A 42,997-nucleotide genomic window follows, 5' to 3' on the forward strand; every position below is an offset into this window, starting at 1 on the left:
GCGGGGCGCGCCCCGGGCGGCGGCGGGCCCGGTGTCGCGCCGGGCGGTTGTCGGCGCACGCGCTTACGATCGCCCGGCACGACCCGTGCTCCCGGACCGGGACCCGTACCGAGAGGTGTGCCATGACCGCAGCGGAAGACCCGATCGGGCTGCTCGCCCGGGCGCTCGCGCAGACCGCCGGGCTGATCGACGGCACCGGCGTCGAGCTGGCCGGCCACCCGACGCCCTGCCGCTCCTGGGACGTCGGCGACCTGGTCAGCCACCTCCTGCACGACCTGCGGCAGTTCACCGTCCGGGCGAAGGGCGGGCAGCCGGACTGGTCGCAGCCCTTCGAACGGGTCGAGGAGGACTGGCTGCACGCCTTCGAGGCCGGGGCGGAGGAGCTGGTCGACGCCTGGCGCGCGGCCGGCGACCTCGGCGGCACCCTGGAGGTCCCCGGCGTCGGCACCCTCCCGGCCCGCTTCCCGGTGGACCAGCAGACCACCGAATTCGCCGTCCACGGCTGGGACTTGGCCCATGCCACCGGCCAGTCCACCGCGGGCCTGGACCACGAGGTCGCGCTCGCCGCGCTCGCCTGGGCGACTGGCGCGCTCAAACCCGAGTACCGGGGCGCCGAGGAGGAGCAGCACGCCTTCGGGCCCGCCGTCGACGTCCCCGAGGACGCCCCGGCGTACGACCGGCTCGCCGCCTTCTTCGGCCGCGACCCGGCGGCCACCTGACGGGGTCGGCGCCTACCGGCGGCTCCAGCGGAACTCGATCTCCGGGTGGCGCGGGGACGGGGCGTCGAGGAGCGGGGCGGGGCGGTCGCGGAGGAAGTGGTCGGCGAAGGCCCGGACGTAGGTGCGGGTGAGTGCGGTGGCGCGGGCGGGCGCGATGGTGCCGAGCAGGGCGGCGTAGAGCTCGGGGGGCAGGTGGCTCGGAAGGTTGCCGGGGACGGCGGCGTGCGGCAGGTCGGTGAAGCTGAAGTGGCCCGCGCCCAGGGTGCGCAGGTGGCGGCCCCAGGCGTGGTGGTGCTCGCGCCAGCGCCGCCAGGTGTCGTGGTCGTCGAGCGAGGTGAGCAGCAGGAACGGCCGGTCCAGCCCGAGTTCCGGGACGGGGGAGCCGAACAGGCCGCCGTCCAGGTCGAGGCCGATCCGGAACCGCGGGTCCTGGCGCAGCGCCTCGGCGGCCGCGGCTCCGCCCATGGAGTGGCCGAGCACGCCGATCCGCGCTTCGTCGACCCGGAACGGCAGCCGGCCGCCGGTCAGTTGGCCGGTCACGAAGCGCAGGTCGCCGACCCGCGCGGCGATCTCCTCGCGCTCGGCGGCGTCCCAGTCCGGCGGCTCCTCCGACAGGACGCTGCGCACCAGCCGGCCGTCCGGGAACTCGACGGCGGCGGCGTCGTAGGTGTGGTCGAGAGCCGCGACGAGGTAGCCGTGCGCGGCCAACTCCTCAGCCAGCGCGGTGCAGTTGCTGCGCCCGCCCTTGCGGCCGTGGCCGAGCAGCAGCAGGGGGAGCGGGCCGGGGTGGGCGGGCGCGCCGGCGCGGGCGGTGGGGCGGACCAGGCCGAGGGTGCCCGGGTCCAGCGGCAGGGCTTGTTCGATCACGGCCGCGACCCGGGGGGTGGTGTACGGCGCGCGGGGCCGGCCGGCGGTGCCGCGCGCCGGGTACCAGAGCTGCACCATCAGCTCGCGCGGGCCGGGCGTGGGCGCGAAGGGGTCGAGCCGGTCGTGGTCGACCAGGTGCAGGCTGACGGTGCCGACCGGCCGGCCGACGGTGGGCGCGGGGAGGTCGATGGTGCGCGGCGGGGCGGTCGGAGCGACCGGCGCGGCGAGGGCGGGCGCGGCGGGCAGCAGGGCGGCGGTCCCGCCCAGGCCCGTGAGGGCGAGCAGTGAACGGCGCCTGATCATGCGTCATCCTTGCCGGCTCGGCGACGGGGCCCGGTCAGCCTAGGTGGTCTGGACCGGTGACGCCAGGGTTCGGAGCGGCGGAGGATCGGCGGCGGGACGGCGGTGGGCCGAACCCGGGCCCCGGGCTCAGGGCTTGGCGCCCTGCCGGGTGGCGGCCTGCTTGATCGCCTCGCGGATGCGCGGGTACGTGCCGCAGCGGCAGATGTTCTGGATCTGGTCGATGTCCGCGTCCGTCGGGTTCGGGGTGCGGCGCAGCAGGGCGACGGCGGTCATGATCTGGCCCGGCTGGCAGAAGCCGCACTGGGCGACGTCGCAGGCGAGCCAGGCCTCCTGGACGGGGTGGAGGACCTCGCCGTCGGCCAGGCCCTCGATGGTGGTGACGGTGTGGCCCGCGCAGTCCTTGACGGAACGGGTGCAGGGCTGGAACTCCTGGCCGTCCAGGTGGCTGGTGCAGGCGCGGCAGACGCCCACCCCGCAGCCGTACTTGGGGCCGGTGACGCCGAGCTTGTCGCGCAGCACCCAGAGCAGGGGCATGTCGTCCGGGGCCTCGACGGTCACGGGCTGCCCGTTGAGGACGAAGGTGTGGCTGGGCATGGGGGTCGCGGTTCCTCGGCTGGCTCGGCTGGTGGTCAGAAGTTGATCGGGAAGGAGCGCGGGCTGGTGCCGGTCGCGCGGGCGTAGGCGTTGGCGACGGCGGCGGAGGCGGCCGGGACGCCCAGCTCGCCCGCGCCGCCGGGCGGTCCGCTCGGCGGCATCAGGTGGATCTCGACCACCGGCGGGGTGTGCCGCTGCCGGGCGTAGTGGAAGTCGCCGTAACTGCCTTCCCGGAAGGCGCCGTTGTCCAGGTGGTTGCCGGCCTGGAGGATCACCGAGATGCCGTCGACCAGCGCGCCGGTGAGCTGGGCCTCCAGGCCGGTGGGGTTGATCACCCGGCCGACGTCGGCGACGACGACGGCCTTGGTGACCCGGGGGTTGGCGCGGTCGGTGGCGTCCAGCTCGACGAGGTAGGCGACGCAGGCGCTGTGCTCGTCGTGGTAGCCGATGCCCTGGGCCTGGCCGGGGGGCATCGGGCGGCCCCAGCCGCCCCGTTTGGCGAGCTCGTCCAGCACCGCCCGCCCGGTGGCGCTGCGCATCCGGTCGCGGCGGAAGGCGAGTTCGTCCTGGCCCATCCGGCGGGCGAGTTCGTCCATCATGATCTCGTCGGAGACCCGGACGGTGCCGGAGTAGACGGAGCGCCAGCTGCCGGTGTGCAGTTCCAGCGGCACCTCGGCGAGCAGCTGGTTGGTCACCCCGACGTCGTACGGGATCTTCTCGGTGAGCAGGAAGAACAGTTCGGCGCCGGTGAGTCCGGCCAGCGGGAGCTTGTAGCCGGCGGCGGTGAACATGTCGCCGAGGCCGTGCCCGAGGTCGGTGCGGACGCCGGCCACGTGGTGCTCCCAGCTGAACACCTGGCCGAGGCCGTAGGTGGCCCGGACGATGTGGTGGCTGGCGGGGCGCATCCGGCCGTGGCGCATGTCGTCGTTGCGGGTCCACATCAGTTTGACCGGGCGGCCGGCGGCTTTGGAGACCTGGGCGGCCTCCAGGGCGGCGTCGAAGAACAGCCGGCGGCCGAACGAGCCGCCGCCGCGTACCACGTGGACGGTGACGGCGTTCGTCGGCAGGCCGAGTTCGGCGGCGATGGTGCCCTGGGCGAGGATCGGGCTCTGCGCGGCGAACCACAGCTCGGCCCGGTTCGGCCGGACGTCGGCGACGGCGGTGAGCACCTCCATCGGGGCGTGGTTGACGAAGGCGAAGTCGAACTCGCCCTCCAGCCGGTGGGAGAGCAGCGGCGGCGGGAGGGACGGCAGGTGGGCGGCGCGCAGCCGGGACCGTACGTCGGCGTCGGACAGGCCGGCGACCGGCCCCGGGTTCCAGGTGGTGCGCAGTGCGTCGCGGGCCTTGAGCGCCTGGTCGAAGGTCTCGGCGAGGACGGCGACGCCGGTCGGGATCTGCACCACCCCGAGGACTCCGGGCATGGCGCGGGCGGCGGAGGCGTCCAGGGACTTGAGGGTGCCGTTGACGGTGGTCGGGCGGGCGACCACGGTGGGCACGGCGCCCGGGACGTCGAGGTCCCCGGCGTACTTGGCGCGGCCGGTGACGATGTCGCGGGCGTCGATCCGGCCGGTCGGCCGGCCGACCAGGCGCAGCTGGTCGGGGGTCTTGGGGAGGGCCGGGACGGCGGGTGCGGCGACGGTGGCCGCCTCGGCGGCGAGGTCGCCGTAGCCGAGCCGGCGGCCGTCGGGGGCGAGGACGGCGGAGTCGGCGGTGCGCAGGGTGGGCGCGGGAACGTTCCATCGCCTGGCGGCGGCGGTCACCAGCCGGGCCCGGGCGGCGGCGGCCGCGGCGCGCACCGGGTCGTACAGCGAGCGGATCGAGTTGGAGCCGCCGGTCAGCTGGTTGAAGAGCAGTTCGGGCCGGGCGTCGGAGAGCGGGACGTCGACGTCGGAGAGCCGGGCGTCGAGCTCCTCGGCGACGATGACGGCGATCGCGGTGGTGAGGCCCTGGCCGACCTCCAGCCGGGGCAGGTGCAGCACGGCGCGTCCGGCGGGGGTGACTTCGAGGACCAGCAGGTGGGCGGTCGGCAGCCCGGCGATGATCATCGCGTCGCCGAGGTCGACGATGTCCGGGATGCCGGGCAGGCCGATCAGCTGCTGGGGGAGGGCGGTCTCGCGGACCGGCACGGCGGCCGCGGCGGGGGACGGGACGGGGCGCGGGGCGGCCTGTGCGGTGGCGGGTGCGACGGCGTCGGCGCCGAGGCGGGCGCCGACGGTGAGGGTGGGCGCGGCCAGCAGGTAGGTGAGGAAGCGCCGGCGGCGGGTGCCCTCCGGGCCCGGGGCGTCCGGGTCGGCCGGAGCGCCGGAGGTGCCCGGGGCGTCCGTGGCAGCAGCCGTACCGTGCGGGTGCCCGGCGTCGCGCGGTCGGCCGTTGGAGTCCGAGGGGGCGAGGGAGGTGCTGATGGGAGGACACCCTTCGGGCCGGAGACGGCGACGGAACGGGCGGGCGGGGCGGCCCCGGGCCGGTGCCGGATCGCGAACGCCGTTGAGCATAAAAGGAGGCTACTGACGGGTCAACACGGTCAAAGTTGGCCCTTGGTCGGCCCGATCACGGTTGTGCGACGGTCGGCGGGAGCGGAGTCGGAGCGGGTACGGACGGCGCTTCGGAGCTGCGGGCGGGGCCGGAGCAGGGCCGCCGGGACGGGCTCGGAGGCGCCAACTGGCGCCCCTCGCACGCGGGTTCAGGGGTCGGTCGACGGTGCGGCGGCAGGGAGAATTGGCCCAGGAAATTCCTTGATCACTGGACCGTTCCACTGGGCCGGTTCTTCCGTAGGCTGGGGGCGCACCCGAACCGGCGGTTGCGAGGACCGACTCCGCGCGCCGCCCGTCCGGGGGCCGCGAACAAGGGTGACGGTCCGTGAGGCGTTTACGGACGCGGGGCGTTGACGGCCCTGGGGCGCGTGCGGGTGACCGCCCGGACGCCTCCGGCCGGTGGCGCCCGCGAACGAGTGAAGGAGGGGCATGCCGTCCGACCGAACCGCCCGTTGGGGCGCCCTGCCGCCCGCCGGGCCCCAGCGGACCCTCGCGGCCGCCCAGTTGGCCGCCGCCGTGGGCGACGGCGCGTACTACACCTGCTCCGCCCTCTACTTCACCCGGGTGGTCGGGATGTCCCCGACCGCCCTCGGGCTCGGCCTCACCCTCGCCTGGGCGCTCGGCTCCCTCGCCGGCGTCCCGCTCGGACACCTCGCCGACCAGCGGGGCCCGCGCCGCACCTCGATGGCGCTCGCGCTCGGCACGGCGGCCGTGGTCGCCGCCTTCCTGGTGATCCGCTCCTACCCGCTGTTCCTGCTCGCGGTCTGCCTCTACGCCACCGCGCAGTCCGGCCTGACCGCCGCCCGGCAGGCGCTGGTCGCCGCCCTGGTGCCGCCCGCGCAGCGGACCGCGCTGCTCGCCCACATCCAGTCGACCCTCAACGGCGGACTGGCCGTCGGCGCGGCGATCGGCGGCATCGCGCTCAGCGTCGGCACCCGCGCCGCCTACCTGGCCGCCTTCGCCGTCACCGCGCTCGGCTTCCTGATCGGCGCGCTGGTCCTGCGGCGGCTGCCCGAAGCCCCGCCCGCGACCGGGCCGTCGGACGCCGGGCCGCGCCTGGCCGTGCTGCGCGACCGCCGGTACGCCGCCGTCACCGCGGTCAACGCCGTCCTGCTGCTGCGGATGCCGCTGCTCAGCCTGATCATCCCGCTCTGGATCGCCGCGCGCGCCCCCGGGATCGGCTGGCTCGGCTCGGCGCTGTTCGTGCTCAACACCCTCGCGGTGCTGGCCTTCCAGGTCCGGGCGGCCCGCGGCATCACCGGACTGGAACCGGCCGCCCGGGCGGTCCGCTCCGCCGGGCTGCTGCTGCTCGGCTCCTGCGCCGTGTTCGGGCTGTCCGCGCTGGACGTGCCGGTCTGGGCGGTCGGCGCGCTGCTGGTCGCCGCCTCCGTCCTGCAGGTGGCCGGGGAGATGCGGCAGTCGGCCGGCAGCTGGCAGATCGCCTTCGACCTCGCCCCGCCCGGGCGGATCGGCCAGTACCAGGGCTTCTTCGGCACCGGCGTCGCCGTCGCCCGCACCCTCGGACCGCTGCTGCTCACCGCGCTGCTGCTGGAGGGGGGCCTGGCCGGCTGGCTGGTCCTGGGCGGGGTGTTCCTCGCGGCGGGGTACGCGATGGGGCCGGTCGCCCGCTGGGCGGCCCGGGACCGCGGTCACGCGGTGTCACCGCCGGCGCCCCCGGTGGTGGCGGGAGCGGCGCCAGGGGCCTGACCGTACGGGACGGGAACCCCCAAGGCGGCCCGGGGAGCGTCCAACGGGACCGGACCGGAAACCCGGTGGCCCCGGGCCGCCGCCCGCTGGCATGCTGGCCGCGTGGACCGACCCCAGATCCAGCTCGACTTCGCCCCCGAGCTGCACCTCTTCGTCTCCGCGCCCCGGCGGGCCGGCCGTACCGCGCTGCGCACCGACGGCGCCTCCACCCTCGGCCACGTCGTCGAGTCCCTGGGGGTGCCGCTCACCGAGGTCGGCGCCCTGCTGGTGGACGGCCGGGCGGTGCCCGACAGCCACGTCCCGGCCGACGGCGAGGAGATCACCGTCCGGGCCGTGGCCAGGCCGCAGCCCTCGCCCGTCCCGGCGCGCTTCCTGCTGGACGTCCACCTCGGCACCCTCGCCCGCCGGCTGCGCCTGCTCGGCGTGGACGCCGCGTACGAGAACCCCGACATCGGCGACGCCGCCCTGGCCGCCCGCTCGGCCGCCGAGCAGCGGATCATGCTCTCCCGCGACCGCGGCCTGCTGCGCCGCCGCGAACTGTGGGCCGGCGCCTACGTCTACAGCCACCGCCCCGCCGAGCAACTGCGCGACGTGCTCTCCCGCTTCGCGCCGCCGCTCGCCCCGTGGAGCCGCTGCACCGCCTGCAACGGCAGGCTGCACCCGGCCACCAAGACCTCGGTGCGCGAGCAGCTGCGGGACGGCACCGAGCGCTCGTACGACGCCTTCGCCCAGTGCGAGGACTGCGGCCAGGCCTACTGGCGCGGCGCCCACCACGCCCGGCTGGAGGCGATCGTCGCCGAGGCGGTGCGCGACTTCGGCCCAGGCCGGGCCGGCGGACCGGGCCAGGAGCCCGGGCCGGTCGGGGAGTTCGGGGAGGTCCACGGGTCCGGGGAGGGCCAGGGCCGGATCGGGGTCGTCTCAGGGTAGCGCGCTCTGGCGGACGGCCCGGCGCCCGTGGTCCCATCGGCGGTGGGGGACGAGACCACGCTACTCACTCGCAGGAGAGAGGCCAGGTCGTCGTATGAGTACTCAGCCAGGGCAACAGCCCTTCCGCACCACGGACACGGGGGACACGGACACCGCGGTGGTGACCATCCCGGTCGGGGCCGAGGCACGCCCGGAGGAAGGCACCCGGAAGGCGACCGTCCGATGAGGCGGGGAGTGCTGCGCCGCCCGCTGGCGGCGCTGGTCGCCGCCGCGGCCGTGCTCGGGCTCTCGGTCGCCCCGGCGGCCGCCGCCGGGCCGTCCGGGCCCGCCGAGCCGCATCTGCGGTCGCGCTACGTGACCATGCCGGACGGGGTCCGCCTCGCCGTCGACGTCTACCTGCCCGAGGGCACCCGGGCCGGCGCCGACCTGCCCACCGTCCTGGTCACCCAGCGCTACTGGCGGGCCAGGGTCAAGGCCGGCCAACCCGGCGGCACCAGTGGCGAGGCCGAGCGGTGGACCGCCCGCGGCTACGCCTACGTGGTCGCCGACCTGCGCGGCACCGGTGCCTCCTTCGGCACCCTCACCTCCGAACTCGGCGCCGACGTGACCGCCGACAGCGGCCCGCTCAGCGACTGGATCGCCGCCCAGCCCTGGTCCAACGGCCGGATCGGCACCACCGGCATCTCCTACGGCGGCGACACCGCGATGCTCGCCACCTCCCTCGGCAACCACCACATCACCGCCGCCGCCCCGATCTCCTACGACTTTGACCCCTACGAGGACCTGGTGCGCCCCGGCGGCCTGCTCATCGAACCCCGGGTCGCCCCGTACGCGCTGCTGCTGCGCATCCTCGACCAGGCCGGCGGCACCACCTGCGAGACGGACGAGGACACCCGGCAGCTCTGCGCGCGCATCGGCCTCACCGGCCTCCAGCCCCGGCCGGTCGACGGGCCCGACGGCCCCGCCCTGCTCGCCGCCGCGCGCGCCGAGCACGCGAACAACGCCAACCTGGTCGAGATGGCGCACTCCGGCGTCCACCGCGACTACCGGGACGGGCCGAAGAGCTGGACGGTCGGCAGCGTCGGCGAGCGGACCGACGCCGTCGAGGCCGGCGGGGTGCCGGTCCTGACCAGGGCCGGCTGGCTCGACGCGGGCACCGCCAACGGGGTGCTCTCCCAGTTCACCGGCCTGTCCAACACCCAGGACGACTGGATCGGCCCGTGGAACCACGGCGCCGGCTGGTTCGCCGACCCGTTCCAGCCCGCCCGCCCGCTCACCGGGCAGGAGCACCAGGAGAACGACCAGCGGGTGCTCGACTTCTTCGACCGCTACGTCCGCGGTGACGCCCGCCCCGACGGCACCCGACGGGTGCACTACTACACCTTCAACGAGGGCGTCTGGCGCACCACCACCCGCTGGCCGGTGCCCGGCACCCGCACCCGGCGGTTCGACCTCGGCGCGGGCCGCTCGCTCACCGACCACCCGCCCACGGGCCGTTCGTCCGTCGACGGGGCGGACGACCGCCGCGGCGGCTCCGACCAGCTGCTCCTCGACCCGACCGCGGGCACCGGCCCGCTGGACCGCTGGAACACCAACCTCAGCGGCGACGAGGTCAGTTACCCCGACCGCGCCGCCGTCGACGCCAAGCTGCTCGGCTACACCACCGCACCGCTGGGCGCCGACACCCGGGTCACCGGCAACGGCAAGGTCACCCTCGACGTCACCGGCCTGGCGGGCTCGGCCCGCGGCGCCCTGCACGTCTACCTGGAGGACGTCGCGCCGGACGGCCGGGTCACCTATCTGACGGAGGGTCAACTCTCGCTGGCCGACCGGGCGGTGGCGGACCGCTCGGACAATCCCGACTGGCGCCGGCTGCGCACGCCGCGCAGCTACGCGGCCGAGGACGCCGAGGACTTCCCGCAGGGCCGCGCGCAGCGCGTCACCATCGACCTCCAGCCCGTCTCGGTGCTGTTCCGGGCCGGTGAGCGGATCCGGCTGACCGTCGCGGCCGCCAACCCCGACTCCTTCCAGCTGCTCCCGGCCGACGGGAAGGCGGGCTACCGGATCGGCTGGGGCGGCGACCGCGGCTCGGCGCTGGAGCTGCCCGTCGTGCGCTGAGGGGTGCGACGCGGGGCACCCGGTCTCGGCCGGGCGCCCCGCGTCGGCACCTCACCTCACGTCGTGTCGCGCCGGGTCACGCGTCCACGACCTCCAGGCCGTACGCGGTCACGGCCTGCCGCAGCCCGCCCGGGTACCCGGCGAGGGCCGGGGTGAACTCCCAGTCCCCGGAGGGCTCGCGGTCGAACCGGCCGAGCCGCATCGCGGTGTTGGTCTCCGCGCCGTCCGCCAGGTGCACCACGGCCGCGTCCTGTCCGGCGCCGGCCTCCAGGATCAGCGCGGGCCCGGCGAACCCGCCCATGGTGGCCCCGGGGTGGTTCTCGGTGTCCGCGGCGGCGATGACCACCAGCCGGTCGACGTCGGCGGGCAGCGCGTCGAAGTCGACCATCAGGCAGGCGTTCGCGTCGCCGTAGCCGGTCACCAGCCGCACCGAACCGTCCGGCGTGGAGCCGTTGTTGTAGAACACCAGGTGGTCGTCGGAGAGCGCCACGTTGCCCCGGCAGACCAGGGCGGCGATGTCGTACTCCTCCTCCCCGGTCCAGTGCAGGAGCAGCCGGGAGGGCTCGGCGGCCACCTCGATCGCGGGCAGTCCGTCCAGGGCGCCGGCCTCGGCGGAGGCCTCGTCCTGGACGGCCGCGAAGACCTCGTGGAAGCCGTGGTGCTTGAGCAGACCGACCAGCTCGGAGCCGTTCAGCAGGGTGATCGGCTTGCCCGCGACGAACTGGTGCGAGCTGGGGCCGAACCTGCTGGTGGTGACCAGGACGGCCTTGGTCGCGGCCTGGTCGTGGCGCAGCGTCCCGTACAGGTCCCGCACCGCGGTGGGCGCCACCGTGTCCCGGTACCGCTTCACCTGCACGATGACGTTGCCGCCGCGGAACGGGTCGGGGTCGATGCCGCGGACGTCCACCCCGCCGTCCCGGGACCGGGCGGTGAGCTCGACCTTCATGCCCATCGCCTCCATCAGCCGGGCGATGAGGCCTTCGAACTCGACCGGGTCCATCGCCAGCAGGAGCTGGAGTTCGCGGACGCGCCGGGCCATCCGGCCGCGGTTGGCGTTGGTGTCGTCGCGGAGGTGACGGAAGAGCGCGCGCTGGGCGCGGCGTTCGTCGGCGTCGGGGTTGCTGAGGCGGTGGAGCTTCCGGCTCCGGGACATGGGCGTGCCCCCTCTTGCATGGTGACGGCTGTTGCAGGCGTCACCGTAGAGGAATCGTGGACGAAGAATTGTCGGGCCGTCACTTCCGCCGCACAATCGAGACCTGGCGCACGGGCACCGGCGTGCGCACGGGCCTCGGGCGGCGCGGGGGCGGCTCGACGGCGGGGGTGCTTCCGGTGGGCGTCCGGACGGCGGACAATCCCCCCAGGAGCCGAGGAGGAGGCCAGCGGTGGAGTTCGAGGTCATGATCGAGACCCCGCAGGGGTCGCGGAACAAGTACGTGATGGACTTCGTGGCGGGCCGGATCCGGCTGGACCGCACCCTCTTCACGGCCACCGCCTACCCCGCCGACTACGGCTACGTCGAGGGCACCCTCGGCGGCGACGGCGAGCCGCTGGACGCCCTGGTGCTCGGCGGCGAGCCGGCCGTCCCCGGCTGCGTGCTCACCTGCCGGGCGGTGGGCGTGTGGGTGATGCGCGACGAACGCGGCCCGGACCAGAAGGTGCTCTGCGTCCCGGCCCACGACCCGCGCTACGCCGACCTGCGGGACATCGGCGACCTGCGCGAGTTCGACCTGCTGGAGATCACCCACTTCTTCCAGGTGTACAAGGACCTGGAGCGCGGCAAGTCCGTCGAGGGCTCGCACTGGGCGGGCCGCGACGCCGCCTACGCGGAGATCGCCGAGTCGCGGGCCCGCGCGGCGGGCACCCGCTTCGCCGACCCGGCGTAGCGGGCGCCCCCCCGGGCCGCCCCGGACCGTCCGCGGACCGTCCCCGGGACGTGCCCGGACGGTCCGTCAGAGCCTGGCGGCGCTCAGGATCGCGCGGACCTCGTCGCCGATCGCGGCCTCGTTCTGCTCGAACTCCGGTGCGGTGAGCCGGTCCGGGTCGGCCGGCAGGCCGTTCAGGACCGGGGTGTGCAGATGGCCGCCGGGGAGGTCCGGGGCGAGGGACAGGCGCAGCCGGTTGGAGCGGTAGGCGACCTCGTTGGAGAGGTACCCGCCGCCGCCACCGGAGACCGCGCGGGAGCCGGGGGTGGGGCCGTCCGGCCGGAAGACCGGCCCGGTGGCGCCCGCCGGGATCTCGGTGACGAAGGTGTCGAGCAGCACCGGGAAGGGCTGCTGGACGGCCCGCATGGCGTCGGTCGGCAGGGTGGTGCGGACGAACTGCGGCCCGGGGGCCAGCCCCGGGGCGTCCACCGGGTGCTGGGAGGTGCCGCCGGAGAGCGCGGCCACGTTGTCGGTGGCCGGGTCGGCGGAGCGGGCGCGCCCGGCCCACTCCTCCAGGGTGAACTTGCCCGGGTAGCCCTGGCTGATGCTGGTGATCAGGTCGGCGGACTGCCGGCCCGGCCGCAGGTGCGGGGTGAAGGCGCGCTCCACGATGCCCTTGTCGAAGTCCCCGTAGCGCACCGGCAGGACGACCGCCCGGACCTCGGCGGTGCTGCCGTCGGCGAGGGTGATCCGCTGCCCGTGCAGCTGCAGGACGGCGGACCCGGAGGGGTTGGCGCGGCGCGCCTCGGCGTCCAGGCCGAACGGGTCGAAGCCGCTGACGAAGATCCGCCGGACGCCGGGGGCGGCGCTGAAACCGTCGTCCAGGCCGCGCGAGGCGTCCTCGAAACGGGCCCGCAGCGCGGCGTGGTCGACGTCGAACCGGGGCTGCCAGCGGGCGAGCTGGACGGTCATGGCGAGCCTGGTCCAGTACAGCGGGCGGTCGTCCCGGGCGGGCAGTTCGCCGCTCGGCCGCCGGCCCTGGGCGCGGTCCACGCCCGCCTGCCAGAGCGTCCGGCCCCAGGTGTCGGCCACCCGCTCGGCCTGCCGGGCGTTGCGGGCGGCACACAGCGCGGAGGGGAAGCCGCCGAGCAGCTCGCCCAGGCCGGAGCGCTCGGTGAAGCCGGCCGTGCGGGCGTCCTGGAGGCGGGCCTGCTCGGCGTCCAGCGGCACCGTGGCGGAGGTGCGGCAGCCGGCCGGGGCGGCCTGGGCGGCGGCCGGGGCCAGCAGGGCGACGAGGGTGCCGGCGAGCGCGGCGGCCAGTCCGGCGGTGCGGCGTAGACATGTCATGTGCGCTGACAATAGGTCCGGACCTGACGGCCCGCCAGAGTGCCGACCCGGCGCGCCGTACGCCGGTCCAAGGGCCGCCGGACCGGCCCGTCCGGTACCGGGAGGCGCCGCCGCGGGCCCCTCGGGCGGCGTTCCGCCGCTGGTGGGACGGCGTTCCGGCCCGGACGGAAAGCCGGCGGTTCGACCGGGAACCGCCGCGAGTTCTACAGCGTTGTCGTGGTCGAACAGCGGTACTCGTACGGTGGTGGAGGAAGTTCCATGAGCGTGGCCCTGACGAAGGGTGGCAACGTCTCCCTGGGCAAGCAGGCCCCCGGGGTGCGGGTGGTGCGGGTGGGCCTGGGCTGGACGGCCGGTGACGGGTACGACCTGGACGCCAGCGCGCTGCTCTGCGGGGCGGACGGGAAGGTCGCCTCGGACCAGCACTTCGTCTTCTTCAACAACCTGCGGAGCCCGGACGGCTCGGTCCGCCACCTGGGCGGGGCCGGCGGCGGCGCCGACCGCGAGCAGGTCGAGGTCCGGCTCGCGGAGGTCCCCGCCGGGGTGGAGAAGGTCGTCTTCGCGGTGGCGATCTACGACGCGGCGCAGCGGCGGCAGTCCTTCGGGCAGGTCCGCGGCGCCCACATCCGGGTCGTCGACCCGGACAGCGGCACCGAGGTGGCCCGGTACGACGTGGCGTCGGAGGCCGGCAGCGAGACGGCGATGGTGTTCGGCGAGCTGTACCGGCACGGCGCGGACTGGAAGTTCCGGGCGGTCGGGCAGGGGTACGCCGATGGGCTCGCGGGCATTGCCACCGACTTCGGGGTGGACGTCCTGCAGCCGGCGCCCGCCGCCGCCCCGCCCGCCCCGGTGAAGCCGCCGGTCGTGCCGCCCGCCCCGCCCGTGGCTCCGCCCGCCGTGCCGCCGGCGCCGGTCGCGGCCCCGATGCCGGCCGTGCTGCCCGCCGCCGCGCCCGCCGTTCCGATGACCCGGCAAGGACCAGGGAGTTACCCCGTGACGTGTTTCTTCGACCCCTCGCACGGCGCCGGCACCACGGCGGTGTACTGGTCGCCGCAGTGGGGCGTGCCGCGCCAGATCGAGGCCTGCGTGGCCTGCGCCCAGCGGGTGCAGACCAACGTCCCGCCGTTCTACACCCCGGCGCAGGCGGGCTACCCGCAGCCGGTCCAGCAGGGCCAGCCGCCGCAGGTGCCCGGCCAGCAGGCCCAGGGCGGACGACGCTTCGGCACCGGCGCGCTGATCGGCGCCGGCGCGGCCGGCCTGGTCGGCGGCGCGCTGCTGAACGAGGCCTTCGACGACGACCCGCAGGTGGTCGTCAACAACTACTACGAGGACGACGGCTTCTTCTAAACCGTCTTCTGAACCGTCAGGTCGCGGCCGCGGCGAGGGCCGCCTGGGGAGCCCCCCGGCGGCCCCCGCCGTCGGCCGGATGATGTCGGAGCGTCGTTCCGGCCTTCCAGGGCCCTCGCCGCGCCCGGCGGCCGCACAACGCTTCGGCGCTGTGCGGCCGTTCGCGTTCCTAGCCGCCCTGCCGCCGGTACGCCCCGGCGCGGGCCGCCGCCTCGGCTGCCTCCGCCGCGCGGTCCGCGGCCGCCTCGTCCAGCGGCTCGGCGGTGGTGAGCATCCGGTAGTAGAGCGGCGCCGAGACCGCCCGGACGACCTCGAACCCGTCGGTGTCCGGCGGGAGTTCGCCGCGCTCGACGGCCGCGGCGACGCACGGCGCCCATTCCTCGACCCGGCGCCGGTAGAAGTGCCGCAGGGCCTCGGCCGCGTCCGGGTCGCAGGTCGCCGCCACGATGACGGCGCGGAACAGCGCGCCCTGCCGGGGGTCGGCCAGGGTGCGCTGGACGAGCCGGGCGTTGGCCCGGAGGTCCCCGGCGAGGGAGCCGCTGTCGGTGCGCGGCAGCGACTGCTCGGCCATGTCCGCGAGCAGGTCGGCGACCAGCGCGGTGGTGCTGCCCCAGCGGCGGTAGACGGTGGTGCGGCCGACCTCGGCCCGCTGGGCGATGTCGCCGAGGTCGAGGCCGCTGAAGCCGCGCTCGACCAGGGCGTCCTCGGCGGCGCGCAGGACGGCGGCGCGGACCCGGGCGGTCCGGCCGCCGGGGCGGACCGTGCCGGGCGTGGAGGGCTCGACGGCCATTAACGGGATTCCTGTTCCATTAGACGGGTGGACTCTGCTAGGTTCAGAGCATCCTAACGGAACAGCGGTCCCATTAGGGGCTTCGAGGGGAGAAATCCGCCATGACCATCGCCACCGACATGGAGTACCGCCGGCTCGGCGGGTCCGGACTCAAGGTGCCCGCGCTCAGTCTCGGCACCGGCACCTTCGGCGGGCGCGGCCCGCTGTTCGGCGCCTGGGGCACCACCGACGTCCAGGAGGCCCGCCGGCTCCTCGACATCTCCATCGACGCCGGGGTCACCCTCTTCGACACCGCCGACGTCTACTCCGACGGCGCCTCCGAGGAGGTGCTCGGTCAGGCGGTCCGCGGCCGCCGCGACCAGGTGCTGATCTCCACCAAGGCCGGACTGCCCACCGGCGACGGCCCGCAGGACGCCGGCACCTCCCGCGCCCGGCTGGTCCGGAGCGTCGACGACGCGCTGCGCCGCCTCGGCACCGACTATCTGGACCTGTTTCAGCTGCACGCTTACGACGCCGGCACCCCGATCGAGGAGGTGCTCGCCACCCTGGAGGACCTGGTCCGGGCCGGCAAGATCCGCTACACCGGCGTCTCCAACTTCTCCGGCTGGCAGCTGATGAAGTCCCTCGCCCTCGCCGATCGGCACGGCCGCCCCCGGTACGCCGCCCACCAGGTCTACTACTCGCTCGTCGGCCGCGACTACGAGTGGGAACTGATGCCGCTCGCACAGGAGGAAGGCGTCGGCGCCCTGGTCTGGAGCCCGCTCGGCTGGGGCCGGCTCACGGGGAAGATCCGCCGCGGGCAGCCGCTCCCGGACGGCAGCCGGCTGCACGACACCGCCGACTACGGCCCGCCGGTGGAGGACGAGCTGCTGTACCGGGTGGTCGACGCGCTGATCGAGGTCGCCGCCGAGACCGAACGCACCGTCCCCCAGGTGGCGATCAACTGGCTGCTGCGCCGTCCGACCGTCTCCTCGGTCATCATCGGCGCCCGCAACGAGGAGCAGCTGCGCCAGAACCTCGGCGCGGTCGGCTGGTCCCTGACGGAGGAGCAGGTGGCCCGGCTGGACGCGGCGAGCGCCCGCACCGCGCCGTACCCGTACTTCCCGTACCGGCGGCAGGAGGCGTTCGCCCGGCTCAACCCGCCCCTGGCGGGCTGAGGCGCGCAGGGAGGGACGGGGAGGGGCGTGGCGACCAGCGGAGGCGAGGGAGGCCCGAGCGGCGTGGGCCCCGGCCCGGGAGATGTCCGGGCCGGGGCCGGACCGGCTGTCGCGGGGCGGCGGTCGGCCCCGTGCCGGTGGACTCCGCGTCGGCGCCGCTACCGCTACCGCTGGTGCCAGGCGGCGAGGAGTTCGGCCTCCCGCTCGGGGTCGAGGGTGCCCGGCACGCGCTCGAACGGCTGGATGTCGCGGGCGCTGTCGGCCACCGGCCGGAGGGCGAGGCCGGTGGCGAGGGCGGCCGCCGGGTCGGCGGTGCTGGTGGCGCGGCTCTCCGGGTCGGCGGGCCAGAGCGGGAGGGCGCGCTCCTGGACGCCGGCGGCCCGGAGGAAGTCCTCGTCGACCCAGGTGAGGGTGGTGCCGGGCGGGGCGACCGCCGCGGCGACGGCGTCGAGCAGGTCGCCGATGCCGAACGGCGGGGGAGTGGCGGCGTGGTAGGCGCCGGAGGCGCCCCGCGCCAGCAGGGCGAGCATCCAGGCGGCGAGGTCGCGGACGTCGACCACCTGGAGCGGCGCGTCCGGCCGGCCCGGGGCGAGCACCTCGCCGCCCCGGGTGAGGCGCTCCACCCAGTAGTCGAAGCGGTGGGTGTAGTCGCGGGGGCCGATCACGTACGTCGGGCGGACCAGCAGGGTCTCCGGGCCGAAGGCCTGCCGGGCGGCGCGCTCGCACTGGACCTTGAGGACGCCGTAGGTCCCGGCGGTGATCTCCTCGGCCTCCGGGCCGTCGGCGGGGAGCAGGGCGGAGTCCTCGGCGTAGCCCGGGGCGGCCGGGACGTCGTACACCGAGAGCGAGGAGACCAGCAGGTAGCGCCCGGCGGCGCCGGGGTCGAGGGCGGCCGCCAACTCCCGTACCTGGCGCGGGTAGTAGGCGCAGAGGTCGACGGTGGCGTCCCAGTGCCGGCCGCGCAGCGCGGACAGGTCGGCGTCGCGGTCGGCGATCAGGTGGGTGGCGTCCGGGAGGAGTCCGGCGCCGGAGCGGCCCCGGTGCACCACCGTGACCTCGTGCCCGGCGGCCAGTGCCGCCTCGGCGAAGTGGAATCCGATGAAGCGGGTGCCGCCGATGACCAGAATGCGCATTCGGACATCGTGCCAGTCCGCCCCGGGGCGGGGCCAGCCGGTGGCCGGTTGTTGCCCAAGTTGTGGGTGGGGTGGGTGAGTCGGGGCCCGGTGTGGACGGTTCCGGGGGGAAGAGTGTTCGACGGTCAACGGTGCGGTACGGTGACGGCCGGGGGCGGCGGGCCGCAGCAGGCGGATCGGCGCTGGTCAACGGCTCGACGGCCGGGGCCGGATGAGCAGCCGTGACGGCCTCGTAACGTCTGATCTCCTGTCAAAGTTCCTTGTTTCCCGGCGAACTTGTGTGAAGTCCCTTTAAGCTCCCGTTAACAATGGCGGCTTTCCGCCACTCGCGAACTCGCTCCCGAGGTCGGGCGGCAGGCCCAACTGGATGATGAGAGCAGGGATGACGACGACAAATGATCGAACCGTCGGTGCCGCGCGCGGCTCCGGCGGGCGGCGGACGGGTCCACTCGGCCGCCGCGCCGCGGGCCTTCGCACCGCGGGCGGCGCGGTGACGCTGGCCGTACTGGCCGGTTCCTGGTCCCTGGCGGCGGCCCCGCCGGCCTTCCCCCAGACCGGCGACGGCACGGTGGCGGTCCACGTGATCCGGGCCGTGGACACCGACGGTGTGTGGACGCCCGGGCTGGAATCGGGCATGGCGGGCGTGAAGGTGACGCTCACCGACGAGGCCGGGGTCGCCATCGAGGGCACCACGGCGGCGGACGGCACGGTGACGCTGGCGCCGGCCGCGAGCAAGCTGACCGGCGGCAAGTACCGCGTCCAGGTGGTGAACCCGAAGCCGGGCGTGCTCTACCCGGCCTTCGCCTCCCGCGAGGGTCTGGACGGCGGGCCGAACAAGCTGAGCTCCAACGAGGAGTTCGTCGACCTCTCCGGCGGCAAGAAGGTGGAGATCACCACGGGGCTCTGGAGCCCGGGTGACTACTGCCAGAAGAACGCGCCGCTGGTGTCGACCTGTCAGAACCCGCCCCAGGACGGGGCCGCCCAGCACACGCTGGTGTCCTTCCCGTACGAGTCCCGGGGCACGGCCGGCACCGGCTTCACCCTGACCGACGTGGCCACGGCCGGGCAGACCGGCAACCTGTACGGCATCGCCTGGAACAAGGCCGACAAGCGGGTGTTCTCCTCGGCCCAGGCCAAGCGGACCACCGCCTACGGCCCCGGCGGCCCCGGCGGGATCTACGTCACCGACTGGGCGACGAAGAAGACCACGCTGTTCGCCACCGTCCCGGACGCGGGCACCACCCCGCACGGCCCGGGCAACGACGACGGCTTCCTGGCCCCGGTGGGCAAGGAGAGCCTCGGCGGCATCAAGATCACCGACGACGGCAAGGACCTCTTCGTCGTCAACCTGAACGACCGCAAGCTCTACCGCTACGACGCCACCGCGGCGACGGCGGCCGCGCCCAAGGCCGCCTACGCCATCCCGGACCCGGGCTGCCCGGCGCCGGGGGACTGGCGTCCGTACGGCCTCGGCATCCAGGACGGCACCGGCTTCCTCGGCGGCGTCTGCTCGGGCGAGTCCACCGGCAAGGCCACGGACCTGCGCGCCGTGGTGCTGCCGTTCGACCTGTCCACCGGCGCGTTCAAGCCGGCCGTGCTGAACCAGCCGCTCGACTACCCGCGCGGCACCACGGTCGGCGGCCCGTGCCCGGGCACCGCCTGGTTCCCGTGGCAGGACACCTTCCCGACCACCCAGAACGGCCAGGCCTGCGGGGCCAACTACCTGGCCAACCCCGAGCCGGCGGTCGCCGAGATCGCCTTCGAGACCGACGGCTCGATGCTGCTCGCCTTCCGGGACCGCTTCGGCGACCAGTCGGCGGCCAGCCCGACGGGCAGCGCGATGTCCAAGGTCCTGCCCGGCGGCGACCTCCTCAAGGCCTGCCCGGAGAACGGCACGTACGTGCTGGACACCAACCTGGGCTGCGGGTCCAAGGCCCGGGGCCAGCGGTTCTTCGACAACGCCCGGATCGGCCACAACAACCCGGCCAACGCCGGGATGGCGTTCTCGAAGGTCGAGGACTCCATCGTGACCTCGGGCTACGACAGCGACAGCCAGGCCTTCGGTTACGGCAGCGCCTTCCAGAAGCGCGACGGCAAGGCGGACGGCGGCGTGCGGCTCAACGCGGGCCCGGGCATCCCGCCGTTCGGCAAGGGCGCCGCGATGGGCGACCTGGAGGTGCTCTGCGACCAGGCACCGCTCCAGATCGGCAACCGGGTCTGGTACGACCCCGAGCGCAGCGGCCTCCAACTGCCGGGCCAGAAGCCGGTTCCGGGTGCCACCGTCCACCTGTACGACGAGTCGGGGAAGCTCGTCGGCACCACCAAGACGACCAAGCGCGGCGAGTACTACTTCGACGACAGCAACGTCGACGGCGGCCTCAAGCCGAGGACCAAGTACACGATCAAGCTGGACAACCCGGCGGACTACGCCAAGGACGGCCCCCTCTTCCAGTGGGTGCCGACCGACCACGACGTCGGTGACAACCACTTCATCGACTCCAAGGGCATCGTTCCGAAGGACGGCAAGTTCCCGGAGCGGGCGCTGACCACCGGCGGCCCCGGCGAGAACGACCACACCTACGACTTCGGCTTCCGGCTCCAGGAGGGCGCGCTGCGCCTGGTCAAGCACGACCAGGACGGCAAGCCGCTGGCCGGCGCCAAGTTCCAGCTGTGGCACGAGACCAACGGGACCGACGGGCTCCAGCCGACCGGCGACAAGCCCGACACCAAGGTCGGTGAGCCCTGCACGACCGGCGCCGACGGCATCTGCCAGGGCACCGGCGTGCCGGGGACGTACTACTGGCAGGAGCTGAGCCCGCCGGACGGCTACGCGGCGCCGGAGGTCACCGTCTTCGGTCCGCTGAAGCTGACCTCGGCGAACCTCGACGCCGGTGTGGAGGTGACGGCCGTCAACAAGCTGATCCCGACGCCGACACCGACGCCCACCCCGACCGAGACGCCGATCCCGGCGCCGACGACGGCGGCCCCGGTGCCGCCGGCCCCGGCGCCTCCGGCGTCCGGGCACCTGCCCAACACCGGTGCGGGTGAAGGGATGCCGATCGTGTTGACCAGCGCGGCGGCGCTGATCGCCCTCGGCACCGCCACGGTGCTGGTGGCCCGCAGGCGCAAGGCCGCCCAGCGCGGATAGGGCCTGACGGGGTGTTCGTACCGGGCCCGGTGCGGGGAGACCGGCACCGGGCCCGAATCGGGCGGGTTCGTGGGACCGTTGGTCCCCGGGCCCGCCCGACTGTCGTGTCCGACCGAGGAGAGGGAGCGGCTGCATGCCCCGCAAGACGAAGGCCGACGGCCGCGGGCCCCGGCGGTCCCACTGGCTCAAGGCCCTGATCGCGATCGTGGTGTGCGGCGCCGCGGCGGGCGGCGTGGCCGTCTACCGGACGGTCTCCGACGAGGCCGTCGAACGCCCGGTGACCACCGACGAGGCCGGCCGGCTCGCCCTGTCGCGGCTGAACCTCTACCAGGCGAGCCCGGTGGCGGTGACGCTCACCGCCGAGGAGGGCGGGGGCGTCACCATCCGGGTCGACGGGGTCGTCGACTACCGCAACCACCGGGGGGTCGGCCGCTACCGGACCACCGGCGCGAGCGGGGCGCTGGACCACGGCCTGATCGTCTGGGACACCGGCGGCCTCGGGCTGGCCCCCGACCAGGCCGGCACCGCCCCCGCCACCGACGCCCCGGCCTGGGAGCAGGCCGAGCGCATCCCGCGCCAGGGCTGGTCGCCGCGCACCTACACGGCGGATCCGCTGGACGCCGGACTGAACCTGCTGGTCCAGCTCGGCGCGGACCGCCCCGACAACCCGCTGCTGCTCGCCCAGTCCGGGGCCCGCTGGCTGGGCCGGGACCGGATCGACGGCAAGGGCTACGACCGCTTCGCCGGTCCGCGCGCCCAGGGGGCCGCGCCCGACGGCGCCCGTTCGCCGCTGACCTACTGGGTCGACGGCGACGGCGGGCTGCGCCGGGTGACGATGCGGATGCCGGGGCTGGGCACCCCCACCACCGTCGAACTCGCCGGACGGCAGCCGGACGCCAAGCTGCCCGAGGCCCCGTGGCTCACCGGCTGACCGGCGCACCGGTCGGTCGGCTGACCGGTTGACCGGGCGACCAGGCCGGCCCGGTACGGCCGGAAGCCGCAGGGCAGGGCGGTCAGCCGTACAAAAATCGTTGGTGAGGCAGCAATAGCTTCATCATCTTCCGTTCACCCGGACCCGGCTGCCAGCATCGGCGCACCGTCACCGCCCGAGGGAGTAGCCGATGAACCGCCCCCGTTCCCTGCGCTGTCTGGCCGCACTGTCCCTGGTCGTCCTGGCCGCCACCGCCTGCGGGCGCTCCGACCAGGGCGGCTCCCCGGCCGCCGGCGCGGCCCAGGCCGCGCAGAACGCCGGGAAGAGCGCCTCCGAGCTGCTCCCGGCGAAGAACAAGCAGAGCGGCGTGCTCAGAGTCGCCACCTCCGTCGGCTACCCGCCGATGGAGATGTACAAGCCCGGCACCACCGAGCTGACCGGGGTCGACCCGGACCTCGCCGCCGCCGTCGCCGGGAGGCTCGGCCTGAAGCTGGAGCTCGCCAACTCCTCCTTCGACGGCCTGATCCCCGGCCTCCAGGCCGGCCGCTACGACCTGGTGATGTCCTCCATGACGGACAGCGCCCAGCGCCGCCAGGCCGTCGACTTCGTCGACTACTTCCGCACCGGCGGCGTGATCATGACGAAGAAGGGCAACCCCGAGGGCATCAAGTCCCTGGAGGACCTCTGCGGCAAGAAGGTGGTCCTCGCCAAGGGCAGCTCCAACCTGGAGATCGGCGAGCAGCAGAACGCCAAGTGCGCCACCAAGATGGCGATCTCGCAGAGCGAGGACGCCCCGACCGGGCTGCTCCAGCTGGACAGCGAGCGGGCCGTGGCCACGATCGTGGACTACCCGGTGGCGCAGATGTTCGTGCAGAACAGCGGCTCCTACGAGGTGCTGCCGGACCAGTACGGGACGGCGCCCTGGGGCATCGCGGTGGCGAAGAAGGACTCCGGGCTGCGCGACGCGGTGCAGAAGGCGCTCCAGGAGCTGATCGAGAGCGGCGAGTACCGCAAGGTGCTGGACACCTACCAGGTCGGCGGCAGCGCGGTGGAGCGCGCCACCGTCAACGCGGCGCAGTGAGAACGGCGGCACCGACGAGATGAGCACCGACATGAGAGACCCCGCGATGCCCGCACCGGCCGGCCGAGTCCCGACCGCCGAGGCCGCGGCCGACGACGACCTGGCCTTCGAGGTCACCGGCCGGCCCCGCCCGGCGCGCTGGTTCGCCGTGCTGGCGGCGGCCTTCGTCGCCGTCTGGCTGGCCTGGACGATCATCGTCAACCCCAACCTGCACTGGGACATCGTCGCCCGGTACCAGTTCGACGGCGTGATCCTGGAAGGGCTCTGGGTGACGGTCCAACTCACCCTGATCTCCCAGGTGGTGGGCATCGTCATCGGCGTGGTGGTCGCGGTGATGCAGCTGTCCGACAGCCCGGTGCTGCGGACCACCGCCGGGGCGTACACCTGGTTCTTCCGCGGCACCCCGCTGCTGGTCCAGCTGATCTTCTGGTTCAACCTGGCGCTGCTCTTCCCGGAGATCAGCATCGGCATCCCGTTCGACGGGCCCAAGCTGGTCAGCTGGCAGTCCAACACCCTGATCACCGGCTTCGTGGCGGCACTGCTCGGCCTGTCGATCAACGAGGGCGCCTACATGTCCGAGATCGTCCGGGCCGGCATCCAGAGCGTCGACCCCGGGCAGCGCGAGGCCGGCGCCTCGCTCGGCATGTCCAACCGGCAGATCCTCACCCGGGTGGTGCTGCCGCAGGCGATGCGGGTGATCATCCCGCCGTTCGGCAACCAGTTCATCTCGATGCTGAAGACCACCTCGCTGGTCTCCGTCATCGCCGGCGCCGACCTGATGACCGTCTCCCAGCACCTCTACCTCGCCAACTTCGAGGTGATAGCGCTGCTGATCGTCGCGTCCCTCTGGTACCTGGTGCTCACCACCATCGCGAGCGTCGCCCAGCACGCGGTGGAGCGGAAGTTCAACCCGGCCGGCGCTCCGCCGGCCCTGCACCGCCGGGTGCTGGCCAACCTGCGGCCGGGGCGCGGCGCAGCACAGAAGCGCGTGAAGAAGGGGGAGGGCAAGTGACGGGTACGGATCCGGCGAAGCCGACCGCCGAGGTGGTCCTGTCGGCCCGGAAGGTGCGTAAGCACTTCGGGGACCTGGAGGTGCTGCGCGGCATCGACCTGGAGGTCCGGGCGGGGGAGGTGCTCTGCGTGATCGGCCCCTCCGGCTCCGGCAAGTCCACCCTGCTGCGCTGCTTCAACCACCTGGAGAAGATCGACGCCGGGCGGATCGAGGTGGACGGCGAACTGGTCGGCTACGAGCCGCACGGCGCCTCCGGCAGCAGGCTGCGCGAGCGCCGGCCGCGCGACATCCGCCACCAGCGCGAGCGGATCGGCATGGTCTTCCAGCGCTTCCACCTCTTCCCGCACCGCACCGCGCTGCAGAACGTGATGGAGGGCCCGATCGCGGTCAAGGGGCGTCCGCGCCAGGAGGCCGAGCGCCGGGCCCGCGAGCTGCTCGCCCGGGTCGGCCTGGCCGACCGGGCCGACCACTACCCGGCCCAGCTCTCCGGCGGCCAGCAGCAGCGGGTGGCGATCGCCCGGGCGCTGGCCATGGAACCGACCCTGATGCTCTTCGACGAGCCCACCTCCGCGCTCGACCCGGAGCTGGTCGGCGAGGTGCTCGGCGTGATGCGCGACCTCGCCCGCAGCGGCATGACGATGATCGTCGTCACCCACGAGATGGGCTTCGCCCGCGAGGTCGCCGACCGGGTCGTCTTCATGGACGAGGGCGCCGTCGTGGAGGCCGGCAGCCCGGCCGAGGTGTTCACCGCCCCGCGGCACGACCGCACCCGGGCCTTCCTCTCGACGGTGCTCTGATGGGAGCGACAGGACTGATGGGAGCGGACGTGACCACGACCCCGGTCGACCTGCTGCTGCGCGGCGGCACCCTGGTGGACGGCACCGGGGCGCCCGGCCGCGCGGCCGACCTCGCCGTCGCGGGGGGCCGGGTCACCGTCCTGCCGCCGGGCACCGCGGTGGCCGCGGCCGAGACGCTGGACGTCACCGGACGGGTCGTCACCCCCGGCTTCATCGACGTCCACACCCACTCGGACGCGCTCGCCGCCCCCTTCGGCGGCGGCACCCACACCGACGGCGACGCCCTGGACGAACTGCGGCTCGCCCCGCTGCTCCAGGGCGTCACCACCGAGATCAGCGGCAACTGCGGGATCAGCCTGTTCCCCGCCCTGCCCGAGCGGCTGCCCGAACTGGCCGGGCACCTGCGGGTCTCCTTCGGCCTCGGGCCGGTGCTGCCCGCCGAGGACTTCGACGCCTTCGCCGCCGGCCAGCGGCCCGAACTGCGCCGCAACCACATCGCCTCGCTGGTCGGCCACGGCACGCTGCGCGCCGGGGTGATGGGCTTCGAGGACCGCCCGCCCACCCCCGAGGAGCTGGCCGCCATGTGCGACCTGCTCGACCGGGCGCTGGCCCAGGGCGCGGCCGGCCTCTCCACCGGCCTGATCTACCCGCCCGGCGTCTACGCGGACACCGAGGAGATCGTGGCCCTGGCCAAGGTCGCCGCGCGGCACGGCAAGCCGTACGTGACCCACCTGCGCGACGAGATGTCCCAGGTGGAGAAGGCCCTGGAGGAGGCGCTGGAGATCGCGGTGCGCTCCGGCGCGGCGCTCCAGGTCTCCCACCACAAGACCGCCGGGCGGCACGCCTGGGGCGCCACCCTGCGCACCCTGCCGCGCCTGGAACAGGCCCGCGCCGACGGCGTGGACGTGCTCTGCGACGTCTACCCGTACACCGCCGGCAGCACCGTGCTGCACGCGATGCTGCCGCCGTGGACCAGCGAGGGCGGGCCGGCCGCCCTGCTGGAGCGGCTGCGCAGCAAGGAGGTGCGGGACCGGATCCGGGCGGACATCGCGAACGGCGTCGAGGGCTGGGAGAACACCGTCGGCAACGGCGGCTGGGACCTGATCTCGGTGGCCGCCGCGCCCGCCCGCCGTACCGCCGAGGGCCGCCGGATCGCCGACCTGGCCGCCGAGCGCGGCGCCGACCCGGTCGACTACGTGAGCGACCTGCTGCTGGAGGCGCAGGGCGAGGTGACCATCATCAGCCACTCGATGCGCGAGGACGACGTCCGCCGCGTGCTGGCCAGCCCGCTGTCCATGATCGGCTCGGACGGCGTGCCCAAACCCGGCCGCCCGCACCCCCGTTGGGCGGGCAGCTTCGCCAGGGTCCTCGGCCACTACGGGCGCGAGCAGGGCCTGCTGCCGCTGGAGCTCGCGGTGCACAAGATGACCGGCCTGCCCGCCGGGCGGTTCCGGCTGGCCGGGCGCGGGGTGGTCCGGGACGGCGCCGTCGCCGACCTGGTGGTGCTGGACCCGGCGGCCGTCCTGGACGGCGCGACCTTCGAGCGGCCGCTGCTGGCGCCGGCGGGCGTGGAGACCGTCGTGGTGGCCGGCCGGGTCGCGGTGCGCGGCGGCCGGCCGACCGCGAGCCGGGCCGGAGAGGTGGTGCGGGTCCGATGAGCCTCGCCCAGGTGGCCGCCGCCGCGCGCAGCTCGGCGGCGCTCCCGCTGACCCTCGCGGTGGCCGCCGTCGACGTGGACGGCGGCGAAGCGGTCGGGGTGGACGACACCGTCGTGCTGCCCGTCGCCAGCGCCTCCAAGCTGCTGCTGCTCGCCGAGGTCGCCCGGCGGCTGGACAACGGGGAACTGGCGGCCGGGCAGCCGGCCGCGATCCTCCCCGAGGACGTCACCGGCGGCACCGGCCTGCTCGGCCGGCTCAGCCGCCCCGGCTGGACGGTGGAGGACCTGGCCTGGCTGACCGCCGCGGTCAGCGACAACACCGCCACCAACGCCCTGCTGCGGCTGGTCGGCCTGCCGGCCACCGCGCGGCTGGCCCGCGACCTCGGGCTGGAACGGCTCACCCTGCACGACCGGGTGCGCGACGAGCGCGGGCCGGACCTCCCGCCGGTCTTCGCCACCGGCACCGCCCGCGACCTGGCCCGCCTGGTGGCCCTCGCGGTCCGGGGCACCGTGGCCACCCCGGGGGCCTCGGCCCGGCTGCTCGGCTGGATGCGCGCCAACACCGACCACGGGCTGGTGCCCGCGCTGATCGACCACGACCCGTACGCCCCCGGCTTCCCCGAACCGCTGCCCGGCCGCCTGCTGGTGGCCAACAAGACCGGTACGGACACCGGGGTGCGGGCCGACGCGGGCGTCATCGTGGGCGCCCGGCGGGTGGCCTACGCGGTCGTCGCGCACTGGGACGTGGCGCTCGGGCCCAGCACCGAGCGGGCCGCCGTGCACGCCATCCGGGACGTCGGCGGCGCCCTCGCGGCCTGGGCCCAGCGGCCGGCCTGACGGGCTCCGGGCCAGGGAGGTCCGGGCCGGGGGACGTCCGGGCCGGGGAGGTCAGGCCCAGCGCATGTCGAGCAGCGACCTGATCTCCCCGGCCGCCGCGCCGAGTTCGGCGAGGAAGGACCGCAGCACCGGGTTGCGGTTGGTGGTCCGGGTGGCCACCCCGATCCGGCGGTGCAGCTGCGGGTGGTCCAGCCGGCAGACGTGCACCCCGGCGCTGTCGGCCAGGCCGAGCGCCGGGATCAGCGCGACGCCCATGCCGGCCCGCGCGAGGTTGATGGTCACCTGGTAGTGGTCGCTGCGGCAGCGCACCCGGGGGCGGAAGCCCTCGGCCGCGCAGGCGCGTTCGAGCACCGGCTCGCCGGTGCTGCCGCCGTGGGTGCCGATCCAGCTCTCGCCCTCCAGCTCGGCCAGCCGCACCAGCGAGCGCCGCCCGAGCCGGTGCCGCAGCGGCACCACGACCAGCTGCGGCTCCTCGAAGTACATCTGCACGTCCACCGCCGCCTGGCGGCACCACGGGTCCAGCGGGTGCTCGAAGACGACGGCCGCGTCCAGCCGGCCGGCCTCCAGGTCCGGGACCAGCTCGTGCGGCTGGCCCATGATCAGCTCCAGCTCCACCTGCGGGTTCGCGGCGGAGAACGCGGCCAGCGCCCGGGGCAGCAGGTCCAGCCCGGCGGAGGCGAAGAAGCCGATCCGCAGCACCCCGGCCGCGCCCTCGGCGTGCGCCCGCAGGTCGTCCTGGGCGACGGCCATCAGATCGGCGATCGCCTGGGCGTGCTCGGCCAGCCGGACACCCGCGGGCGTCAGGCGCAGGGACTGCGGAGCCCGTTCCACCAGCGCGACACCCAGCTCCTGCTCCAGGCGGGCGAGCTGGTGCGAGATGGCGGACGGGCTCAGGTGCAGGGCCTGCGCCGCGGCCACGATGGTGCCCCGGCGGGCGATCTCCAGGAGGACGTGCAGTCGGGCGCTGTTCAGCATCGGCCCAGGTTAGACGGCATGCGACCGCTGCGCAGCCACCGGTTCCCCGAGGCCGTCGCCGGCGGCCACGTCCAGCCGGAGCAGGTCGTGCTCGGTCTCCCGGCGCACCACCAGGCGGGCCTCGCCGTTGCGGACGAAGACCACGGCGGGCCGCGGCAGCTTGTTGTAGTTGGACGCCATGGCGTAGCCGTAGGCGCCGGTCACCGGGGTGGCCAGCAGGTCGCCGACCCGCAGGTCGGCGGGGAGCGCGGCGTCGTCGATGATCACGTCGCCGCTCTCGCAGTGCTTGCCGACCAGCCGGGCGTGCCCCGGCCGGGGCGCTTCGGGGCAGCGCGGCAGGAAGGCCTCGTAGCGGGCGCCGTACAGCGCCGGGCGCAGGTTGTCGCTCATCCCGCCGTCCACGCTGACGTAGGTGCGCACGCCCTCGATCCGCTTGACGGTGCCGACCCGGTACAGCGTCAGCCCGGCCCGGGCGGCGATCGAGCGGCCGGGCTCGACGCCCACCTCGCCGCTCCAGCCCGCGCCGCGCACCGCCGCGCGGACCCGCTCGGCCCAGACCGCGAAGGAGGGGGCGCTCTGCCCGCTCAGGTAGGCCACGCCCAGGCCGCCGCCGACGGTCAGCCGGCGCAGGCCGTGCTCCACCGCGAACCGGGCCACCGCGGCGGCGCCGTCGGCCAGCTCGGCCGGGTCCAGCACCTGGGAGCCGACGTGGGCGTGGACGCCCTCCAGCCGTACGGCGGCGGAGCCCCGGGCGCGGCGCACCGCGGCCGCGGCGGCGCCGTCGGCCAGGCCGAAGCCGAACTTGGAGTCGTGGCCGCCGGTCTGGATGGCCTGGTGGGCGCCGGCCGCGACCCCGGGCGCCACCCGCAGCTGGACCCGGGCCGGGGGCAGGCCCTCCTCGTGGTGCAGCCGCTCGATCCGGTCCAGTTCGTCGAAGCTGTCCACCACGATGTGGCGCAGGCCGACGGTCAGCGCGGTGTGCAGCTCGGCCTCGTCCTTGTTGTTGCCGTGCAGCACGATCCGGTCCGGGTCGACCCCGGCGTACAGCGCGGTGCGCAGCTCGCCGCCGGAGGCGACGTCCAGCAGCAGGCCCTCCTCGGTGGCGAGGCGGGCCATCGCGGTGCAGAGGAAGGCCTTGGAGGCGTAGGCGACGTTGCCCCGGCCGAAGGCGGCCACCGCCTCCCGGCAGCGCCGGCGCAGGTGCTCCTCGTCGTAGACGAACAGCGGCGTGCCGTACCGGCGGGCCGCCTCGTCCAGGAGCACGCCGCCGACGGCCAGGCCCTCGGGGCGGAACTCGGCGGTGAGCGGCAGCAGGCCCGGGTCGACGGGCGGCAGGGCCGGGTCGAGGGGCGGCAGGGCTGGGGACACAGGGGACAAGGCTTCCTCCCGGCAGGCTGGTTGGCCCCGCCCATCCTCGGCCCTGCGGGAGGGGGTGAGAAAGCGCATTCTTCCGGCCCTGAGCAGTACCGAAACCGATGCTCCGGCCCGGGGCACGGCTCTGTCCCGACTGTTGCATCTAAGCTTGCATCTATGGTGCTACGGTGTGGTCCATGGCCGACACCCCGTCCCCCGCCCGCGTCCCGGCCGCGGACCGCGCGTACGACCTGACCAAGGACCTCATCCTCGGCGGCGGCCTCCCCGGCGGCACGCTGATCAGCGAGGGCGAGATCGCCGAGCGCGCCTCGCTCAGCCGTACCCCGGTCCGGGAGGCCTTCCTGCGGCTGCAGGCCGAGGGCCTGCTCCAGCTCTTCCCCAAGCGCGGAGCCGTGGTGGTGCCGGTCGGCCCCGGCGAGGCCGAGGACGTGCTGGAATTGCGCGAGGCGCTGGAGAGCACCGCCGTCCGCCGGATCACCCGCCGCCCCGACGGCCTCGACGCGCTCGTCCGGCAGCTGTCCGAGCTGATCGACCAGCAGCGCGAACCCGCCCGCCGGGCCGACCTCGGCGCCTTCGCCGACGCCGACGAGGCCTTCCACCGGGGCATCGTGACGGCCTCCGGCAACGAGCTCGCCGAACGGTTCTACGGGACGCTGCGCGACCGCCAGCGCCGGATGGCGGTCCAGCTGCTCCAGGTGCAGCCGGAGGGGCAGCGGCAGCGGCTGGCCTCGCTGGTCGAGGAGCACACCGTGCTCGTCGAACGGATCGCCGCCCGCGACGCCGAGGGCTTCACCGCCGCCCTGCACGCCCACCTGGACGCCCACCGCGCCGTCACCGACCGCTGACCTTCCCCCATCGCGCGCCGACGCGTTCGCGCACCGACGGGCGTTTCGCGCGCACAGCCCCGACGGACCGCCGGGACCTCCCATCCGACAAGGAGCAGCACCACCATGAGCACCGCCCGGCCACCGTCCGCCGGTCCCGTCGCACCCTCCGGCCGGAGGCGGCCGTGGCTGCTCGCCGCCCTGGCCATGTTCTGCTGCGGATGGGGCGGCAACCAGTTCACCCCGCTGCTGCTGATGTACCGCCACCTCGGCGGCTACTCGGAGGTCACCGTGGACGCCTTCCTGGGGGCGTACGTCCTCGGGCTGGTCCCCGGACTGCTGGTCGGCGGCGCCGCCTCGGACCGCTACGGGCGCCGCCCGCTGATGATCGGCGCGGTGGCCGCCTCGCTCGCCGCCAGCGGGGTGCTGTGCGGCGGTGTGACCGGTGAACTCCCCATCTACGCCGGGCGGTTCCTCACCGGCATAGCCGTCGGCATCGCGATGGCCGTCGGCACCAGCTGGGTCAAGGAGCTCTCCCAGGCCCCGCACGACCCGGCCGCCGACCAGGGGGCCGGCGCCCGCCGCGCCTCCCTCGCCCTGACCCTCGGCTTCGGCCTCGGTGCCGGGGTGGCCGGCGTGCTCGCCCAGTGGGGCCCCTGGCCGATGGTCACCCCGTACCTCGCCCACCTGCTGGTCACCCTGCCCGCGCTGTTCCTGCTCCCGAAGGCCGTCGAGACCCGGGCGCGGGCGACCGCCGCCGTCCGCGGCCTCTGGGCCGACCTCAAGGTCCCGGCGGCCGGGCACCGGCGCTTCGTCCGGGTGGTCCTGCCGATGGCCCCCTGGGTGTTCGGCTCGGCCGGCGTCGCGTACGCGGTGACCCCGCAGCTGGTCGGCGACCGGCTCGGCCACTGGTCGCTGGCCTACGCGACCCTGCTGACCGTCCTCACCCTCGGCACCGGCGCCCTCGTCCAGCCCTTCGCCAAGCGCCTGGACTCGCTCTCCTCGGCGCGCGGCGTCATCGTCTCCATGGTGCTGATGGCCTGCGGCATGGCCGTCTGCGCCGCCGACGCGGCGCTCCGCTCCCCGCTGCTCGGCCTGGCCGGCGCGGTCCTCCTCGGCGCCGCCTACGGCATCGGGGTGGTCTCCGGCCTGCTGGAGATCCAGCGCATCGTCACCCCCGACGACCTGGCCGGCATCACCGGCGTCTACTACGCGCTCTGCTACTCCGGCTTCCTGCTCCCCGCGGTGCTCGCGGCACTCTCCTCGCTGGCCTCCTACACCGTGATGCTCAGCGTGGTGACGGCCCTCGCCCTCGCCAGCCTCGCCGTGATCACCCTCTCCTCCCGCCGCACCGCCCCCGCCGAGGCCTCCCGCTGACCCCACCACCGCCGCCGCCCCCCGCCCATCCCCGGGCGGGGGCGGCCTGCTGTCAGACCTTGGCGTCGTCCTTGGGGCGGGCGTGGGCGGGGAGGCCGTTGGCGAGGTCCTCGACCAGGAGGCGCCAGGCGATGGTGTCGGCGGCGGCCCTGAGCTGGGGGCTGCGGGGGCGGCCGGCGTCGGCGTCGAGGCGGGCGTTGAGCCAGTCGGACCAGGCGCCCGCGAGGGTGCGGACCTCGTGGGTGCCGGCCTCGGTGGGGGAGAGGCGGTCGCCGTCGCGGCGGAGGTAGCCCTCGGCGGCCATCCGGTCGAAGACCGGTTCCAGGACCTCGGGCGGTACCCGTTTGCGGGCGGCGATGAGGTCGAGCGAGGCGTGGCCGACGGCCTTCTTGTGGCCGGCCACCTCCATCAGCGCCCAGGCCCCGGCGAGGTCCACCCGGGTGTCGGCGCCGGAGACGATGGTGCGGACGGTGTCGAGGTCGACCCCGCGGACGATCTTGCAGACCGAGTACTCCAGGTGCGGGTCGGAGTCGGCGGTGGTCGGTTGGGCGAAGCCCTCGCCCATGTCGGTGGAGCCCGCCCGGGCGGTGTCGCGCAGTTGCACCTGTTTGAGGAAGAGCGCCACCACGAAGCCGACCACGGCCACCGGGATGGTCCACAGGTACACGGTGTGCAGGGCGTCGGAGTAGGCCTGGACGATCGGCGCGGCCTGGTCGGCCGGCAGGCGGTGCAGGCCCTGCGGGCTCTCCGCCGCGTGGGCGAGCACGGCCGGGTCGGCGCCGGTGAGCCGGGCGGCGGTGCCGATCCCGTGGGCGAGTTCGGTCTTCAGGCTGTTGGCGTAGATGGTGCCGAACACGGCGGTGCCGAAGGAGCTGCCGATGGTGCGGAAGAAGGTCACCCCGGAGGTGGCGGTGCCGAGGTCGGCGTAGTCGACGGTGTTCTGCACGGCGATGGTGAGGACCTGCATGCTCAGCCCGATGCCGGCGCCGAGCACGAACATGTAGAGCGAGGCCAGCGCGGTGCCGGTGCCGGGTTCCAGCCGGGAGAGCAGGTAGAGGCCGACGGCCATCACCGCGGTGCCGACGATCGGGAACAGCCGGTACTTCCCGGTCTTGCTGACGGCGTTGCCGCTGCCGACCGAGGCGATCAGCAGACCGATCACCATCGGCAGCGTCCGGACGCCGGAGACGGTCGCCGAGTCGCCGTCCACGTACTGGAGGAAGGTCGGCAGGAAGGTCAGCGCGCCGAGCATGGCGAAGCCGACGATGAAGCTGAGCACCGAGCAGACCGTGAACACCGGGTTGCGGAACAGCCGCATCGGCAGCATGGGTTCGACGGCCCGGGTCTCCACCCAGCAGAACAGGCCGAGCGCCAGCGCGCCGCCGACGAACAGGCCGATGATCACCCCGGAGCCCCAGGGGTACTCGTTGCCGCCCCAACTGGTCGCCAGGATCAGCGCGCCGGCGCCGACCGCGACCAGCACGATGCCCAGGTAGTCGACGACCGGGCGGGTCGCCGAGCGGACCGAGGGGATGGTCCGGGCGGCCGCGGCGACCACCACGACCGCGATCGGCACGTTGACGTAGAACGCCCAGCGCCAGGACAGGTGGTCGGTGAACAGCCCGCCCAGCAGCGGCCCGATCACCGTGGCCACGCCGAACACCGCGCCGATCGCGCCCTGGTACTTGCCGCGCTCGCGCAGCGGGATGACGTCCGCGATCAGGGCCATGGCGGTGACCATCAGGCCGCCCGCGCCGAGGCCCTGGACGGCCCGCCAGGCGATCAGCAGGGTCATGTTGGTGGACAGCCCGCACAGGAACGAGCCGCCGACGAAGACGATCGCCGAGATCTGGAACAGCAGCTTGCGCCCGTACAGGTCGCCGAACTTGCCGGCCAGGACGGTGGCCACCGTCTCGGCCAGCAGATAGGACGTCACCACCCAGGACATGTGCGCGGCCCCGCCGAGGTCCGAGACGATGGTGGGCAGGGCGGTGCCGACGATGGTCTGGTCGAGGGCGGCCAGCAGCATGCCGAGCACGATGGTGGCGAAGACGACGTTCCGCTGCCGGACGTCCAGCACCGGAGGGGCGGAGGGCGGGGTCTCGGTGGCGACGGTCATGCCGTCAGCCTCCGGGGTGCGGGCGGTGGCCGCGATCCGGTTCGGCCGTTCGGGTGAGGCCGGGTGACGAGGGCCCGGGCGGCCTTCCCTGCCGAGGCCCGGTCGAGGCCCGGTCGGTGACCCGGTGGCGGTCCCGGTGGCGGCCCCGGACGGCCCGGGCGACGATGAGCCGGACGAAGCCGAGCGAATTCGAACGAATCTGATTCGAAGCCGGTCGAAGCCGACCGACGTTCGTCCGGGTGCCACGACGCCCCGGCCCCCGGGAAGGGGCTCCCATGAACGCCGACCCCCCGCGCAGCACCGCGCACCCGGCGCAGCCCGGCGCCACCGCCGTGGGCGGCCGGGCCGCCGCCCGTCGCTGGCGGGCGCTCGCGGTCTGCCTGGTCGCCGGCTTCATGACCCTGCTGGACGTCAGCATCGTCAACGTCGCGCTGCCGACCGTACGGGCCGGGCTGCACATGTCCGACAGCGGCCTGCAGTGGGTGCTCAGCGGCTACGCGCTGGCCTTCGGCCTGGTGCTGGTGCCCTCCGGGCGGCTCGGCGACGCGCGCAGCCGGCGGGCCGTCTTCCTCGCCGGGCTCGCCCTGTTCACCGTGGCCAGCGCGCTCGCCGGGGCGGCGCAGAGCCAGGAGTGGCTGGTGCTGGCCCGGCTGTTCCAGGGCGCGGCCGGCGGGGTGCTGGTGCCGCAGGTGTCCGGCTTCATCCAGGTGCTGTTCCAGGGCCCCGAGCGCGGCTGGGCCTTCGGCGCGCTGGGCGCGACGATCGGGCTGTCCACCGCCGTCGGGCCGCTGCTCGGCGGGCTGCTGATCCACGTGGTCGGCCCGCAGGACGGCTGGCGCTGGGTGTTCCTGGTCAACCTGCCGATCGGCGTGGCCGCGCTGCCCGTCGCCTACCGGCTGCTCCCCGCGCCCCCGCCCGCCGGCGACCGGGCCGGGCACCGGGACTTCGACCCGGTCGGCGTGCTGCTGCTCGGCGCCGGGACGGTCTCGCTGCTGCTGCCGTTCGTCCAGGCGCAGCAGTGGCACGGCCCGACCCGCTGGCTGCTGCTGCCGCTGGCGGCGGTGCTGCTCGCCGCCTTCGTCGGCTGGGAGCTGCACTACGGGCGGCGGCGCGAACCGCTGGTGAGCATGGCGCTGTTCGCGGTGCGGCCGTACGCGGCGGGGGTGCTGCTGTCGCTGGTGTACTTCGCCGGGTTCACCGCGATCTTCTTCATCTTCACGCTCTACCTCCAGGCGGGCCTGCACTACTCGGCGCTGACGGCGGGCCTGGCGATCACGCCGTTCGCGGTCGGCTCGGGGGTGTCCGCGGCGGTGGGCGGGCGCCTGGTGAGCCGGCTGGGGCGGCGGCTGGTGGTGGCCGGACTGGTGCTGGTGCTGGCCGGGCTGCTGGCCTCGGCGCTCGCGGTGCAGCTGTGGTCGGGGCCCCGGGTGGGCTGGACGACGGCGCTGCCGCTGCTGGTCGCCGGGGTGGGCAGCGGACTGGTGATCGCCCCGAACCAGACGCTGACCCTCCAGCAGGTGCCGGTGGCCCGGGCGGGCAGCGCGGGCGGGGTGCTGCAGACCGCGCAGCGGGTCGGCTCGGCGGTGGGCATCGCCGTCGTCGGCTCGGTGTTCTTCGCCCATGCCGCGGGGCCCCGCCCGGACTGGTCGCTGGCCTTCCAGCTGGGTGTGACGGTCGCGGCCGGGCTGGTGCTGGCGGCGCTGCTGGTGGCGGTCGCCGACCTGGCCTCGGGCCGGGGCGGCCGGCCGTAGGAGCGCAGCGGCGGGCCGTGGCGCGCCGGTCGGACGGCCCGGCGCGCGGATCGGCCGTCAGCGGTCCCGCCAGTGCTTCCGTCAGTGGTCCCGGCGGTGGACGGCGGCCGCCGCGACGGCGACCGAGGCCAGCGCCCACACCGCGTAGGTGGTCCAGGCCCCCGTGACGGTGGCTGGGTACTCGGACGGCCGCAGGCCCGTCAGGGTGGTCCGGGCCAGGCGCTGCCAGGCGGACAGCGGCAGGGCGTGCAGCAGGTCGGCGCTCCACCGGTAGCGCTCGGTGACCAGCGAGGGGATGAAGAACAGCACCACGACGGTGCCCACCACGGCCCCCGCGCTGTGCCGGATCAGCGCGCCGAGGCCGAGCCCGACCAGGGCGCAGACCGGGCCGAACAGCACCGCCGCCGCGACGTACCGCAGCGCGGCCGGGTCCGTGACGGACTGCCCGATGCCGGTCCCGGACAGGACCGCCTGGCTGATGCCGAAGGAGGCGCCGACGGCGAGCACGCCGTAGCCGGACAGCACGGCGGCCAGCACGCAGGCCTTGGCGGCGAGCACCGCCCGGCGGTCGGGCACGGCCGCCAGGGTGGTGCGGATCAGCCCGGTCGCGTACTCGCCCGTGATGACGAGCGCGCCGAGGCCGCCCGCGACCAGCATCAGGATGTCGGCGGAGGCGGCGCCGAAGGCGTTGTTCAGCGCCACCTGCGCCATCATCACCGGGTCGTCCTCGCCCGGCGTGTAGTGGTCGCGGGTGTACAGCGCGGACTTGAGGCCGGCGGCGACGATCGCCAGGGCGCTGAGGCCGAGCACCCAGGGGACGGAGCGCAGCGACCAGAACTTGATCCACTCGGCGGCCAGCAGGTCGGTGAACCGGGCGCGCGGCTCGGCGGCGCGGGTGCCAGTGCGGGGGTCGGTGCGGGTGTTGGTGCGGGTGTCGGCGGGAACGGTGCCCAGCGGGGTGTTCGAGGAGGTGTTCAACGGGGCTCTCCGGCGGGGTACTCGACGCTGTCGGCGGTCAGGTCCATGAACGCCTCCTCCAGGGAGGCGCCCCTGGGGATCAGGGCGTGCAGCAACAGGCGGTGCTCCAGGGCGAGTTCGCCGATCCGGGTGGCGTCCACGCCGGTCACCGCGAGGGCGCCGTCCGGGCCGGGCCGCACGGCGGCGCCGGCCGCCGTCAACACGGCCGCCAGCCGGTCGGGTTCGGCGGCCCGGACGGTGACGGTGCCCCGGCCGGCCCGGGCGGCGAACGCGGACAGGCTCTCGTCGGCGAGCAGCCGGCCGCGTCCGACCACCACCAGGTGGTCGGCGGTGTGCTCCATCTCGGCCATCATGTGGCTGGAGACGAAGACGGTGCGCCCCTCGGCGGCGAGCCGGCGGAACAGCCCGCGCACCCAGAGCACGCCCTCCGGGTCCAGTCCGTTGAGCGGCTCGTCGAAGAGCAGCACCGGCGGGTCGCCGAGCAGCGCGCCCGCGATGCCGAGCCGCTGTTTCATGCCCAGCGAGTAGCCGCCGATCCGGCGCCCGCCCGCCTCGGCGAGCCCGACCTCGTGCAGCACCTGCTCGACCCGGGCGGCCGGGATCGCGTTGGTGCGGGCGAGCGCCCACAGGTGGGCCCGGCCGGTCCGCCCGCCGTGGGCGTCGCCCGCGTCGAGCAGCGCGCCGGCGTGCCGCAGGCCGCGCGGCCTGCCGCGGAAGGGGCGGCCGTCGACGGTGACGGCGCCGGAGGTGGGGGCGCTCAGACCGAGGACCAGCCGCAGGGTGGTGGACTTGCCGGCGCCGTTGGGGCCGAGGAAGCCGGTGACCCGGCCGGGCCGGACGGTGAAGGAGAGACGGTCGACGGCGGTGCGGACGCGGTGGCCGCGGCCGTAGCGCTTCGTCAGCTCGGTGACTTCGATCATGGGCTCCACGGTGCCCGTCCGGCCCGTACGGCCGCATCGGACCGGCGTCGACAGTGCCCGTCACCCCCGGCCGTACAACCACGGCTGGATGACGGCCTCGCCGGACCGTCGTTACGATCTTGGACCATGTCATCGACGCCCTCCCCGCCGCTGCTCCGGCGCGTCCCGCCCGAGGTCTGGGTCGGCCTCGCCTGGTGCGTGGCCGCCGGCTACCCCGCCGTCCGGCTCGGCGGCGACGCCTCGCAGCACCCCGGCGCCGCCGCGCACGGCGGCTGGGCGTTCACCCTGGCCGACACGGTGGTGGCCTTCGCGGGCGCGGCGCTGGTGCGACGGCTGCCGGTGCTCTCCGTCGTCCTGCTGCTGATCGCCGCGTTCACCGAGACCGACGGGTGGGCCGGCGGCGCCCAGGTGCCGCCCGGCGCGCTGCTCGCCGTGGACGTCGCGCTCTGCCTGATCACCGCGACCCGGCCGCGCCGCACCTCGCGGGCCGCCTTCACGCTGGTGATGGCCCTCCTGGTGGCGCACATCGGCATGGTGCACGGCAACACGGTGGGCATCTTCACCGGCACCCACATCGGCTCGGCCGACGGCGCCGCGCTGCTCGCGCTGGTCGCCTGGCTGGTCGGCCGCTCGGGGCGGCAGAACCGGGAGCACGCGGCGGCGCTCGGCGCCCGGGCGGCCGAGGAGGCGGTCACCGCCGAACGGCTGCGGATCGCCCGCGAGATGCACGACACCGTCGCGCACAGCCTCGGCATCGTCGCCCTCCAGGCGGGCGCCGCCCGCCGGGTGATCGACCGTCGGCCGGAGCGGGCCAAGCAGGCGCTGGGCGAGATCGAGGCGGCCGGGCGGGACACCCTGGCGGCGCTGCGCCGGATGCTGGTCGCGCTGAGGGAGGCCGACGGCGAGGCCTCGGCCCCGGTGCCGCAGGGCCTGGCCGACCTCGACCGGCTGGCCGGGGCGACCACCGCGGCGGGGGTGCGGGTGGAGGTGCGGCGGCGCGGCGAACCGGGGCCGCTGCCGCCGGAGGTGGACCTCGCGGCCTTCCGGATCGTCCAGGAGTCGGTCACCAACGTGGTGCGGCACGCGGACACCGACGCCTGTGTGGTGGCGGTGGACCACCGGACGGCGGGGGAGCTGTCCGTCGAGGTCACCGACCGGGGGCGGGGCCTGGGTCCGGTCCGGGGGGCCGGCGGCGGGTTCGGGCTGGCCGGGCTGCGGGAGCGGGTCGCCCTGCTGCGCGGCGAGTTCGAGGCCGGGCCGCTGCCCGGGGGCGGCTTCCGGGTGGCCGCCCGGCTGCCGGTGCCGGTGGCGGTATCGGTGTCGGTACCGGGCTCGTTGGGTTCGTCGGGCTCGTCGGGCTCGTCGGCCGGGGAGGCGGGCGCGTGATCCGGGTCCTGCTGGTCGACGACCAGCCGCTGGTGCGCGCCGCGCTGGAGATGGTGATCGCGGAGACGGCGGACGTCGAGGTGGTCGGCGAGGCCGGCACCGGGGCGGAGGCCGTCCGGCTGGCCGCCGAACTGCGGCCGGACGTCGTGGTGATGGACATCCGGATGCCCGGCATGGACGGCATCGAGGCGACCAGGTTGGTGACCGCCGACGGCGGGCCGACCAGGGTGGTGGTGCTCACCACCTTCGACGAGGACGAGCACGTGTACGCGGCGCTGCACGCCGGGGCGTCCGGCTTCCTGGTGAAGGACATGGCGCTGGACGACATCCTCGGCGCGGTGCGGGTGGTCGCCGCCGGGGACGCGCTGATCGCGCCGAGCGTCACCCGGCGGCTGATCGGGGCGTTCGTCGGGGGCCGCCCGTCGCGGTCGGGGACCGGCGGGCCCGGGCCGGGTGCCCGGGGTGTCACCACTGCGGCCGCCGCGGTCGCAGCCGAGCGGCGGCTGGCGGCGATCACCGGGCGCGAGCGCGAGATCCTGACCCTGGTCGGCCGGGGCCTGTCCAACACCGAGATCGCCGCCGAACTGGTGCTCAGCATCGCGACCGTCAAGACCTACATGACCCGGCTGCTGGCCAAGCTCGACGCCCGGGACCGGGTGCAGCTGGTCATCCTGGCCTACGAGGCGGGCCTGGTCTCGGTGTCCGGCTGACCGGGCCCGCCGCAGAAACGATTCAGCGCTTGATCGCCACGCCCGCGTACATCGCGATGTCCTGGTCGCGGACGGGCGCGGCACCGGCGTCCGGCCGCCAGTGGTGCACCAGCGTGACGCCCGGGTCGAGCAGCTCGTAGCCGTCGAAGAAGGCCTCCGTCTCGGCCTTGTCGCGGATCTGGAGCGGGATGCCGCGCGCGTTGTACTCACGGCCGACGCCGCCCACGCCCACCGGGTCGGTGTCCCCGGTGAAGACCGTCAGGGCGAGGAAGCTGCCGGGGGCCAGGGCGTCCATGAAGCGGCGCACGATGCCCTGCGGGTCGTCCTCGTCCAGCACGAAGTGGACGATCGCGATCAGCGACAGCGCCACCGGCTGCGAGAAGTCGAGCACCTCGCGCAGCCGGGGGTTGCCGATGATCGACTCCGGGTCGCGGAAGTCGGCCTCCACGTAACAGGTGCGGCCCTCGGGCGTGCTGTCCATCAGGGCCCGCGCGTGGGTCAGCACGATCGGGTCGTTGTCCACGTAGGCGACCCGGGCCTCGGGGTCGACCGCCTGGGCGACCTCGTGCACGTTCGGCGAGGTCGGGATGCCGGTGCCGATGTCGAGGAACTGCCGTACGCCGTACTGCTCGGCGAGTCTGCGCACCGAGCGCTGCATGAACTCGCGGGTGGTGCGCATCGAGGTCGGCAGCGCCGGCCAGGCCCGCACCGAGGCGTGCGCCGCGACCCGGTCCGCCTCGAAGTTGGTCTTGCCGCCGATGAGGTAGTCGTAGACCCGGGCGGAGTGCGGAACGTCCATCCGCAGGTCCACCGACGGGTAGTCCTCGCGCGGACCGTGCTCTGCCCGGACCTCGTTCGCCATGTTCGTTCTCCCGCCGCTGGGCATCCGTCACCAACCGCCCTGGTGGCGGTTCATGGTGCGCATGGTAACGGTCGCCCGCCGCACGGGAATGACAGGGTCTCAGGCGTGCGCCTCCGGGTGCTTCGGGTCGAGCGCGTCGGCGCCCGGCTGACGGGGGACCACGGCGCTGTCGGCGTCGCGCCGCCCGTGCGCCGCGAGTTCGAGGGCGGCGCCCGTCCAGGCGAGGCCGAAGGCCCAGGTGGCCAGCCACTCGCCCAGGTACAGCGGCCGCACCGGCCAGTCGGAGCCGACGCCCGTCACCCCGGCCAGCAGCGAGAGCGCCAGGGCGGCCAGGATCACCACCCCGGCCACCAGGTAGGCCGTGCCCACCCGGGCCGGCTGGGCGGAGCGGGGGTTGCGGAAGGAGTAGAGGCAGAAGACCGCCAGCATGACGAACAGCAGGCCGGCGAAGACCAGGTGGAACACCCCGACGGTGCGGTCGAGGCCGGACCCGCCCCCGGTGTACGTCGGGCAGAGCGCGACCCCGAGCGCGAAGAACCCGGCCGCCGTGCTCCAGCGGTCGTCCCGGCGGTCGAAGCGGTAGCAGATCAGGAACACCCCGAGGGCGCACAGCGCGCCGACGAAGACGTTCCGGGTGTCGGTGTAGTACGCGCCGCTCATCGAGTTCGGCCAGAAGCCGTCGGTGCCGCGCCCCGTCAGCTCGGCGGCCAGCCAGTTGCCGAACGGCAGGGCCACCGGCAGCAGGATGCCGATCAGGCCGACGCCGAGGCGCAGGATCGCGATGGTCCGAACGTCCTGGGTGCTCCGCCGGACAGCGGGGGAGTTCTGCGTGCGCACGTCGTGAGTCACGGACGCCTCCTTGCCTTTCCACGGGCGCGTGGGCCCGCTCGTCCTCCGGCCGCGCGGGACGGGGTGGGGCGGCGTCGGACGGGCGCCGCCACACACCTGAGCGACCGTCAACTGGTGTACCCGCATTGGCGTTCGAAGCACCACCGATTTGAGCGGTTTAGACCCCCGATGACCGTCCGGAGCGCCCTGGACGACCATCCACTACGGACCCGGAGGGCCCGACGGTTCAACTCCCGCGCGGAGAGCGGGACAGCGGCCCCCACCAGCCCCAACCGTGCCTGGACGAGCCTGGATCGATCTGTACCATTCCCTTCTGATCGGTGATCGGATCTGACAGCATCGTCCGGCGACCGGTCGCCGGTGATCCGTGCGCGGTGCGCGCACGACGCGTCCACCCGCGGCCCCTCCGGCGGCCGCCGTCCTGCTGCGCCTCGTGGAGGAGACGTGACCGCCAAGGCCGGCACCCCCGGGGCCGCCCACCGCCCGGCGCACTGGGTCCGCACCCGGCTGCGCGCCGACCCGGGCACCGCCCTGCTGACGGCGGCCCTCGCGTTCGTCACCGTCCTGCTGTCCGTGGCCGTCCCCCGCGTCACCGACCGGGGCGCGGACGCGGCGCTGCGGGACTACGTGCACCGGCAGGGCATCCACGCGACCAGCCTGCACTTCTCCTCCAAGGCCCGGCCGAGCGACACCGCCGCCGACCTCGACGCCGTCGACCGGCAGCTCGTCGAACGGGTCGGCGGGAAGCTCGCGCTGTCCCCGGCGGGCCTGGCGCACGGCTCCGTCACCGATTCCGTCCCGATGTTCAACCCGGGCTACCGCCGGGTGAGCGACAGCGCCCCGCCCAGGCTCTCCCTGGTCCACCTGGCCGGCCTCGCCGACCGGGTCACCCTGACCGAGGGCAGCCGCCCGGGCCCCGCCACCGCCGGAGCCCCGCTGCCGGTGATGGTCAGCCGGACGGCCGCCGAACTGGTCGGCATCAAGGTCGGTGACGTCGTCGACAGCGGCAGCACCGGCCCCGACAGCCGGCGGACCGCCGTGGTGACCGGCCTGTTCCGGGTCAACGACCCGCTGGACCCGTTCTGGACCGGCCTCGGCTGCCCGGACCGCCCCTGCCTGAACATCGACCTGGAGCACGGCAACTGGCTGGGGGCCACCGGCTTCGTCGACGGCGACAGCCTGGCCGGGCTGACCGGCTGGGGCACGTCCGTCCAGAACTTCTGGCGGGTGGCCGTGGACCCCGCCCCGCTGCGCGCCGACCGGCTGGAGCGGACCCGCGCCGACGTCCTGCCCCTCGTGTCCGGGCCGGGCGTCGCGGCCCTGGCCGACGCGACCGGGCGCGCCGACCTGCGGTCCGTCTCGACGCTGCCCGTCATCCTCGACCGGGCGGCCGAGCGCTACCGGGCCGCGATGGCGCTGAGCGCGATCGGGCCGGCCGGCGTCGCGGGCGTCGCCGTGGTGGTGCTCTGCCTGGCCGCCGCGCTCGGCACCGACCGCCGCGCCGCCGAACTCGGGCTGCTCCGGGCCCGCGGCGGCTCGCGCGGCGGGGTGCTGCTGCGGCTGCTCGGCGAGGGCGCGGTGACCGTGCTGCCCGCCGCCGCGCTCGGGGCGGTGCTCGCCCTGGTGCTGCTACCCACCCCGCGCTGGGGCCTCGCGGTGGCGGCCGGCCTCGGCACGACCCTGCTCGCGCTGCTCGCCCTCCCGGCCCGCGCCGCCCTGCTGTGGGACCGCCCCCGGCCGACCGGCCGCGGGCGCCGGGTGGTCGGCGAACTCGCGCTGCTGGCCGTCACCGCCGTGGCGGTGGCCGAGGTCCGCCGGCGCGGCGTCGGCCACTCCGGCCGGGGCGTGGACCCGCTGCTGGTGGCCGCCCCGCTGCTGCTCGCCGTCGCCGGCGGGCTGCTGCTGGCGCGGATCGAGCGGCAGGGGCATCGGCGGCCGGGCGGCGTCGGCGGCGGTGGCAGGGGCGGTGATGGCAGTCATGGCCCTTCGATCCTCCCATGCCCGCCGACC

Annotated in this window: 32 protein-coding genes and 2 pseudogenes; 20 read left to right on the forward strand and 14 right to left on the reverse strand. The window is 75.0% G+C overall.

Annotation, left to right across the window (positions count from 1 at the left end; all coding sequences use genetic code 11):
- The first annotated feature begins 122 nt into the window (after positions 1-122).
- Positions 123-719 (forward strand): TIGR03086 family metal-binding protein, encoded by a 597-nt coding sequence (locus tag ACWDCZ_RS23990; RefSeq protein ID WP_449816913.1) that lies wholly within the window; start codon positions 123-125, stop codon positions 717-719.
- Positions 720-731: 12 nt separating this feature from the next.
- Here ACWDCZ_RS23990 and ACWDCZ_RS23995 read toward each other — a convergent pair whose 3' ends face one another.
- The 3 genes from ACWDCZ_RS23995 to ACWDCZ_RS24005 form a co-directional block, all read right to left on the reverse strand.
- Positions 732-1,889 (reverse strand): alpha/beta hydrolase, encoded by a 1,158-nt coding sequence (locus ACWDCZ_RS23995; RefSeq protein WP_449816914.1) that lies wholly within the window; start codon positions 1,887-1,889, stop codon positions 732-734.
- Positions 1,890-2,015: 126 nt separating this feature from the next.
- On the reverse strand, positions 2,016-2,483 hold the full coding sequence (locus tag ACWDCZ_RS24000) for a (2Fe-2S)-binding protein (RefSeq protein WP_049652133.1): 468 nt from the start codon (positions 2,481-2,483) through the stop codon (positions 2,016-2,018).
- A 35-nt stretch (positions 2,484-2,518) separates the two neighbouring features.
- Positions 2,519-4,975, reverse strand: coding sequence for a molybdopterin cofactor-binding domain-containing protein (locus tag ACWDCZ_RS24005; RefSeq protein WP_449816915.1), 2,457 nt, complete (start codon positions 4,973-4,975; stop codon positions 2,519-2,521).
- A gap of 468 nt (positions 4,976-5,443) precedes the next feature.
- Here ACWDCZ_RS24005 and ACWDCZ_RS24010 point away from each other — a divergent pair, with 468 nt between their 5' ends.
- The 3 genes from ACWDCZ_RS24010 to ACWDCZ_RS24020 all read left to right on the forward strand — a co-directional run bounded on the left by ACWDCZ_RS24010 (position 5,444) and on the right by ACWDCZ_RS24020 (position 9,766).
- Complete coding sequence (locus tag ACWDCZ_RS24010; protein ID WP_074005760.1) at positions 5,444-6,721, forward strand: MFS transporter; 1,278 nt, start codon at positions 5,444-5,446, stop codon at positions 6,719-6,721.
- Between the two features lie 102 nt (positions 6,722-6,823).
- Positions 6,824-7,648 (forward strand): Mut7-C RNAse domain-containing protein, encoded by an 825-nt coding sequence (locus ACWDCZ_RS24015; RefSeq protein WP_082345763.1) that lies wholly within the window; start codon positions 6,824-6,826, stop codon positions 7,646-7,648.
- Positions 7,649-7,870: 222 nt separating this feature from the next.
- A complete protein-coding gene (locus ACWDCZ_RS24020) occupies positions 7,871-9,766 on the forward strand; it encodes a CocE/NonD family hydrolase (protein WP_074005759.1) in 1,896 nt (631 codons plus the stop codon).
- A gap of 76 nt (positions 9,767-9,842) precedes the next feature.
- Here ACWDCZ_RS24020 and ACWDCZ_RS24025 read toward each other — a convergent pair whose 3' ends face one another.
- Positions 9,843-10,919, reverse strand: coding sequence for a restriction endonuclease (locus tag ACWDCZ_RS24025; protein ID WP_049652136.1), 1,077 nt, complete (start codon positions 10,917-10,919; stop codon positions 9,843-9,845).
- A 229-nt stretch (positions 10,920-11,148) separates the two neighbouring features.
- On the opposite strand from ACWDCZ_RS24025, the gene ACWDCZ_RS24030 reads away from it, so the two are divergent.
- A complete protein-coding gene (locus ACWDCZ_RS24030; protein WP_049652137.1) occupies positions 11,149-11,649 on the forward strand; it encodes an inorganic diphosphatase in 501 nt (166 codons plus the stop codon).
- A 66-nt stretch (positions 11,650-11,715) separates the two neighbouring features.
- Here the strand turns inward: ACWDCZ_RS24030 and ACWDCZ_RS24035 are convergent, their stop codons facing one another.
- A complete protein-coding gene (locus ACWDCZ_RS24035; protein WP_449816916.1) occupies positions 11,716-12,975 on the reverse strand; it encodes a pyroglutamyl peptidase in 1,260 nt (419 codons plus the stop codon).
- 258 nt (positions 12,976-13,233) lie between these two features.
- Between ACWDCZ_RS24035 and ACWDCZ_RS24040 the strand changes: the two are divergent.
- A pseudogene (locus ACWDCZ_RS24040) lies at positions 13,234-13,785 on the forward strand (TerD family protein); the annotation flags it as partial.
- A gap of 703 nt (positions 13,786-14,488) precedes the next feature.
- Here the strand turns inward: ACWDCZ_RS24040 and ACWDCZ_RS24045 are convergent.
- Positions 14,489-15,109, reverse strand: a complete 621-nt coding sequence (locus ACWDCZ_RS24045; RefSeq protein ID WP_380741476.1) for a TetR/AcrR family transcriptional regulator — start codon at positions 15,107-15,109, stop codon at positions 14,489-14,491.
- 119 nt (positions 15,110-15,228) lie between these two features.
- Here ACWDCZ_RS24045 and ACWDCZ_RS24050 point away from each other — a divergent pair, with 119 nt between their 5' ends.
- On the forward strand, positions 15,229-16,266 hold the full coding sequence (locus tag ACWDCZ_RS24050; RefSeq protein WP_449816929.1) for an aldo/keto reductase: 1,038 nt from the start codon (positions 15,229-15,231) through the stop codon (positions 16,264-16,266).
- 164 nt (positions 16,267-16,430) lie between these two features.
- Here the strand turns inward: ACWDCZ_RS24050 and ACWDCZ_RS24055 are convergent, their stop codons facing one another.
- Positions 16,431-17,399 carry an NAD-dependent epimerase/dehydratase family protein gene (locus ACWDCZ_RS24055; protein ID WP_449816917.1) on the reverse strand — a complete coding sequence of 323 codons (969 nt, stop codon included), beginning with the start codon at positions 17,397-17,399 and terminating at the stop codon, positions 16,431-16,433.
- Positions 17,400-17,781: 382 nt separating this feature from the next.
- On the opposite strand from ACWDCZ_RS24055, the gene ACWDCZ_RS24060 reads away from it, so the two are divergent.
- The 7 genes from ACWDCZ_RS24060 (at position 17,782) to ACWDCZ_RS24090 (ending at position 26,862) form a co-directional block, all read left to right on the forward strand.
- On the forward strand, positions 17,782-20,547 hold the full coding sequence (locus ACWDCZ_RS24060; protein ID WP_449816918.1) for an SdrD B-like domain-containing protein: 2,766 nt from the start codon (positions 17,782-17,784) through the stop codon (positions 20,545-20,547).
- Between the two features lie 133 nt (positions 20,548-20,680).
- Positions 20,681-21,478 (forward strand): hypothetical protein, encoded by a 798-nt coding sequence (locus tag ACWDCZ_RS24065; protein ID WP_049654642.1) that lies wholly within the window; start codon positions 20,681-20,683, stop codon positions 21,476-21,478.
- A 190-nt stretch (positions 21,479-21,668) separates the two neighbouring features.
- Positions 21,669-22,559, forward strand: coding sequence for an ABC transporter substrate-binding protein (locus ACWDCZ_RS24070; RefSeq protein ID WP_449816919.1), 891 nt, complete (start codon positions 21,669-21,671; stop codon positions 22,557-22,559).
- A gap of 31 nt (positions 22,560-22,590) precedes the next feature.
- The gene (locus tag ACWDCZ_RS24075) at positions 22,591-23,571 is read left to right on the forward strand and encodes an amino acid ABC transporter permease (RefSeq protein ID WP_259316988.1); all 981 of its coding nucleotides are present in this window, start codon (positions 22,591-22,593) and stop codon (positions 23,569-23,571) included.
- Complete coding sequence (locus ACWDCZ_RS24080; protein ID WP_380741473.1) at positions 23,568-24,368, forward strand: amino acid ABC transporter ATP-binding protein; 801 nt, start codon at positions 23,568-23,570, stop codon at positions 24,366-24,368. The genes ACWDCZ_RS24075 and ACWDCZ_RS24080 overlap by 4 nt, the downstream gene beginning before the upstream one ends.
- 29 nt (positions 24,369-24,397) lie before the next feature.
- Positions 24,398-26,026: an N-acyl-D-amino-acid deacylase family protein gene (locus ACWDCZ_RS24085; protein WP_375875715.1), complete on the forward strand. Its 1,629-nt coding sequence runs from the start codon at positions 24,398-24,400 to the stop codon at positions 26,024-26,026.
- Entirely contained in the window at positions 26,023-26,862 is an 840-nt protein-coding gene (locus ACWDCZ_RS24090; protein ID WP_449816920.1) for a serine hydrolase, read from the forward strand. Before ACWDCZ_RS24085 ends, ACWDCZ_RS24090 begins: the two co-directional genes overlap by 4 nt.
- A 51-nt stretch (positions 26,863-26,913) precedes the next feature.
- On the opposite strand, the gene ACWDCZ_RS24095 is transcribed toward ACWDCZ_RS24090, so the two are convergent.
- Entirely contained in the window at positions 26,914-27,837 is a 924-nt protein-coding gene (locus tag ACWDCZ_RS24095) for a LysR family transcriptional regulator (protein ID WP_449816921.1), read from the reverse strand.
- A 9-nt stretch (positions 27,838-27,846) separates the two neighbouring features.
- Positions 27,847-29,205, reverse strand: a complete 1,359-nt coding sequence (lysA, locus tag ACWDCZ_RS24100; protein ID WP_449816922.1) for a diaminopimelate decarboxylase — start codon at positions 29,203-29,205, stop codon at positions 27,847-27,849.
- Positions 29,206-29,387: 182 nt separating this feature from the next.
- Here lysA and ACWDCZ_RS24105 point away from each other — a divergent pair, with 182 nt between their 5' ends.
- Positions 29,388-30,056: a GntR family transcriptional regulator gene (locus tag ACWDCZ_RS24105; protein WP_449816923.1), complete on the forward strand. Its 669-nt coding sequence runs from the start codon at positions 29,388-29,390 to the stop codon at positions 30,054-30,056.
- 105 nt (positions 30,057-30,161) lie between these two features.
- Positions 30,162-31,412, forward strand: a complete 1,251-nt coding sequence (locus tag ACWDCZ_RS24110; RefSeq protein WP_449816924.1) for an MFS transporter — start codon at positions 30,162-30,164, stop codon at positions 31,410-31,412.
- A gap of 52 nt (positions 31,413-31,464) precedes the next feature.
- Here the strand turns inward: ACWDCZ_RS24110 and ACWDCZ_RS24115 are convergent, their stop codons facing one another.
- On the reverse strand, positions 31,465-33,531 hold the full coding sequence (locus ACWDCZ_RS24115; RefSeq protein ID WP_049653800.1) for an MDR family MFS transporter: 2,067 nt from the start codon (positions 33,529-33,531) through the stop codon (positions 31,465-31,467).
- 275 nt (positions 33,532-33,806) lie between these two features.
- On the opposite strand from ACWDCZ_RS24115, the gene ACWDCZ_RS24120 reads away from it, so the two are divergent.
- Positions 33,807-35,282, forward strand: coding sequence for an MFS transporter (locus tag ACWDCZ_RS24120; RefSeq protein ID WP_449816925.1), 1,476 nt, complete (start codon positions 33,807-33,809; stop codon positions 35,280-35,282).
- Positions 35,283-35,363: 81 nt separating this feature from the next.
- Here ACWDCZ_RS24120 and ACWDCZ_RS24125 read toward each other — a convergent pair whose 3' ends face one another.
- Positions 35,364-36,260 carry an ABC transporter permease subunit gene (locus ACWDCZ_RS24125; RefSeq protein ID WP_449816926.1) on the reverse strand — a complete coding sequence of 299 codons (897 nt, stop codon included), beginning with the start codon at positions 36,258-36,260 and terminating at the stop codon, positions 35,364-35,366.
- Positions 36,257-37,180 (reverse strand): ATP-binding cassette domain-containing protein, encoded by a 924-nt coding sequence (locus tag ACWDCZ_RS24130; RefSeq protein ID WP_449816927.1) that lies wholly within the window; start codon positions 37,178-37,180, stop codon positions 36,257-36,259. The genes ACWDCZ_RS24125 and ACWDCZ_RS24130 overlap by 4 nt, the downstream gene beginning before the upstream one ends.
- A gap of 126 nt (positions 37,181-37,306) precedes the next feature.
- Between ACWDCZ_RS24130 and ACWDCZ_RS24135 the strand changes: the two genes are divergently transcribed.
- A complete protein-coding gene (locus tag ACWDCZ_RS24135) occupies positions 37,307-38,566 on the forward strand; it encodes a sensor histidine kinase (protein ID WP_449816928.1) in 1,260 nt (419 codons plus the stop codon).
- A 50-nt stretch (positions 38,567-38,616) separates the two neighbouring features.
- Positions 38,617-39,276 (forward strand): response regulator, encoded by a 660-nt coding sequence (locus tag ACWDCZ_RS24140; protein WP_449816930.1) that lies wholly within the window; start codon positions 38,617-38,619, stop codon positions 39,274-39,276.
- 22 nt (positions 39,277-39,298) lie between these two features.
- Here ACWDCZ_RS24140 and ACWDCZ_RS24145 read toward each other — a convergent pair whose 3' ends face one another.
- Together ACWDCZ_RS24145 and ACWDCZ_RS24150 are read right to left on the reverse strand one after the other, a co-directional pair.
- Positions 39,299-40,138 (reverse strand): SAM-dependent methyltransferase, encoded by an 840-nt coding sequence (locus tag ACWDCZ_RS24145; protein ID WP_074005743.1) that lies wholly within the window; start codon positions 40,136-40,138, stop codon positions 39,299-39,301.
- 99 nt (positions 40,139-40,237) lie between these two features.
- Complete coding sequence (locus tag ACWDCZ_RS24150) at positions 40,238-40,987, reverse strand: hypothetical protein (protein ID WP_117492901.1); 750 nt, start codon at positions 40,985-40,987, stop codon at positions 40,238-40,240.
- Between the two features lie 444 nt (positions 40,988-41,431).
- Between ACWDCZ_RS24150 and ACWDCZ_RS24155 the strand changes: the two are divergent.
- Positions 41,432-42,997: pseudogene (locus ACWDCZ_RS24155) on the forward strand (hypothetical protein); the annotation flags it as partial.

Source organism: Kitasatospora sp. NPDC001225 (assembly GCF_053597855.1).

Coding starts and splice junctions, on each gene's coding strand:
- ACWDCZ_RS23990 (WP_449816913.1), top strand. CDS start 123: ATGACCGCAGCGGAAGACCCGATCGGGCTGCTCGCCCGGGCGCTCGCG.
- ACWDCZ_RS23995 (WP_449816914.1), bottom strand. CDS start 1,889: ATGATCAGGCGCCGTTCACTGCTCGCCCTCACGGGCCTGGGCGGGACC.
- ACWDCZ_RS24000 (WP_049652133.1), bottom strand. CDS start 2,483: ATGCCCAGCCACACCTTCGTCCTCAACGGGCAGCCCGTGACCGTCGAG.
- ACWDCZ_RS24005 (WP_449816915.1), bottom strand. CDS start 4,975: ATGCTCAACGGCGTTCGCGATCCGGCACCGGCCCGGGGCCGCCCCGCC.
- ACWDCZ_RS24010 (WP_074005760.1), top strand. CDS start 5,444: ATGCCGTCCGACCGAACCGCCCGTTGGGGCGCCCTGCCGCCCGCCGGG.
- ACWDCZ_RS24020 (WP_074005759.1), top strand. CDS start 7,871: ATGAGGCGGGGAGTGCTGCGCCGCCCGCTGGCGGCGCTGGTCGCCGCC.
- ACWDCZ_RS24025 (WP_049652136.1), bottom strand. CDS start 10,919: ATGTCCCGGAGCCGGAAGCTCCACCGCCTCAGCAACCCCGACGCCGAC.
- ACWDCZ_RS24035 (WP_449816916.1), bottom strand. CDS start 12,975: ATGACATGTCTACGCCGCACCGCCGGACTGGCCGCCGCGCTCGCCGGC.
- ACWDCZ_RS24045 (WP_380741476.1), bottom strand. CDS start 15,109: ATGGCCGTCGAGCCCTCCACGCCCGGCACGGTCCGCCCCGGCGGCCGG.
- ACWDCZ_RS24050 (WP_449816929.1), top strand. CDS start 15,229: ATGGAGTACCGCCGGCTCGGCGGGTCCGGACTCAAGGTGCCCGCGCTC.
- ACWDCZ_RS24055 (WP_449816917.1), bottom strand. CDS start 17,399: ATGCGCATTCTGGTCATCGGCGGCACCCGCTTCATCGGATTCCACTTC.
- ACWDCZ_RS24060 (WP_449816918.1), top strand. CDS start 17,782: ATGACGACGACAAATGATCGAACCGTCGGTGCCGCGCGCGGCTCCGGC.
- ACWDCZ_RS24065 (WP_049654642.1), top strand. CDS start 20,681: ATGCCCCGCAAGACGAAGGCCGACGGCCGCGGGCCCCGGCGGTCCCAC.
- ACWDCZ_RS24070 (WP_449816919.1), top strand. CDS start 21,669: ATGAACCGCCCCCGTTCCCTGCGCTGTCTGGCCGCACTGTCCCTGGTC.
- ACWDCZ_RS24075 (WP_259316988.1), top strand. CDS start 22,591: ATGAGAGACCCCGCGATGCCCGCACCGGCCGGCCGAGTCCCGACCGCC.
- ACWDCZ_RS24090 (WP_449816920.1), top strand. CDS start 26,023: ATGAGCCTCGCCCAGGTGGCCGCCGCCGCGCGCAGCTCGGCGGCGCTC.
- ACWDCZ_RS24095 (WP_449816921.1), bottom strand. CDS start 27,837: ATGCTGAACAGCGCCCGACTGCACGTCCTCCTGGAGATCGCCCGCCGG.
- ACWDCZ_RS24105 (WP_449816923.1), top strand. CDS start 29,388: ATGGCCGACACCCCGTCCCCCGCCCGCGTCCCGGCCGCGGACCGCGCG.
- ACWDCZ_RS24110 (WP_449816924.1), top strand. CDS start 30,162: ATGAGCACCGCCCGGCCACCGTCCGCCGGTCCCGTCGCACCCTCCGGC.
- ACWDCZ_RS24115 (WP_049653800.1), bottom strand. CDS start 33,531: ATGACCGTCGCCACCGAGACCCCGCCCTCCGCCCCTCCGGTGCTGGAC.
- ACWDCZ_RS24120 (WP_449816925.1), top strand. CDS start 33,807: ATGAACGCCGACCCCCCGCGCAGCACCGCGCACCCGGCGCAGCCCGGC.
- ACWDCZ_RS24130 (WP_449816927.1), bottom strand. CDS start 37,180: ATGATCGAAGTCACCGAGCTGACGAAGCGCTACGGCCGCGGCCACCGC.
- ACWDCZ_RS24135 (WP_449816928.1), top strand. CDS start 37,307: ATGTCATCGACGCCCTCCCCGCCGCTGCTCCGGCGCGTCCCGCCCGAG.
- ACWDCZ_RS24140 (WP_449816930.1), top strand. CDS start 38,617: ATGGTGATCGCGGAGACGGCGGACGTCGAGGTGGTCGGCGAGGCCGGC.
- ACWDCZ_RS24145 (WP_074005743.1), bottom strand. CDS start 40,138: ATGGCGAACGAGGTCCGGGCAGAGCACGGTCCGCGCGAGGACTACCCG.